We start from the raw sequence: 42,802 nt of genomic DNA, 5'->3' as shown, positions 1-42,802 counted from the left end.
TCGTGTGCAGCCTACTTAGTGCTAACCGCACACGGGACCGCGGGTGCAGCGCGCACCCGGTCTTCCCTGCGCCCTCTTATTTCGAGGGCAAGGAAATTTCTGGCAAAGCTCGGGCGCAATGCGTCGCGAGAATGCAAAACTGCGTTTGGATGACGGTGCAGCTACAAACACCGCCGTCGTCCCGGCCTTGAGCCGGGACCCATACGCCGCGGCAGAGATGGTTGCGCACGATGGTCGATGGCTTTTTTCAACAACAGATGACCGGGGTTATGGGTCCCGGCTCAAGGCCGGGACGACGAGAGATTTGCGCATGACGCTACCCCGGCAAATACCCCTTGACCGCCGGCAGGAAGAAAATCGCGATGTTGATCGCAAAGCCGATGCTCCACAGGATCGAGCGCAGCGTCGGGCGGTTGCCCAGATAAGTGAAGACGTAGGCGATCCGCACGATCAGGAACAGCACCGCCAGTTCGTCGATCAAATGTTGCGGCCCGAGGCGAAACTCGGCCAGCAGCACCGCGACCGCGAAAAACGGAAAGGCCTCGATGCCGTTCTGATGGGCGCCGAGGGCGCGGGCGCGGATCGGATCCTCGTAGAAATCGGGGGCGCGGGGCCTCGCATTGTCGAAACGGCGAAACCCGATCCATTTGACCGAGGCGATCGTCAGCAGGTACAGCAGCAGCGTTCCGAAAACGCACCATTCGGCGACCGTCATGGTTCCTCCCGCCCGGGGCAAGACCTGAGCGTATCGAACCGATGGTTGTCTTGACAAGGATGGTGCAACGCGCGAAGCCACGGAAATCATGACCGTGGTCGTTCCCATAGGAAGTGCGAAGCCTGCGCCGGAAGCCAAGCCCGAGCGCGTCGGCGTGCTGCTGGTCAATCTCGGCACGCCCGATACCGCCGATACCAGGGGCGTGCGGGTCTACCTCAAGGAATTCCTCTCCGACCCGCGCGTGATCGAGGACCAGGGGCTGCGCTGGAAGCTGATCCTCAACGGCATCATTCTGCGCATCCGTCCCCGCCGCAAGGCGCGCGACTACCAGAAGATCTGGAACGTCGAGAAGAACGAATCCCCGCTGAAGACGATCACGCGCGCGCAGGCCGAAAAGCTGGCGGAGGCGATCGCAGACCATGACCACGTCGTGGTCGACTGGGCGATGCGTTACGGCAATCCGTCGATCCGCTCGCGCATCGATGCCCTGACCGCGCAAGGCTGCGACCGTCTCTTGGTCGTGCCGCTCTATCCGCAATATTCCGCCGCGACCTCGGCCACCGTGTGCGACGAGGTTTTTCGCGTGCTGGCCGGCATGCGCGCGCAGCCGATCTTGCGGGTGACGCCGCCCTACTATGACGACCCTGATTACATCGATGCGCTGGCGGCCTCGATCAACGCGCATCTGGCAACCTTGCCGTTCCAGCCCGAACTGATCGTCGCGTCGTTTCACGGCATGCCGCAAAGTTATGTCGACAAGGGCGATCCTTACCAGGCGCAGTGCATCGCAACAACCGACGCCCTGCGCCGGCGCATGGGCCTTGATGCGTCCAAACTCAAGCTTACATTCCAATCGCGCTTCGGCTTCGACGAATGGCTGCAGCCCTATACCGACAAGACCATCGCGCAGCTTGCGAAGGATGGCGTCAAGCGCATTGCCGTGGTGACCCCCGGCTTCTCCGCCGATTGCCTGGAGACGCTGGAAGAGATCGCGCAGGAAAACGCCGAAATTTTCAAACACAATGGCGGCGAGCAGTTCGCGGCGATCCCCTGCCTCAACGACTCCGAGCCCGGCATGGACGTGATCCGCCAGCTGGTGTTGCGCGAGCTTCAGGGCTGGATTTGATATTCCACTGTTCAAGCGCCATACATCTGGCGGGCGTCAAACGGCTCCCTACGTAACCATTGCTAGAGAACAGCCGGGCTGAACCGGCGGTGGCATCCGGCAGACATATGGACGACCGCGTCCGGCAACGGTCTTGCCGGTTTTGGAGGGAATTCATGACTGGTTTCGACATTTTCGCGATTGCGTTTTTGCTGCTGGTCATTGTGACCCTGTTCGCCGGCGTCAAGACGGTGCCGCAAGGCTATGACTGGACCATCGAACGGTTCGGCAAATACACCCGCACGCTGTCGCCGGGGTTGAACATCATCGTTCCCTATTTTGACCGCGTCGGCCGCAAGATGAACATGATGGAGCAGGTGATCAGCATTCCCGAGCAGGAGGTGATCACCAAGGACAACGCCACCGTGACGGTGGACGGCGTCGCGTTCTATCAGGTGTTCGATGCCGCCAAGGCCAGCTACGAAGTATCCAATCTCGATCAGGCGATTATCGTGCTGACGATGACCAACATCCGCTCGGTGATGGGCGCGATGGACCTCGACCAGGTGCTGTCGCACCGCGACGAGATCAACGAGCGGCTGCTGCGCGTGGTCGACGCCGCGGTGTCGCCGTGGGGGCTGAAGGTCAACCGCATCGAGATCAAGGACATCGTGCCGCCGGCCGACCTCGTCGAAGCGATGGGCCGGCAGATGAAGGCCGAGCGCGTCAAGCGCGCCGACATTTTGCAGGCGGAAGGCCAGCGGCAGTCGGAGATCCTGCGTGCCGAGGGCGCCAAGCAGGGCCAGATCCTGCAGGCCGAAGGCCGCAAGGAAGCCGCCTTCCGCGACGCCGAGGCGCGCGAACGTTCGGCGGAGGCTGAAGCCAAGGCGACGCAGATGGTGTCCGAGGCCATCTCCAAGGGCGACGTTGCCGCGCTGAATTACTTCATCGCCGATAAATACATCAAGGCGTTCGGGCAACTGGCCGAATCGCCGAACCAGAAGATCCTCATGCTGCCGATCGAGGCCACCAGCATTCTGGGCTCGCTCGCCGGCATCGGCGAGATCGCCAAGGCGACCTTCGGTGACGCCGCTACCTCGGCAGCAGCCGCGCGGCGCGGTTCGGTGCCATCAACCGGTCCCGCCACGCCGCCACCGCCGCCGCCGCCGTTCTCGCCGCAGCGGTAAGAGATTGGTGTGATGATGAGCAGGCTGGCACATGTCTGCTCCCTCTCCCGCTTGCGGGGGAGGGTTGGGGTGGGGGCTCTCTCCGCGATAAGACTCGTGGAGAGAGCCCCCACCCGCCTCGCGTTGCTCGGCACCCTCCCCCGCAAGCGGGAGAGGGAGCGCACCGCCGGTGTGTTGATGAATTGTACGAGATACTAGAGAGGTCGTGTCATGGCCGACATATTTGCTACCCTGGGCACCTGGAACTGGCTGATCTTCGGCTTCATCCTGATGGCGCTGGAATTGCTGGCGCCGGGTGTCTTCCTGTTCTGGCTTGGGCTTTCCTCGCTGATGGTCGGCCTGGTGTCGTTTGCTATCAATCCATCGTGGCAGACGCAGCTTTTGATGTTCGCGTTGTTCGCGGCAGCGGCGGTGCCGGCGTGGCGGCATTTTGCGAAGAGCGCCGGCAGCAGCAGCCAGAGCAACCCGTTCCTCAACCGGCGGACCGAAGCGATGATCGGCCGGGAGTTCACGCTGGAAAAACCGATCGTCGACGGCACAGGCACGGTGCGGATCGACGACACGATCTGGCGCGTCGCCGGCCCCGATGCGCCGGCCGGCAGCCGTGTCAAAGTCGTGCAAGCCGATGGCGCCAGCCTGACGGTGGCGGTGGCCTAGTCTGTCGTTTGCTTGCTCCACCGCTCCGCAAAGCGGTGGAGAGGAAGGAAGGTTTCGTTCAAGTCCCGGCCGAGCCCGGTCGGGCCATAGCCATCGCCCGGCAGCAGTTCGATCAGGCCGGCCTCGCGCAGTTCGGAGAGCCGGGTCTGCATCACAGTCGGCGAGGCCTCGTCGCAGGCGGTACGCAGCGCGCGCGAGGTCAGCGGTCCCTCGCGCAATTCCCAGAGGATGCGCAAGGTCCAGCGGCGGCCCAGCAGATCGAGCAGCGCCATGATCGGCCGGCCGGTCCGCGAGCCGCGGACGGCGCGTTTCTTCATGGCAGGGGTCTGTTTCGACATCGGAAAGCCTCTTGCAAGATGCTACAGATATTGTAGCGATGTGCTACATTTATTGTAGCAAAGGAGTGGGCCGATGTCACGATCCGCGCCCCGCATCGCGCCGTTGCAGCCGCCTTATCCACCCGAGATTCAGCAACAATTCGACCGCATCATGCGCGGCGCGCCGCCGCTGGTGCTGTTCCGGGTGATGGCCGGCCAGCCCCGCGCCTGGGAGAAATTTCGCGCCGGCAGCCTGCTGGATCGCGGTCCGCTCAGCTTGCGAGAGCGCGAGATCGTGATCGACCGCACCTGCGCGCGGACCGGCTGCGAATACGAATGGGGCGTGCATATCGCGGCGTTCGCGGAAGCCGCCCACCTGACCGCCGAACAGATCCGCGCCACCGTGCTCGGCGATGCCAAGGCCGTCTGCTGGTCGGAAGCCGAACAGGTATTGATCGCAACCGTCGATGCCCTGCACGAGCGCGCGACGCTTGATGAGGCCGAGTTCAAGGCCCTGTCGGCGCATTATGACGACGCGAAAATTGTCGAGATCATCCAGCTCTGCGGCTTCTATCGCACGGTGTCATATCTGGCCAATGCGCTGGCATTGCCGCTGGAGGAGACGGCGGCGAGATTTCCGAAGTGAGATGTCGTCCCGGCGAAGGCCGGGACCCATACTCCGCGGCGCTCATTGCTAAAGAAGGTATCTGACGCCAGCGCTCTCACCGATAGGCCGCGGCGTATGGGTCCCGGCTCAAGGCCGGGACGACAGATCAAGCCACGCCCGCGCGCAGCAAATCATGCAGATGCACGATGCCGACCGGCTTGCTGGCATCGGTCACGATCAATGCGGTGATCTTCGAGGAATTGAGGATCTCCAGCGCCTCGCCTGCGAGCAGGTCGCGGCCGATGGTCTTCGGATTCTTCGTCATCACCTCGTCGACGGTGGCGGTCATCAAATCGGGGCGCATGTGGCGGCGCAGATCGCCGTCGGTGACGATGCCGACAATGTGGCCGCGGGCATCAGTGATACCAACGCAGCCAAAGCCCTTCGACGACATCTCGACCAGCGCATCCGACATTTTGGTGCCGAGCGGCTTCAGCGGCACCGCGTCGCCTGAATGCATGAGGTCGCGGGTGTATTTCAACAGCGCGCCCAGCTTGCCGCCGGGATGCAGCACGCTGAAATCGACCGAGGTGAAGCCACGGCCTTCGAGCAGCGCGATCGCCAGCGCGTCGCCGAGCGCCAGCATCATCAGCGAGGAGGTGGTCGGCGCCAGATTATGCGGGCAGGCCTCGCGCGCCTTCGGCAAGGTCAGCGCGACGTCGGCGGCCTTGCTCAGCGTCGATTCCCGGTCCGCGGTCATCGCGATCAGGGGAATGCTGAACCGGGTGGCGTAGGTGATGAGATTCTTCATCTCCGGCTGCTCGCCGGACCATGACAGCGCCAGGATGACGTCGTCGGCGGTGATCATGCCGAGATCGCCGTGGCTGGCCTCCGCGGCATGGACGAAGAATGCCGGTGTGCCGGTGGAGGCAAAGGTCGCCGCGATCTTGCGGCCGATATGGCCCGACTTGCCGAGCCCGGTCACGATCAGCCGCCCCTTGGCGTTGCCGATGCGATCGACGGCCGCAGCGAACGGCGCGCGGAGGTCGGACTGCAGCGCCGCCGTGATGGCGGCGATGCCGCCGGCCTCAACATCGAGCGTGCGCAGGGCCGACTCGATGGCGGCGTTGGCATGATCGGTGCCGGATGATTTTGCCATCAGCGGTTTCGGCTTGGCCATGTCTCAAGTCCAGGGAGGAGGGGCAAAGCCCCGGACCCCTCCTTAGCATGGCCCAACCGGCGAAGCGACGCGGGCCGCCGGCTCTCAACGGGTCATTAACCATAATTGTTTTAACTCCATTAACGACGTTTTCCCCGCGCGCTCGGAGTGCGTCGAATAAGTATCTGACGTTGTTGGAGTATTTTGATCGTGATGGCAGGTCCAGTAAGGGGCCAAAGCAGGCGCGCGACAGCTTTCCGCGCGGTATTGCCATGCCTTGCGCTGATCGTCCTGACCGGCACCATTGCGCAGGCCCAGACCGTCACGCCCGACCTGTTCAGCCCGACCCGCAGCAGCCAGCTGATGCCGGTGGATTCGCCGCTGCGCCGGACCAATGCCGAGGCCAACGATAAAACCAGCGACGACGCCAACGACGCTCGGGTTCGCGACAAGGAGAAGCCCGCGCCGTCGCGCATCGGGGCGATCCCGCGCTATGGCCTGCCCGCCGCAAGCGGCGCTTCCAGCTCCGGTTACGACTCGCTCAACCGCAAGCTTCAGAAGCCGAAATATTATCCGGGACAGGTCCGGCCGAAGCCGCCGCCGGGACCGGGCAGCCGGCCGCCGCTGCTGTCGAACACGCCGCTGCGGCTTTCGATTCCGCCGTCGCAGACCGCGAACAAGGCCCCGATCCCGCCGGCGATGGCCGGCACGGTGGTGGGGCAACCCGCACGCAAGCGCCTGAAGGTCGATGACGATCCGTTCGGCGCGGTCGGCGATTACGCCGGCAGCTTCCTGATCAAATCGGCGGTCGAACTCTCGGGCGGCTATAACACCAACCCGCGCCGCACCGTCGATGAGAAGGGCTCGCCGTTCTATATGATCGCGCCGGAACTGCTCGTCATGTCCGACTGGGAACGCCACGCGGTGGTCGCGGATCTGCGCGGATCCTTCACCGGCTATGGCAACACCTTTCCGCCGCCGACCGACGGCACGATTTCGCCGGCGCCGGTCGTGATCGATCGGCCGGATTTCACCGGTCATGTCGACGGCCGTCTCGACGTCTCGCGCGACACGCGGCTGCTCGCGCAGGCGCGGCTGCGTCTCGCCACCGACAATCCGGGCAGCCCGAACATCCAGGCCGGCCTGCAAAGGTACCCGGTCTATGCGACGTTCGGCGGCACCTTCGGCTTCGACCAGAATTTCAACCGCCTGCAGGTTTCCGGCGGCGCCACCGTCGACCGCACCGCCTATACCTATTCCAAGCTCACCGACGGCACCTCGACCAGCAACGACGACCGCAACTTCAACCAGTTCGGCGGCGTCGGCCGCGTCAGCTACGATCTGATGCCGGGCTTGAAGCCGTTCGTGGAAGCGCAGGCCGACAGCCGCGTGCACGATCTGAGGCTGGACCGCAGCGGCTTCGCGCGCGATTCCACCGGCGGCTACGTCAAGGGCGGCACCAGCTTCGAATTCTCGCGGCTGCTGACCGGCGAAATCGCGGTCGGCTACGCCGCGCGCGATTATGTCGACAGCCGCCTCAACCGCCTCGAAGGCCTCTTGACCTCGGCTTCATTGACCTGGACGGCGACACCGCTGACCACGGCCAAATTCTATTCCGACACCACGATCACCGAGACCACGCTGCCCGGCGTATCCGGCGTGCTGACGCACATCTACACCGTTGAAGTCGATCATGATTTCCGCCGCTGGCTGACCGCGATCGGCAAGTTCACCTGGGGCACGCTCGACTACCAGGGCGACAACCGCAAGGACAAGATCTACACGGTGTCTGGTGACCTCATCTACAAGATGAACCGCAATCTCTGGGTCAAGGGCACGGTCCGCCGCGATTGGCTGGATTCAAACCTCCCCGGCAACAGCACCGCCGCCACCGTCGTCATGCTCGGCGTGCGCCTGCAGCACTGAACCTTCATCGCCTCGCTTGTGTGCTGAAGGTAAGGTGAGGGAATTGTGACACACCCCTAAACGGGTACGTGACGGGTATCACACCCACTATTGCTTGACCGCGGACCAAAGCGGCCCCAATCTGGCGCTCCTTACAGAAGGAGTTTCAATGGCCCAGGGCAAAACTGCCTCTCGCAGCATTTTATCACGTACTTTGGCTACGATTATTCTCGTTGGCATCTATTGTTTCAGCATCGTCGGTGTGACGGCGCTGATGGTTGGAGGATCGACAACGGCGGCGTACGCGCAGCGCGGTGGTCGTGGCGGCGGAGGCCGTGGTGGCGGCGGTCGCGGCGGCGGACGCGGCCGTGGCGTCGGTCGTGGTGTTGGCCGCGGCGGCGGTTATTACCGCGGTGGCGGACGCGGCTATGGTCGCGGCTACGGTTATGGCGGCGGCTACTACGCGCCTTCCTGCTACTGGGCTGGTCCCGTGCGGATCTGTCCGTAAGTCCAGCGTTCCGCAGGACTGATATCTACAAGAATGGTGCAGTGCGCTCCGGCGCCCTGCACCATTTTTGTTTTGCCGTTCAATTGCGACCGCCCCGCTTACCGCGGCAGCGTGGTCGATCCCATCAGATACTGGTCGATGGCGCGGGCGCAGAGGCGGCCCTCGCGGATCGCCCATACCACCAGCGACTGGCCACGGCGCATGTCGCCGGCGGAGAACACGTTCGGCACTGACGTCTGGTAGTCGGTCAGGTTGGCGCGGACGTTGCCGCGCTGGTCGAGATCGACGCCGAGCGTCTTCAGCATGCCGTCATGGACCGGATGCACAAAACCCATCGCCAGCAGCACCAGTTGCGCGTCGAGTTCGAATTCGGTGCCGGCGATCGGCTGGAATTTTTCGTTGACCTGCACGCAATGCAGCTTCTGCACCTTGCCGTCGTGGCCTGAGAATTTCTGCGTCAGCACCGCGAATTCGCGGCGGGCGCCTTCGGCCTGGCTCGACGAGGTCCGCATTTTCAACGGCCAGTTCGGCCAGGTCAGGCCCTTGTCTTCGTGCTCGGGCGGCGCCGGCATGATTTCGAGCTGGGTCACGGACTTCGCGCCCTGCCGGAACGACGTGCCGATACAGTCCGAACCGGTGTCGCCACCGCCGATCACGACCACATGCTTGCCGCCGGCGAGGATGTCCGCGGCCGCCCCGAGCGGCTCGGACGAGACGCGGCGATTTTGTTGCGGCAGGAAATCCATCGCGAAGTGGATGCCGTCGAGGTCGCGGCCCGGGATCGGCAGATCGCGGCCGGCTTCGGCGCCGCCGGTCAGGGCCACCGCGTCGTATTGCCGGTGCAACTCGCGCGGATCGATCGCGGTTTGACCATTTCCTTGCGAAGTGCCGCCGACATGGACACCGTAGTGGAAGGTGACGCCCTCGGCTTCCATCTGCGCCACGCGGCGGTCGATGACGTGCTTTTCCATCTTGAAATCGGGAATGCCGTAGCGGAGCAGGCCGCCGGCCTTGGCGAATTTCTCGTAGACATGGACGTCATGGCCGGCGCGCGCGAGCTGCTGCGCGGCGGCAAGGCCCGCAGGCCCCGAACCAACGATCGCGACCTTCTTGCCGGTCTTGCTGGGGGCGATTTCCGGCTTCAGCCAGCCATTGTCCCATGCGCGGTCGACGATCGCGCATTCGATGGTCTTGATGGTGACCGGGTTGTCGTCGATGTTGAGCGTGCAGGAGGCCTCGCACGGCGCCGGGCAGATGCGGCCGGTGAACTCCGGGAAATTGTTCGTGGAGTGCAGATTGCGCGAGGCTTCTTCCCAATTGTCCTGATAGACGAGGTCGTTGAAATCAGGGATCTGGTTGTTGACCGGGCAGCCCGGCGTACCCGGCTGAACCGAGCCGGTGCCGTGGCAATAGGGAATGCCGCAATTCATGCAGCGCGCGGCCTGGTCGCGGGCGTCTTTCTCGCTCAGCGGAATGACGAATTCGCGATAGTGCTGCAAGCGGTCGGCGACGGGCGCATATTTGCGGTCGTGCCGGTCGATTTCCAGAAAACCTGTGATCTTGCCCATTAAACCCAACGTTCCTGCAACTTAAGCTTCGTCGTCTTCATCGTGCTCGTCATCCCCAGGGTGCGCGCTCTTGCGCGCCTCGAAGGATGAATTGTCGTCCCAGCCGTCCTTCGAGGCCCGAGCTTTGCTCGGGCACCTCGGGACGACGGCGTCGCCCAGTCTACGCCCCGATCGCGATTTTCGGCTCGGCGTCGGCGTTAGCCTTCAATTCCTTCAGCGCGCGGCGGTATTCCACCGGCATCACCTTACGGAATTTCGGCAGCCAGGTCTTCCAGTCGGCGAGGATCTCTTCGGCCCGCTTCGAGCCGGTCAGCTTGGCGTGGCGCGTGATCAGGACGTGCAGCCGCTCGACGTCGGAGTCGAGCAGGTTCTGGAACACGTCGACCCTGCCATGCGCTTCGAGATCGCCGGTGTGGTGATAGGTGTTCTGGTTGATCATTTCTTCCGAGAGCACCGGTTCAAGCTCGACCATCGCCATGTTGCACAGCTTGGCGAAGTCGCCGGCCTCGTCCAGCACATAGGCGATGCCGCCGGACATGCCGGCCGCGAAGTTGCGCCCGGTCTTGCCCAGCACCACGACGATGCCGCCGGTCATGTATTCGCAGCAATGGTCGCCGGCGCCTTCGACGACCGCGACCGCGCCGGAGTTGCGCACCGCGAAGCGCTCGCCTGCGATGCCGCGGAAATAGCATTCACCCTCGATCGCGCCATACATCACGGTGTTGCCGACGATGATGGACTCTTCCGGCACGATGCCGGAATTGCGCGGCGGCTTGACGATGATGCGACCGCCCGACAGGCCCTTGCCGACATAGTCGTTGCCTTCGCCTTCGAGCTCGAAGGTGACGCCGCGCGTCAGCCAGGCGCCGAACGCCTGGCCCGCGGTGCCCTTGAGGCTGACCTGGATAGTGTCGAGCGGCAGGCCGGCATGACCGTAGATCTTGGCCAGCGTGCCCGACAGCATCGCACCGGCCGAGCGGTCGGTGTTGTTGATCTCCTCGTCGATCTTCACCGGCGCGCCGCGGTCGATCGCGGCCTGCGCCTTTTCGATCAGGCGCCGGTCGAGAACGGCTTCCAGATGATGGTCCTGCCTCTCGGCGTGATAGATCTTCTGGCCGGGCTGTTCCTTCTGGCGCACGAACAGTTTTGAGAAGTCGAGGCCCTTGGCCTTCCAGTGCGCCACCAGCGTCGACTGGTCGAGCATCTGGGTCTGGCCGACCATCTCGTTGAAGGTGCGGTAGCCGAGGTGGGCCATGATCTCGCGGACTTCCTCGGCGACGAAGAAGAAGTAGTTGATGACGTGCTCGGGCTGGCCGGTGAAGCGCTTGCGCAGCACCGGATCCTGCGTCGCGACGCCGACCGGGCAGGTGTTGAGATGACACTTGCGCATCATGATGCAACCGGCCGCGATCAAGGGCGCGGTGGCAAAGCCGAATTCGTCGGCACCGAGCAGCGCGCCGATCACGACGTCACGTCCGGTGCGGAAGCCGCCGTCGACCTGGACCACGATGCGGCTGCGCAGCCGCTCGCGCACCAGCGTCTGGTGGGTTTCGGCAAGGCCGATTTCCCACGGAGAGCCTGCGTGCTTGATCGAGGTCAGCGGCGATGCGCCGGTGCCGCCCTCAAAACCTGCGATCGTCACATGGTCGGCGCGTGCCTTGGCGACGCCCGCGGCCACGGTGCCGACGCCGATTTCGGAGACCAGCTTGACCGAGACCTGACCGTCCGGATTGACGTTCTTGAGGTCGTAGATCAGCTGCGCCAGATCCTCGATCGAATAGATGTCGTGGTGCGGCGGCGGCGAGATCAGGCCGACGCCCGGCGTCGAATGCCGGACGCGCGCGATCACGGCGTCGACCTTGTGGCCGGGCAACTGGCCGCCTTCGCCGGGCTTGGCGCCCTGCGCCATCTTGATCTGCATCATGTCGGAGTTGACGAGGTACTCCGTCGTCACGCCGAACCGGCCGGAGGCGACCTGCTTGATCGCAGAACGCATCGAATCGCCGTTCGGCATCGGCTTGAAGCGATCGGCCTCTTCGCCGCCTTCGCCGGTGTTGGACTTGCCGCCGATCCGGTTCATCGCGATCGCCAATGTCGTGTGCGCCTCGCGCGAGATCGAGCCGAAGCTCATCGCGCCGGTGGCGAAGCGCTTGACGATGTCCTTGGCGGGCTCGACCTGGTCGAGCTTGATCGGCTTGCGCTTCTCGTCCTCGGCGGACTTGATCCGGAACAGGCCGCGCAGCGTCAATAGCCGCTCGGATTGCTCGTTGAGGATTTTGGCGAACGCCTTGTAGCGCTCCAGTGAATTGCCGCGCGCGGCATGCTGCAGCATCGAGACCGATTCAGCGGTCCAGGCGTGGTCCTCGCCGCGGGTGCGGTAGGCATATTCGCCGCCGACATCGAGCGCGGTCTTGTAGACCTGCGCGTCGCCGAACGCATCGCTGTGACGGCGGCAGGTCTCCTCGGCGATTTCGGCAAGACCCACGCCTTCGACCCGGGTGTGGGTGCCGGCGAAATACTTGGCGATAAATTCTGCCTTCAGGCCGACGGCGTCGAAAATCTGCGCGCCGCAATAGGACTGGTAGGTCGAGATGCCCATCTTGGACATCACCTTGAGCAGGCCCTTGCCGATCGACTTGATGTAGCGCTTGACGATCTCGTAATCGTCGAGCGAGCCGGGCAGGCGGTCCTTCATCGCGATGATGGTCTCGAACGCCAGATACGGGTTGATCGCTTCGGCGCCGTAGCCGGCGAGGCACGCAAAGTGATGCACTTCGCGCGGTTCACCGGATTCGACCACGAGGCCGACCGAGGTGCGCAGGCCGGTGCGGATCAGATGATGATGCACGGCGGCGCAGGCCAGCAGCGAGGGGATTGGAATCCGGTCCGAGCCCGCCATGCGGTCGGACAGGATGATAATGTTGACGCCTTCGCGCACCGCGCCTTCGGCGCGCGCGCAGAGTTCGTCGAGCACCTGTTCGAGGCCCGCCGCGCCGAAGCCGGCATGGAACGTCGTGTCGAGCGTGCGCGACTTGAAATGGCTGTCGGCAACGCTGGAAATCGAGCGGATCTTTTCCAGATCCGCGTCGGTCAGGATCGGCTGGCGCACTTCGAGACGCTTGGTCGAAGCGAGGCCCTGCAGGTCGAACAGGTTCGGCCGCGGCCCGATGATCGAGACCAGGCTCATCACCAGTTCTTCGCGGATCGGATCGATCGGCGGGTTGGTGACCTGCGCGAAGTTCTGCTTGAAGTAGGTGAACAGCGGCTTCGGCCGGTCCGACAGCGCCGAGATCGGCGTGTCGTTGCCCATCGAGCCCGCGGCCTCTTCGCCGGTCGAGGCCATCGGCGTCATCAGGATGGTGACGTCTTCCTGCGAATAGCCGAACGCCTGCTGCCGGTCGAGCAGCGGCAGGTTGGAGCGCATGCCCTTGCTCGAGGCGTCGGGCAATTCCTCGAGCTGGATCTGGGTGCGATGCAGCCAGTCGCTGTAGGGATGGCTCTTGGCCAGATCAGCCTTGATCTCGTCGTCGGGAATGAGGCGGCCCTGTTCGAGGTCGACCAGCAGCATCTTGCCGGGCTGCAGCCGCCACTTGGTGATGATCTGGTCCTCGGGGATCTTGAGCACGCCCATTTCGGACGCCATCACGATGCGATCGTCCTTGGTAACGAGATAGCGCGCCGGCCGCAGGCCGTTGCGGTCCAGCGTTGCGCCAATCTGGCGGCCGTCGGTGAAGGCGATCGCGGCGGGGCCGTCCCACGGCTCCATCATCGCGGCGTGATACTCGTAGAAGGCGCGGCGCGTCTCATCCATCAGGGGATTGCCGGCCCAGGCTTCCGGAATCATCATCATCACGGCGTGCGGCAGCGAGTAGCCGCCCTGCACCAGGAATTCGAGCGCGTTGTCGAAACAGGCGGTGTCGGATTGGCCCTCATAAGAAATCGGCCACAGCCTGGAGATATCCTTGCCGTACAGTTCCGAATGCACCGAGGCCTGCCGCGCCGCCATCCAGTTGACGTTGCCGCGCAGCGTGTTGATTTCGCCGTTATGGGCGATCATCCGGTAGGGATGCGCCAGCGACCAGGCCGGGAAGGTGTTGGTCGAGAAGCGCTGATGCACCAGCGCCAGCGCGCTCTCGAAATCCGGCTCGTGCAGATCGGGATAATACTTGCCGAGCTGGTCGGCGAGGAACATGCCCTTGTAGATCACGGTCCGGCACGACATCGAGACCGGGTAATAGCCGGCAAGGCCGCGATCGCGGCGCTGATAGATCGCCTGCGAGATCGACTTGCGCAGGATATAGAGCCGGCGCTCGAAATCATCCTCGGTCTTGGTCGCGCCGTTGCGGCCGATGAACACCTGCATGCAGGATGGCTCGGTCGGCTTGACGGTTTCGCCGAGCGAGGAATTGTCGGTCGGCACGTCGCGCCAGCCGAGCAGCTTCAGGCCTTCGTCCTTGATCTGGTCGGCAATGATGCTCTGGATGACTTTGCGCCACGCGGTCTCCTTCGGCAGGAACAGCGCACCGATGGCGTACTCGCCGGGCTTCGGCAGCTTGAAGCCGATCTCGGCCGCCTTGCGCGTGAAGAACGCGTGCGGGATCTGCACCAGGATGCCGGCGCCGTCGCCGGCGCGCGGGTCGGCGCCCACGGCGCCGCGATGTTCGAGGTTGCAGAGAATGTTGATCGCGTCGTCGACGATCTGATGCGACTTCCGGCCCTTGATGTTGGCGATGAAGCCGACGCCGCAGGAATCTTTTTCGAGGCTCGGATCGTAGAGCCCTTCAGCCGGCGGACGCCAGCTCCACTCGCGCTGAGGCTCGGTATGATACGCGTCGTCCGGTTTCGAGATAGCGGTCGCCGACAGCGTTTCTGTCACGATGTTTTCGCGCTCGAATTCCGACCCGCTCATCTTAGTCCTCTCAATCAGGTCAAGGGCCTTAACTGTCACCGGCGCACCTTGGGCGCTTGCGGCACCCACCGGGCCACCGCTCGTCCGCCGCGAGCCGAAATTTCCTAAATTCAGGCTTGGGCGTTCAACGTCCCTGAGGAACGGCCTTGCCTGTACTTGCCTGGAGCTCGAAGCCGCCAGCTTTCGTTGCAATCCCCGTGCCGGGAATGCCCACAATTGAGACAGTGATGCTGTCCTAACTCCCGACCATGCCAAATTTTTCTCTATCACACAAGCGCGTGAAAGTCCCTGCCTGCATGACTGATCCGTGCCTGTAGCCGTCGAAACACACTGTCCCGGCTTGCCGAAACATACTGCCCCGGTTTGGGGCAAACGCGCCGCGATCCGGCCCAAGGACCGCCGAATTTCACAATGAAGTTCGGTTCCGGGACGGCCGGGCAAGAGAGCGAACACGCTCCAGGCAGGGGCTAACAGGAGCAATGGATGATGAAGTTCTTCACAGGATGGGTTTTTGCGGCGGGGACGGTTCTCGCCACAACGGCCGCCCAGGCGCAGGTACCGGCGCCTTACGAGGCCGGACGCTCGCCCTATTATTCGGTATCCGACATTGGCGACCCCTATTATGCGCCGCCCCGTTATGCGCCGCCGCCGGCCTATGCCGGGCCGCGCTACGGTTACGGGCAGGGGCCGATGCTGCTGCCGCCGACCGAGGTCTACACAGTGGTGCGCGAGAGCGGATTTTCGCCGCTCGGCATCCCGCAGCAACGCGGCTTCGTTTACACGATTTCGGTGATCGACCGCGGCGGCGACGACGGCCGCCTGATCATCGACGCCCGCACCGGCCGGATTATCCGCTTCATACCGGCGCACCGGATGGGCGATAATTTCAACGACGATCTGACCATGAATTACGGCCCGCCCGGATCGCTGCCGCCGACCCATGCCAGGGGCGCGCCGCGGCCGCCGAAGCCGGCCCCGCAGGTCGCAAGCCACACCGTGCCGGTGCCGAAGCCGAGCCCGCTCGCCGTCGCCAAGCAGGCTACCGCCGAACCGGCAGCCAAAGCCGTGGCGGCCAGGCCGGCCGCCGCCGAGCCTGCGGCCAAACCCGCAGCCGCGGCAGAACCGGTGCAGCAATCGGCGGCAGCTCAGCCTAAATCGGCCGAAGCGCAAACAACGCCGGCCGCGGCCGTGACGACAGGTGCGGCCCAGGCCAAGCCGGTACCGCAGATCGCCCCGACCCAGGAGATGCCCAACGTGCAGGGGCTGGAGTAAAGAAGCTGTCATTCCGGGGCGAGGCGAAGCCTCGAGCCCGGAATCCATAACCACGATCGGGAGTATGGATTCCGGGCCTGCGCCAAGAGGCGCATCCCGGAATGACGAAGGAGTCGGGGAGCAACAACAGCCGCAGCACCTATTCCCTATGACCCGCCGCCGCGAGGATCAGGTCGGCGATCTCCTTCGGATGCGACACCAGCGACAGATGACCCGCGTCCAGTTCGACCGTGGTCGCGTTCATGCGCTTGGCCAGAAACCGCTCGAGGTCGGGATTGATGGTCTGGTCCTGCTTGGAGACCGCATACCATGACGGCTTGGAGTGCCAGGCGGCCACGGTGGTGCGTCCCGCAAACAGGGAAACGGCGGTCGGCTCCTGCACCGCGTAGAGCACCTCGGCCTTTTTCGGCGCCACGCCGTTGGCGAAATATTTCAGGAACGAATCCTCCGATAATTTGGTGAAGCCGTCATGTTCCCGGATCCCGGCGCGCACCGGCCCGGCCGGGAATTTTCCGGAGAGCGCGACAAAATCCTCGCCCGCATCGGGGCCGCGCGCGGCGACATAGACCAGCGCCGATACTTTCGGATCCGTTCCGGTCTCGCTGATCACGGTGCCGCCCCAGGAATGCGCGACCAGCACGGTCGGCCCGTCCTGCAGTGCCAGCGCGCGGCGGGTTGCGGCGACGGAATCGGCAAGCGACGTCAGCGGATTCTGTACGGCGGTGACCTTCAGCCCCGCGGCCTGCAGATAGGGGATGACTTCCGACCAGCTCGAGCCGTCCGCCCACGCCCCGTGCACCAGCACGACATTGCGCGCCACCGGCGCCGCCGCCTCGGCCTGCGCCGGGAGTGTGCCAAGCGATCCCGCAAATGCCGTGACCGCGAGCGCCGTTACCAGTTGAACCATCTTCATCGAACCTGCTCCGTGATTTTTTCAGCGTGATGCGCTGCCCATGATTGGAGTTTCGATGCGCGGGGCGTGACGTTACGGTGCTCACGGCAGTGTGAAATCACGAACATCGCGCACAAAAAACGCCCCGGTTTCCCGGGGCGTTCTCGCGTTCAGCCAATATCTGCTGAAAGCCTGATCGCGCTCATAGCGTTTTCGAGCGAAGTGGACACCGGTTCGCGTGAAGAAAACGCGTCAAAACGAGAATCTAGAGCTTCGGTTCTGATCCGATCAGAACCGAAAATGCTCTAGGCCGCGACCGCCGAGCTGTCGACGACCCGCGGGGTCTGGGAGCCGTTGCTGATCGGAATGCTGCGCGGCTTCTTGGCCTCGGGAATCTCGCGGACGAGATCGACGTGGAGCAGACCGTGCTCGAGCGAGGCGTTCTTGACCTGCACGAAATCGGCAAGCTGGAAGGCACGCTCGAAGGCGCGCGCCGCGATGCCGCGGTATAGCACTTCGGATTTGTCCTGGCCGTTCTCGTTGGCGGATTTCTCGCCCTTGATCGTCAGCGTGTTTTCCTTGGCGACGATCGAAAGCTCGCCTTGCGAGAAGCCGGAGACCGCAACGCTGATGCGGTAGGCGTTCTCACCGGTGCGCTCGATGTTGTAGGGGGGATAACCGGGGCTGCCGTCTGACGCTGCCTGGTCGAGCAGGGAGAAGAAGCGGTCGAAGCCGACGGTGGAACGATAAAACGGGGCGAGATCGTAGGTACGCATAGGGTAGTCCTCCATTGAGCGACTGTTGCAGTTAACCCGCCCGCCATCGGGCCGGGCTTTCGTCCATGTGCAGCCTCAGATTTCGACTCCGAAACACAGGGGTATTCGATTCCGAAACACTGGTAGCGGCCTGCACAGAAGTGATATGGGAGGGGCTGAACATCGTTCAAGAGGGGCCAAACCAGGTCCCTTTTTTGATACCCGCCTTGATTTCCAGCCCGTTTCACCTAGCCGGTTCCCTGTCCATGACGCTCGTCTCGATCCCTGCCAATCCGGTTCCGGAGGATGTCGTCAGCGGCACCATCAAGACGCCTGACGGCGCCGAACTGCGCTTTGCGCGCTGGGCACCGCCGGCGGGCCGCAAGGGTACCGTCTGCGTCTTCACCGGCCGCAGCGAGCAGATCGAGAAATATTTCGAGACGGTGCGCGACCTGCGCGATCGCGGCTTTGCCGTGGCGATGATCGACTGGCGCGGCCAGGGTCATTCCTCGCGGCGCTTGCGCGATCCACGCAAGGGTTATGTCCGCGATTTCTCCGATTTCGAAATCGACGTCGAAACCTTCGTGCAGCAGGTGGTGCTGCCCGATTGCCCGCCGCCCTATTTCGCGCTGGCGCATTCGATGGGCGGTGCCGTGATGCTGCGCGTCGCGCATGCGGGAAAACGCTGGTTCGACCGCATGGTGCTGTCGGCGCCGATGATCGATCTGCCGGGAAGCCGGACCTCATTTGCGGCGCGCACAATGTTGCGAGTGCTGCGGCTCGCAGGTCAGGGCGGCCGTTACGTGCCTGGAGGCAGCGACGCGCTGACCGGCACCGAATCCTTCATCAACAATCCCTTCACCAGCGATCCCGTGCGCTTTGCCCGCAACGCCGCGATCCTGGAAGAAGACCCGACGCTGGGCATCGGCTCGCCGACGGTGGCCTGGGCCGACACGGCGTTTCGCGCGATCCACGGTTTTCGCGCGTCGAACTACCCTTCCGAAATCCGCCAGCCGATCCTGATGCTGGCCGCCAGCAGCGACACCATCGTCTCGACCGCGGCAATCGAGGAATTCGCCTATCATTTGCGCGCCGGCTCGCATTTGGTAATCGCCGGGTCCAAGCACGAGATCCTGCAGGAGCAGGACCGCTACCGCTCGCAATTCTGGGCCGCGTTCGACGCCTTCGTACCGGGCACGCCGCTGTTCAAGTGATCAAATCCGAATAGATGCGAGTTTGAAAGGTTCTCGATAGCGATGGCATCGAGGATGACCAAATCGGCTCGGTTGAAAGTGCGGTCCCAACTACCAGGTGTGGTAGGCTCAAGTCCCGATTACGTCTCCGTTAAGTCGCGCCGGAGGAATGTGATCGCGTTGGCGATAGGGGGAGGCAGTTTCATGCGTCTGTTGATTCTGGGCGGGAGCCAGTTTCTTGGGCGCGCGATTGCGGATCATGCTTGCGCTGCCGGACATGACGTGACGTGCGCCGCACGGGGGCTTGCGGGTCCGATTGCGCCCGGCGCGAAATTTGTTGCCGTCGACCGCGACGTTTCAAATGGTCTTGAGCCGCTTGCGCGCCAGGAGTTCGATGCTGTCGTGGATGTATCACGTCACCCGGGCCAGGTACGCCGCGCGGTCGCCGCACTCAAGCAGCAGACCGGGCACTGGACCTTCGTCTCGACAGTAAGCGTTTATGCGGACAATCGCACTCCCGGGCAGCATGCGGACACGGCCCCACTGCGGGCACCCACCGCCCCGGAGGTCGAGTATAGTAGTGAAGAAATCTATGGTGCTGCGAAAGTCGCATGCGAGCAGGCCGTAGGCGAAAGCGCCTTCATTTGTCGGGCGGGTCTTATTGTCGGGCCGGAGGATCCGACGGGTCGTTTCACTTATTGGCCAGCGCGGCTTGCCCGCGGAGGCGAAGTGCTTGCGCCCGGGACACCGGAGGACACCGTTCAGTTCATCGACGTGCGCGACCTTGCCCAATGGATCGTTCATGCCGCGGAAGCCCGCCTGATTGGTATCTATGACGGAATTGGGCCAACGCGCACCCGCGGCGAACTGCTGGCTGAGTGCGCGGCGGCACTGGGTTCATCCTGTACGTTTACGTGGGTAAATCGTGCCTTCCTGGAGCAGCACGACGTCAGACGTTGGGCGGGTCCTCGATCACTCCCTTTGTGGCTCCCTTTGCCGGACTTTGCCGGCTTTGCTACGCGCGACACGACGCCGGCGCGTCATGCCGGCCTCACCTTGCGGCCTCTTGCAGAGACCGCGCGTGACACGCTTGGCTGGCTGTGCACCACCAACGGCACAGTCGTCGGCTTAACCGTCGATGAAGAAAGGGAAGTGCTTGCCGCATGGCATGCGAGGGGCCAGCATCCTGGCAACTGACGACGACGTGATCAATTCTATGACTGCACGGCCTGGCCGGCTGGCGCCGGCAGCCGGTCGGTGATGCGCTTGGGTAGCTTCCGCTCGACGAACAACGTGCGGACGTCGGCGACGCTGAGGTAGCGCGCCTCGCCGTCACCCTTGCCGAGAATGTCGAGCAGGACCGGCCATTCGCCCTTCATCATGATCGGATAGGTCCAGCGCGCCTTATCGCCGTCGCGCTTCAGATTGTCCGCCATGAAGGTCTCGATCTGCTTGGCGTTCAGCCCGGGCTCGGTGCCGCCATCGGGATTACGGTATTCCTGGCCGAAGCTCGCGAAGCGTTCGATCTGCTCCAGATTGACCTGTCCATCCACTTCGAGGATGCGAGAGCCGGCGCCATGCTTGTCGAGCGGGCCGTTGCGCAATTCATCGAGAATTGCGCCTGATGTCACGCTCCTCAAGGGGTGGCCGTTTGCGATCATCGCAATTCCGTAGGTGAGCACCTTCGCCCGGATCAAACCCATTCCCGTTTTGCCGCTCGCCAGCCCGATGTCTTCGGTCAGCGTGCCGAGCGGCACGATGTGGCCGTCGACATAGCCGTTCGCGACCAGCGCGCGCAGGAACGGGCAGGGATTATTCGGAGAGACGGCGATCTGCGTGGCCGGTGCTTGGTCTGGCATGGATCCAATCCTGAAAAGGCAGCGAATATGAAAAAGACAATCGGCCTTGGTCTGAAGGGGGATGGATTCGAAAAGCGAATCCGCCGGTCGTGTACTACTTCAGGCTGCAAACGATTTTCGCCGGATTCGAAGCCGTGTCAACCAGAGGCCGAAGACGTGGCCGGCCGGGATGACAATTTGGCGCAAAGGTACGCGGCCTCTTCAGGAATCGGCGGCAAGCTTCGGCGCGGACTCGACGAGCGTCAATCTGGTGGAGGGAACGCCGGCCTTCAGCAGGCCGTCACGGTAATGGGCGATGTCGTCAGGCCGTTTCCAATGGAAATTGCTCAAATGGCGTTCGACGGTAAAGGTCGGATAATTGTGCAGCAGGACCTCGGTGGCGTTGGCTGCTTCCTCGGCGCGCCCGAGCTGGGCGAGCGAGGCCGCCCGGATCGCGAGCGCCTGAAGATGATTGGGATTGAGATACAGCTGTTCGCGCGCCCAGGACAGCGAGGCGTCATATTGCCCGATAAGGTAATGGCTGAACGCATTCACGCCCGCCCATTGATATCGGGGGTCGGAATTGCCGCGCTGCGCCGCCATTGAAATCAGTTCGATGGCCTTCCGATGTTCGCCCGCGTAAAAATAACAAAAGCCAAGAACGCCGCGGGCGCCCATGTCGTAGGGGTTCAGCCCGACCGCCCGGTTCGCGGCATCCATGGAGACCTCGTGATGTCCTTCCAGGGCGTGCAGATAAGCGACAATCTGGAAGGCAAAGGACGAGCGCGGATCAAGCCTGACGCTGCTCTCGGCGAGATCCATCGCCGTGGTCCACAATTCGCGCGTGCTCTTGATCCATCCGAACTGGATGCTCTGCATCATGATGGTGGCGAGATAGGCGCGGGCGATCGACAGCGTCGGATCGAGCGCGATCGCCTCCCTGAACAGGCCGATCGAGGTTTCGAAATCGGCCTTGGTCTGCAGGTAATAATAGGAAAGCCCTTTGAGGAAGCGGTCCCATGCGGTCAGGTCGTTCGACGACGGCCGGGGAGGGGCGGAAGCCTCGGCCCGGTAGATCTCGGCCGCGATCGCCGCCGACAGGCTGGTGGTGATCTCGTCCTGCATCGCGAACAGGTCGCCCATGTCACGGTCGTAGCGGCCGGTCCATAATTGCTCGCCGTTCTCGGGCGCGATCAGCTCGGCGGTGACGCGGATCTTGCTGGCGGCGCGGCGCACCGAGCCCTGGATCAGGTAACTCGCGTCGATCTCGCGGGCGATCAGGCGGGTGCTCAGGTTCTTGCCCTTGAAGGAGAACGTCGAATTGCGGCTCAGGACCCGGTAGAACGATTGCAGCGACAATGCGTGGATCAGGTCCTCGGTGAGGCCGTCGGAGAAATACTCGTCGGCGCTCTCGCTCAAATTGGCAAACGGCAGCACGCCGACGATCGCGGTCCGGTATTGCGCAGGCAGGTTCGCAGGATCCCTCGCCTCGCGGCTGCGGTGGTCCGCGCCTTCAGGCTCCCAGGTCCAGACGCTGACCGGCTCCTCGATGTTCTTGAAGCGATGCGGACCGGCATCGACCAGGGGAACGCTGAGACGCTTGCCGGCCTCGCCATAGGCCTTACCCGACACCGCCACGCCACCCGGGGCGGCCACCGATTCGAGCCGGACGGCGATGTTCACGTCGTCGCCGAACACCTCGTCCTCGTCGGCCATCACGTCACCCATATGGATGCCCATACGGAATTGCATCACGCGGTCGGTGGGCAAATGATGGTTTCGTTCGGCCATCATCATCTGCATCGCGACCGCGGCCTCGATGGCGCCGACGATGCTGGGAAACTCCAGCAGGAAGCCATCGCCGGTGTTCTTCACCAGACGGCCGCCATGATTGAGGATGATCGGGTAGATCGCGGTCCGGTGAGCCTTGAAAGTGGCGTGCGTACCCGCCTCGTCGGCTCCCATCATGCGGGAATAGCCGGCGACATCAGCGCAAACGATGGCGGCTAGCCGTCTTTCCATGTATCCCCAAAACTCCCGCACTTGCATACCACTATGTGGTTGGCCAAGCGATTCCAATGATTATTAAATACGCTGTATCTGGCGGAAGGCCGATCCAGAAGTGATAGTAACGCAATCCAATTGTGATTGGCATGCGCTGGACCAATGGATTGTCACGAGGGAACTGGTCAAAATCATGGGCGAGCTGCTCGGCATAAACGAACTCTGGTTGTTCATCCTCTCGGGGGTGCTGCTCAACGTCACGCCGGGGCCTGATACCGCCTACATCATCGGCCGCAGCATCCAGTTGGGGTGGCGCGGCGGGGCGGCGGCCGCGCTCGGCATCAGCTGCGGCTGCCTGGTTCACGTGTTCGGGGCCGCGATTGGGCTGTCGGCGCTGTTGCTGACGTCGGCGGCCGCATTCACCGTCCTGAAGCTGGTTGGCGCGGCCTACCTGGTGTTCACCGGCATCCAGATGCTGCTGTCGCGCCAGAGTCCGGTCGCCGACATAGCCGTGCAGGACGATGCCACCCCGCTACGCCGGGTGTTCTGGCAGGGGGCCTTGACCAACGCGCTCAATCCCAAGGTGGCGCTGTTCTTCCTGGCGTTCCTGCCGCAATTCGTGGCCGCTGATTCGCCGCACAAGACGGCGGCCTTCCTGGCCCTCGGCCTGATCTTCATCTTCAACGGCACGCTGTGGTGCCTCGGTGTTGCGGCGTTCGCGTCGAAGGCCGCCGCCCGCATCCGGCACTCCGAGCGCGTGATCGCCTGGATCAACCGCGTGCTCGGCGGGATGTTCGTCTATCTCGGGTTTCGCGTCGCGATGCTGCAGACCCGCTGATCTACCCCATTTGGGTGAAGCGTCTTTCAAGCCAGTTCGCGTCAGGAAAACGCGTCAAAGCAAAAGACCTGGAATCTGGTTCTGATCCAGCCAGAACCGGGTTCTAGCCGTGAATTTTCAGAAACCCGCCGACGGCGAGATAGAGCCCGAGGAAAATCATCGCGATCAGGAACCAGCGGCGGAACACGTCCGGCTGCATCCGCGTGCGCACCGCCTGGCCGATGAACATGCCGGCAAAGGACGCCGCCATCGCCACCGCGCCCGGCAGCGCGGTTGCGGCCGTCAGGAGACCCGCCGCGGTGATGTTGAAGGCGAGCGCCACGGTAGCGACCGTGAAGAACACGCCGAGCGCCTGCACCAGTTCGTCCTTCTGCATGCCGATCGCCTGCATGAACGGCATTGACGGGATGACCTGAACGCCGGTCGCGGCCGAGATCACGCCGGTGACAAGGCCGACGATGCCGCCGATCCACTTCTCGTCGCGGTGCGCGACCTTGAAGCTGAATTTGCACAGGCCCACGATGGCATAGATCACCAGCAGCACGCCGAGGATGACGGTGCCATAGGCCGCATAGGGCCCGGTCAAGAGTCCGCCGTTGAGCCAGATGCCGATCACGGTGCCGACCATCAGCGGCCACAGCCGCCGCATGATGTCGCGCAAGTAAGGGCCGCCGAAGGTCTGCCAGATATTGGTGACGATCGCCGGAACGATCACGATCGCGATCGCCTGTCCGGGCGCCATCGTCAGCGCGAGCAGCCCCATCGACACCGTCGGCAGGCCGAGCCCGATGACGCCCTTGATGAAACCGGCGAGCAGGAACGCGGCCGCAATGAGAATGAGCATGGAATCGATCATGCGGCCACATTGACCGATCGCGCTATCCGGCACAATCTGGAGATTACGGAGACAGCATTCGGCCAGGCCGAAGGCAGATATCGGGATTCGTGATGCGCTTCGATCTGGTCGATCTACAACTCTTCATCGCCGTGGCCGAGACGCGCAGCATCACCAATGGCGCGAACCGCGTGCATCTGGCGCTGGCCTCGGCCAGCGCGCGCATCAAGGGCCTGGAAGCCGCGCTTGGCGTTTCACTGCTGCAGCGCGGCCGCCGCGGCGTCGAACTGACGCCGGCCGGCGAAAGCCTGCTCGATCATGCCCGCATCGTCATGCACAATGTGGACGCGATGCGCGGCGATCTCGCCGCATTCTCGCGCGGCGTCAAGGCCACTGTCCGCTTCCTCGCCAACACCTCAGGCCTGTCCGAATATCTGCCGAAGGCGCTGGCCGCGTTCCTGAGCCAGCATCCGCATATCTCGATCGACGTCGAGGAGCGCGAAAGCGCCGACATCGCGCGGGCCATCGCCAGCGGCGCTGCCGATCTCGGGCTCGCCGCCGAACATGCGCTGCCCGACGGCATCGAGCGGATCCCCTACAGCGAAGACCGCCTGGTGCTGGTCACCGCGCGCCAGGACGAACTGTCGAACCGGCGGCAGGTCGATTTTCGCGAGGTGGTGGAGCGGGATTTCGTCGGCCTGATCACCTCGAGCGCGCTGCACGCGCATGTCACCGGCCACGCCGCGCGGCTCGGCGCGCGCTTGCGGTTCCGCGCCCGGCTCAACAATTTCGATGCGATCGGGCAGATGGTCGCTGCCGGCATCGGCGTCGCCGTGATGCCTGAAGTGGCGGCCAAGCGCTGCGCGCGGTCGATGAAGATCAACGTCGTCAGGATCAGGGATCCCTGGGCCAACCGCAGGCTTGCGATCTGCGCCCGCAGTTTCAAGTCGCTGCCGAAGCCGGCGCAGCAACTGGTAGAACATCTGCGCAAGATGGCGCCGAAGTAATTTGGAGAAAGAAAATGCTCAAGGTCTGGGGACGCCGAAGTTCGTTCAACGTCCAGAAAGTCATGTGGCTGATCGGCGAACTCGATCTTGCCCATGAGCACATCGACGCCGGCGGCTCGGCCGGCGGACTCGATGCGCCGGCTTTTCTCGCGATGAACCCGCACGGCCGCATTCCCGTGATTAAGGACGGTGACGCTGTGGTGTGGGAATCGCATGCGATTCTCCGGTATCTGGCCGCGCGCCACGGCGCTGGTCGATTCTGGTCAGATGATCCCGTCGTCCGCGCCGCCGTCGACGGCTGGATGGACTGGTCACAAACCGCGCTGCAGCCGGATTTCCTCACCGGGGTGTTCTGGGGATTTTACCGGACGCCGGAAGCAAAGCGGAACTGGCCGGCGATCAACGCGGCGCTGGCGCGATGCGCCAGGGATTTCGAAAAACTCGACCGGTTGCTGGAGGGACGCAGCTTCCTGCTCGGCGAGACCTTGTCGCTCGCGGACATCACGGCCGGGACGTCGCTCTATCGTTACTTCGAACTGGAAATCGACCGCCCGCCATTGCCGCAGGTCGAGCGCTGGTACCGCACGCTGCAACAACGCGAGGCGTACCGGACCCACATCATGATCCCGTTCGGCGAATTGTTCGGGCGGCTGGATTATTGATGGGCTGTACTCATAAATTTAACGCTCGGCCCGCAAGCAAAATCCGAGGGCGTGATGCAGGCGCTGCAATGCTGCCACAAGAATTGTCCGGGCAATTTATGTGGTAGGGTGTGCACCCGCTCATCATGTTCGGAGGAAGCTTGTTGTGAGCGTTGTGGCAGCCCACCTGTACCGTCATGGCAAGAATGTCAAAGCCGTTTCGCTGGATGAGCCCATCGATTGCAAGGGCAAGTCCGAGTTTGTCTGGATCGGGCTATTCGAGCCTTCGAAACGAGAGCTTGAGCAACTCGAGAAGAACTACGGGCTTCATCCGCTCGCGATCGAGGATGCGTTCAAGGCAAACCAACTGCCGAAAGTTGACGTCTACGGCGACCAGCTGTTTGTCATGACGCGCACGGCTCATCTTGAGCAGGATCACATCGCCCATGGCGAAACAGCGATTTTTGTCGGAAAGAATTTTATCATTACAGTTCGGCATGGCTCGGCTCGGGCGCACAGCGAACTGCGCGCCCAACTCGAAGCGGCTCCCAGCTTGCTGGACCATGGTCCGGATTATGTCTTGCACGCCATCCTCGACTTTATCGTTGATGGATACCTGCCGGTGATCGAGACGATCGAGGAACACGTTCTCAAGATGGAGCAGAGCGCGCTCGACAGCTTCCTCAGTCGCGCAGACGTCAAACGGCTCTTTGGGCTGCGCCAGGAACTGATCCGCTTTCAGCGAATTATCGGCCCCATGATGGAGGTCTGCGGCCGGCTCGTACACCTTGAGACACCGTGCCTCGATGCCAACGCCCGTCCCTATTTCCAGGACGTCCTGGACCACGTGCGGCGCGTCGAAGCGATGGTGAACTCGTTGCGAGACGTGCTGACTTCGGTTTTCGAAGTGAGCAATCTATTGGAGCAGCAGCGTCAGAGCGCGATTACGCGGCAGTTGGCCGCGTGGGCCGCGATCTTGGCCGTGCCCACCGCGATCGCCGGGATCTACGGCATGAATTTCGAAAACATGCCCGAGTTGAAGACGCAATACGGCTACTTTGTCGTCGTCGGCGTTATCGCCCTGCTTTGCGCGGTGCTTTATGTGCGTTTCAAACGCGCTCGATGGCTCTGATACGAGTTCGTGGCCCGCCCGAGTCGGTGGCAATTGATCTGCGGCGCCCAACCTGGCGTAGCGAACTGGCAACCGTCATCACTTCCTGCGCCAGATATCCAGCAGTGCTTCGGCCTTCGTTCGCAGCGGCAATCGTTCGTTGGTCAGCGCATCGAGGAAACCCGCAATGCGCTGCGACTTTGCCAGCGTATAGAGCGTGAGCGCGGCGAAAGCGGCTGCCGTTACGGCTACGTAAATTGCCTTTGCCGCGAGATGATGGTCAGTTGCGGCGATCAGGCTGCTCATGCCGAGGAAGCCGGTCGTGGTGGTGCCGATCAGGCCGATCATGGTCACGACGGTCAGCCTGAGGAAGATGTTCGACTGGCGACGCAGCAGATCGCTGTCGAGATAGGCGCCCATATCCTTCAGCTCTTCCCGAATCTCGACGTACAGGCGATCGGTGCCGAGATGTTTGACGAGGGCATGGAACACCTCGCGCGTCTGCACGTGCTCCGATACATCGTGAAACCAGTAGCGGTGGGTGAAGCGATGGAATATTTCGAGCAGGCCCCTGATCTCGGCGCGGAATCGTCGCACGGTTTCCTGCTGCTCGATATTGAGGCGCGTTACAGCGTGCACCAGGCGGTCGGACATCATCAGCAAGGCGCCCTTGTGCATGTGCGCGATCAGCGCCAGCAGAAAGAACTGATGACGGAACTGGCCAAGAACGCCGCGCTCCGCATCCAGGAATACGGGCCTCGCGGCGTCGCCGACGATGAGGAACGCGTGATCGCAACACATCACGCGCGTGCGCAGCCGGGCGTCGGATTGCGTTTCGTCATAGTACCTGTCGTAGCAATGGTTTTCTTCGAAGCTCGCCAGATATTTCTCGGAGTAGGGCAGCGCGTGCCGGTCGCCGGGCGCGTTCGCGTAGGCAAGCCGGGCGAAGTCCGCCCGCGTCAGCTGCTCCGGATGTTCGACGGCGAGATAAGCCATCAAAGGCATGCGGTAATATTCGAGGTGGCGGAACCGCAGCGCTCCCGCCTGATCGGAGTGATGGGCCGCCATCGGGTTGAGCAGATATTGCCAGTGCGCCGCGAGCGGCGGCGCCCGCTCGCGACACACCGATGCCAGATACTGCTTTCTGTCCTCGTAGTCCGACACCGCGAGCACGCGCCCGTCTGCCGCCAGCCATTCCACCTTGCGGGGGCAGTTGATGCCGTCTCCCTCTGCGGTCCAGCCCGCAGGATAGGCGCGGCCGAACCGGTGCAGGGTGTCCTGCACCACGTCGAGCGGCAGGTCGGAGCCGGACACTTCGACGGCGAGAATGACAAGGTCGACGTCATAGAAGAAGTAAAGATCGACATGCCGGACATCGAAGACAACAGGTGTGACCCGGTCGGGGAAAAGGATCCGCACCGCTGCCACGTCGGTCCGGCGATAAGCCTTTATCGGGGATTCACCGTAGGCGGCCATGGAGCGGCGTTTTGCGCCTTCGCCGTAGAGAAGACGCTGCACATAGGGCAGGAATGTCACGAATTCGCGATAGTGCCGTTCCTGGAAGGCGTCGGGATCGGCGCAGAATTCATCATCCACTTCCTTCCAGACCCCGCCGGCCCCCTTCTCGAGGAGCTCCCAGTGATGATGGATTTGCGAGCCTTCCTTCAGCGGCAGCAGTTGGAGCGGCCAGAGCAGGATCTGGTGGAACGTGCGCACCAGCGGTGTGGATTCGGGCGTGGATTCGATCGGCTCCGATGCCCGGCGCGCCTTGGAGTCCCGCCCGCCGATCGTTTGCGACACCATGGCACGTCCTCGACATTCGGGTTGGAGGCCTCAATGCTGAACCATACCGCAAAAGCACCGGCATTGTCCGCGTTGCTGTCGCACGCTGCAAGCGCGACGCCAATTCCGCATTGCAGCGGGGATGACGCAATGGCCAATAGACGACATTCTCGAAAGGAGTAGGCTGGCGAGCGTCTCATGCCTTTCTCAGGAGGTCAGACCATGACACGGCACCTTTTCTTTGCGATCACGCTCATAGGCACCGGAATGCTCCTCAATGCACAGGCAGAAGCACTGACAGCCTCGCGATGTGAGGATCGAGCCGCAAATTGCGTTGGCAGATGTGCCAACCCCACCGGTGGGGGCGGTGACTGGCGAGGGCATCAGAACAAATGCATGCTCTACTGCGACCGGCAGGTGAGCAGCTGTCTGATCCGCGCGCGATACTAGCCGCTACGCCCCGTGTTGGCGGAGGCACCACGAGGATTTCGTTGCGGCGTCATTTTGGCCCTCCCGCGCGGAAGCGAAAGGGGCCGCAAGGCGTGAGCACAGCGCCGTTCTTGAAGAGAATTGCGCCTGGAGAGAATTACTTCGCCGTCTCGAGGCCCGCGTCCTTGATTACCTTCGACCACTTCTTGATTTCTGAGTCGATGAAGCCGCGGAAATGCTCCGGCGTGTCGCCGGCAACCGTGAGGCCCTGATCGGCCAGTTTTGCCTTGACGCTGGGATCGGCCATCGCCTCGTTGGCGATGCGGTTCAGCTCAGTGATGATCTTCTCGGGTGTGCCTCCTGGCGCGATCATGCCGTACCAGTTTTCGATCAACAGATCGGGCATGCCGACTTCCGCCGTCGTCGGCACGTCGGGCGCGGTCGGCGCGCGCGTGGGGGAGCCCAGTGCAATTGGCTTCAGGGAGCCCGCCTTGATATGCGGCAGGATCACCGGCAGGTCGAGGAACGTCATCTGCACCTGCTGGCCGAGCAGGTCGTTGATGGCCGGCGCCGCGCCGCGATAGGGCACATGCACGATGTCGAGTTTTGCGGTCAGCTTGAACAGCTCGCCGGCCAGATGCGGCAGGCCGCCGACGCCGGCGGAGGCAAAATTGAGCTTGCCGGGCTGCGCCTTGGCGAGGGCAATGAGTTCGGCCATGTTGTTGGCGGGAACGTTGCTGGCCACGACCAGCATTTCCGGCACGGTCACCACAAGCGTGACCGGTGCGAGGTCCTTCCGCACGTCGTAGGGCATTTTTTCCAGCGACGGGTTGATGACGAGCGAGCTCGCGCTGGTGATGCCGATGGTGTAGCCGTCGGGTGCGGCTTTCGCGACCGCGTCGGTGCCCAGCACCCCGGCCTGTCCGCTGCGATTTTCGATCACGATCGGCTGCTTGACCAGTTCCGACATGCGCTGGCCGACCACGCGGGCGATGATGTCGTTCGGCCCGCCAGGTGGGAACGGCACGATCAGTTTGATTGGTTTGGTTGGAAAATCCTGTGCCGTGCCCGCGGCCGGCAATAGCAGTAGCGACAATCCGGCCGCCAGCGCGCCCCAAATCCTCATGCAAGCCTCCCTGCGCAGATGTCTAAAGCGTCTGTCGCGTTGCGTGCTTATAGCAGATTTTTTGTCCGGCGGGTTAAGACATCGCTGCGGTCAAGGCACGAGTTCGTCGGTGGCCGCGAGGCGGACGGGCTTTTGGGAAATGAGATTGCACCAGACCCAATGATGATGCCGCATGACGCTGACCGCATCGAGGTGAGGGCGGTCGCTCAAGGTGTGGGCATCGGTCACCACGACGACGTTGTGCTGGTTCGAGACGGCGGATCGGACGGTGGCATCGACGCACAGATCGGTGGCCCAGCCGGTCACCAGCACGCGGTCCGGCGCGATCCTGCCGAGGCGGGCCTGCAGCTCGGCGCCGGCGAAGGGGTCGTTCATGCTCTTCTGAACGACGACATCGGCGGGATCCCTGACAAGTTCGGGAAGCAGCGCCCAGCCCGGCGATTGCGGTTCGAAATCGTCGCCGCTGTCGCCGCAGTGCTGAATGAAGATGACCATGCCGGACTGCGCGCGCACGCTGGCGGCAAGGCGGTTGATGCGGTCGATGACCCCTGGCAGATCGTGCTTGGGATCGCCGCTCCGCAGCCCGACCTGCATGTCCACGATCAGCAGTGCGTCCATGCGATGCCTTCCGTGGCCGGGAGCATGATCGCCGGGCAAACGGTTTGTCCCGAGGAAAGAACCTGCCCCGCACTTGATGCGGGGTGGAACCGGTTTTACCGGGGTCAACACCAGGCGTTTGCCCGAAGATCGTCTTTTAAAGAATGCGCTAGCTGTTGAGTAGTTTCATCGCCGCTTCATGCACGCGGGCGTCGCCGGCGGCGATGATGCGGCCGCCGCTTTGGGCGGGCTTGCCATCCCAGGTGGTAACGATGCCGCCGGCGCCGGTGATGATCGGGATCAGGGCCGCGATGTCATAGGGTTTCAGTTCGGTCTCGACCACGAGGTCGAGATGACCGGCCGCCAGCATGCAGTAGGAATAGCAATCGCCGCCATAGCGCGTCAGCTTCACCGCCTCTTCGACCCGGCCGAAGGCGGCCCGGTCGGCGGCGTTCATCAATAGCGGGCTTGTCGTGTAGGAAGTCGCGTCCGCCAGCGAGGCGCAGCGCCGCACGGACAGCTTCCGTTCGCCGGAGGGGCCGGAATAATGCGCCGAGCCGCTGTCGCCGGAAAAACGCTCGCCGATATATGGCTGGTGCATCATCCCGAACACCGGCGTGCCGCGGTGCATCAGGGCGATCAGCGTGCCCCAGATCGGAAAACCCGCGATGAAGGATTTGGTGCCGTCGATCGGATCGAGCACCCAGACATATTCGGCGTTTTCCTGCTCGTTGCCGAATTCCTCGCCGACGATGCCGTGCTGGGGAAAGTTGCCCTTGATCAGCCGGCGCATGACAGCCTCGGCGGCGCGGTCGGCCTCGGTGACGGGATCGAAATCCTTGGCGCTCTTGTTGTCGATCGAAAGCGAGGTCCGAAAGAACGGCAGAATGGTTTCGCCGGAGGCGGTTGCAAGGCGGCCGATAAAGGCTGTGAAATCGATGACCGTCACGGCAGTTCCTTGAAAGGGCGGAGGGGTGTTCAAGCGTTCGCGTTCTTGCCTAGCTCAATCCTGCGATGGGCGCACGATTAACGGAATGTTATTCCCATCTCATCCGACTCAGGGCCCCCTTTGGGGTTTCGAATCGGCTTCGTTTAGGCATGCATTTTTGGTGACACGGCTATTCACAACATCGAGATTTGTGAATTGTGGCCGCTCCGTAACACCGGGTTCCCACGGAAGTTTCTCCGTAAGTCATTGAATATAAAAAGAAAAATAGTATTTAACTGACCTGTTGCATAACGGCCAGCCTCGTCGGGATTACGCTGGGAAAGTTTCGAAAGGACTTGCGTTTTGTGCAGCGCGGCCGCATATTGTTGCGGTGCGGTAGGGCCTCGCCCTATCGCTGCCCTCCTTGGGCGTTTCCTCCCTAGACTTGGGCCGCTTGTTCATTCAAGCGGCCCTTTTTTCTTGCCGTCATTCCCCGATGCGCAGTTGCGCATCTGAGGGCGTGCGAAGCGCGAGCCCGGAAGCTCGAGATTCCGGGCTCGCGCTTCGCGCCCCGGAATGACGGAGAGATGGATTACTCCGCCGCGGCCTGGAACGGCCCGAGGTCGCCGAGCGGCACGGTGGCCAGTGCGTCGGCCAGAACAGAGAAATCGGCCGCCACCTGCGCAAAGCGCGGTGAGCGCTCGCGGCGGCGTTCATCCATATAGATCGCGCGGTTGAGTTCGAGCTGCACGGTGTGCAATCCGCTTGCCGGGTTGCCGTAATGCTCGGTGATGAATCCGCCGGCATAAGGCTTGTTGCGGCCGATCGAATAGCCGAGCCCGCTCATGACGTCCTCGACGACGTCGGGCAGCAGTGCGGCGCAGCTGGTGCCGTAGCGGTCGCCGATCACGATATCGGGCCGCCGCGGCTCGTCGCGCGACACGCCGATCGACGGCATCGAGTGGCAATCCACCAGGATCACGGTGCCGAACGCCTGATGCGCCTTGTTGATCAGCCGCCGCAATGCGCGGTGGTAGGGCTTGTAGAGCGCCTCGATCCGGCCCAGCGCCTCATCGACATTGAGCCGCTCGCGGTAAATCTCCTGCCCGTCGCCGACCACGCGCGGGATGGTGCCAAGGCCGCCGGCGACCCGCATCGAGCGGGTATTGGCAAAGCTCGGCAGCCGGCCGGTGAACATGCGCGGATCGAGCTCATAGGGCTCGCGGTTCACGTCGACATAGGAGCGCGGAAAATTGACCCGCACCGTCGGAAAACCGCGATCGCTCAAATCGACGATCAGTTCGTCCATGAACGAATCCTCGGAGCGGCGCAATGCTGCCAGATCGATCCGGGAGGCGTTGAGGAATTCCAGCGGATAGACCGAGCCGGAATGCGGAGAATTGAAGATGATCGGCGCCCGCCAGCTGGCCGGCTCCACGATCTCGAACGGAGGCGACAGTTCGCCATCAAACTGGGTCATCGTCGGGCGCCGTCCCTTGGATCCGTGCTTCCCAAGCAGTCGATCAAGACAATCGATAGAGCAACCGATTCTGCCGGAAAACCAGAGATTTTATGAGAACGCATTGTCGGTAATCACAATCATTCTGCCAAGTGAAAAAAGCCGCAATGGTGCTGGAACACATCTCAAATGCGGAAAACGCCTGCCTTGATTGATCTCTGGCGCGTTCCGGTACAGAAATAGCGCCGCTCTCCGTGAGCTGCACACTGCTGCCTTTCACCCGATCTTTACCGTCTGTCGGGCTTAGTGTGCGGACTGACCCTCCAAGCCGGATTCGACGACAGCGCCATGCACAAAATCCTCCTCGCCGAAGACGACAACGACATGCGCCGCTTCCTGGTCAAGGCGCTGGAAAACGCCGGATTTCAGGTCTCGCCCCATGATAACGGCCTGTCCGCCTATCAGCGGCTGCGCGAGGAGCCGTTCGAGATGCTGCTGACCGATATCGTGATGCCCGAAATGGACGGCATCGAACTGGCGCGCCGCGCCTCGGAACTCGACCCTGATATCAAGATCATGTTCATCACCGGCTTCGCGGCCGTTGCGCTGAATTCCGATTCGGAAGCCCCGAAAAACGCCAAGGTGCTGTCCAAACCGGTCCATCTTCGCGAATTGGTCAGCGAAGTGAACAAGATGCTGGCGGCCTGATTCGGACTATTTAGCTCGAAATCACACCGGAAATTACCCAGAAGCGTCCTTGCGGGGGCGCTTTGGAGCCGATATACGGACCGCACCCAATACGATCAAAGCTGGAGCGGGATGGTCATCCCAATCTAGGGCGCGTAGCTCAGCGGGAGAGCACTACCTTGACATGGTAGGGGTCACAGGTTCGATCCCTGTCGCGCCCACCATCTTTATCAATGACTTAGCCAAGATATTTCTTCCTTTCACTTTTTAACGCCCAAGCTTCGCCCAGAGAACCCTGTTCGCGCTTGGTTCAGATACTCAGGCGAGTGATGGCCGTAGGTTGTCTCAATCACCTTTTCGGAGGTGCCGACAAAGCCGGCGACCTGTCGGATAGGCACTCTGTTCTGCAGCAGCCAGGTGATGCAGGTGTGCTTAAGCACATGGGGCGTGACATCCTCGCCCAATCCCGCTAGCTCGCGAGCGCGATCCCAACCCGTTCGCTCTTTCGCTATCAAGCGGCCAGCGTACTCAACGGGGCCGATTGTGGTCATGCGTCGCCACCGCTTCAAATGCGGTAATAGACGATCGGGTATCGGTGCCGGCACACGCCGTTTGTTGGTGTCTGATTCGCCTTCGCCGCGGCGATACATGACGCCTTGAACTAGATCGAACCACCCGCCCTTTGAGTTCACCCCCCACCGCATCGCCAGGTTGGCTTCATGGCGAGTGCCGGTGTAGAGCCCGATCAGGACGAAGCGAGCAACGTGGTAGGACGGCTGAAACATTCGCCCCCACTTTACCGGCTCCCTTGATTTGATATCGCAAGCCGTCACGACGATGCCGAGCGCACCTGCTAGTAACGCCGCGGCTTCGAAGCGCCTTAGCCATCGAGTGCGGGGTTCGCCGCCCTCCGGCAGCGTCACCGGCACCGGCTGCGATAGCTTGCGCTCGGCGTAGGCAAAGTTGAGTGCCGCGCTTAACGTTACAAGCTCACGCCGTGCCGTCGCTGATTTGACGGGGCGGCCCAGCTCACCAGCCATGCGGCGCTTCGCGTAGGATCTGCAGCTATCTCCATCGACCTGCCAGCAGGTACTAGAACCGAAGTGCTTCAGTAGAGGTGTAAGGTGATACCCTACCAGCTCGGGGTGAACGAGCGTCGGCGCTTTCTCGGTGCCGTAGAATGCCAGAACGTCAGCCACCGCTACCTCTCCAGGGTGACCACTAAGCCAGTCGGGCTTGTGCTTTTTGCCAATGTAGTCGGCGAGGGATTTCTCAGCGTCTGCGCGACTATCTCGGCCGCAGCCAGTGCCGACTTCGTCTTTTCCGTCGAGAATAACGTAGACGGATTCGCGGCCACGGCGTTCGCGGAGGTAGAGGCGGGGACCTTTGGATTTTCGCGACATCTCGTCCTCATTCGGTCGATACCGGCCAAGGTGACGTAGTGCCTTCCCGCCACCAGCTCATATTCGAGATTGCCCCGCGCGATTTCGTGGCCAAGCCCGCTCTTTGTCATGGAGCCATCAGGGTAAGCGAGACGCGCTGCAATGGCGGGGCGCAGCGGCGTGTCAGCCTTAATGGCTGAGAGGTCGATTTCTGACGGGGTCCGGCGAGACATCAGCCGGCGATCCTCTCCGGCTGCATCCTTGCGCGGATACTGCGGATGATCTCGCTGTTCTGGGACGCGCCGTTGTATGCAGCCTCGGTCTCAAGCCAGGTTTTTACGTCTCGCGGCAAACGAACCAGCAGCCGTTCGGCTTCGTCACTTTTGATCATCTAGGTCTCCTCTCGTTTGAGAAACTCGCGGCCGGCATCAGTCCTCGTTCCTTCCGTCCTCGTATAATTTCTTTGCACGAGCCGCGAGTTCAGTAAGGTCGCGACCATATGGAATAACGATCGACGCGCCGAGCTTCTTAATTGCGCCAGCCAGGCCGGAAGCCTTCACCGCAACAGAGTTCTTAATTTCCGGAGCCCGGACGAACCAGTATTGTTCGATCCATTCCATCTTTATAGGCATCTTCGTATCAGGAGTTTTTGCACCCGCGATCGCATCATCTGTCCACGCATCGATCACCGCCAAATTGGCGTAATCGATCAGAAGCATCGCCTTTGCCGGGTGCAAGTCGAAGTCATCTATCAATCGCTGCCCGAGCACAATTCGGCGGACCTGTATTGAGTCGTAGTATCGGCGGCCCCTAACCTCTTTCATCTCGATCAGCGCGTTGACGATACTTCGATTTGCCCAGTTCTGAATCGTGGTCGCAGTGAGGCCAGGGGCCAGCTTAAGGACATTCGCCTGCGAGAAGAGCGGCTTTTGCGCATATGACCAAAACCAAAAGATCGGGTGGTCCTTATTTGTTTCAGTAACTATTGCTCGATGAGCGGCGCGCATGGCCCGAATATATCCAAATCAGTTAGTGTCAGGTGACATCTAAGACGATATCAATTAGATGTCAAGTGAATGCACAGCCCGCCGGGGTGAACCGGCGGGCTGGTACTGTCTATTCGCCCTTTAATGGCCTTGCGGTCGGTGCGCTGATATCAAGCCACCGCGCAGATCCTTAACGCGCCGTTCAATGTCTAATACGCTGAAATCAAGTAGCGCGCCGTCTGGGGCTGCCAATTGGAACGGCCCGTCCGCATCGTCGCGATACAGGGTTAGGACGGACCGAACAGCCACCTCGAGCATTTGCTCGATACCGTGCAGCGCGTTGTCAATTTCGTTGATGTCCATAAGAAATCCCTCCCGGTTAATTCAGGCCAGTTTTCGGCCGGATGTGTTTGTTGGCTAGGATGAAGCGCTTGTGCTCATGCGTGCCAGGTCGAGAGCCACCCCCATGGCCATGATGGGCTTCAAATAGCCGCGCGGTTTATCGTCGAAACCGCCCTCGAAGACGCAAACAAGACATGCCTTATGGGCCAGCTCGTTCATGTCTCGCGCTCGATATTCGGCGATGGCCTTGCGCGCGTCGCGATGGGCCCGGCAGGCAACCTCATGGGCATCTTGCGTTGCAAAGAAGTTGCTGCCGTCCATGTACTTCTTCTGGCGGCCCTCCCACCTGCGATATGTCCGCCGACTGGGGCTGGTCGGCTCGGGCTGCCGCTTCAACCACTCTCGATACAGTACATATTCCGCATCGTAAGCGGCGTGCGCAGCTATTAAGGTCTCGTCGGCATCTTGCAGAGCACGGACAAGGTCCCGGAGTTCTTGACTTACCTTCGTGCCGTCCAGAGCTAACACAGACGGCCCCGGAGCGGCTTCGACCGCAGCGGAGCGGCGACGCCAGCAGCCTTAGCAAGAAATCCCCGCCTGAAGGACGGCGAGTTTGCATCCATCGTAGGTGACATTGTGCATGCTCCCTATCCCTTATTGCAGGCGTCCGACCCTATTGTACGGTTCGCCTATCATGTGTATGATACATATGATAGGAACTTACGCAAGACGGGTGTTAAGATGAATAGACAGAATCACGATGCACTGATGCCGCCCAAGCTCGATCCCGAGACCGAAACCCGACGCCTCAACCTGGTCGCCTCGGCTTCCTGGGTGAAGAAGATTGACGACTGGCGCCGGCATCAGCCGGACTTGCCGAACATTTCTGAAGCAATCCGCAGGTTGGTCGAGATCGGCCTGAAGGCAAAGGCGAAATGAGCCGACCTCCGTCGGATCAAAGCGGCTGATTTCCCGGCTGACAGGAGGCGCGGAGTAATGATCCAAGATACTCCAGTACTCGCCGCCAACATGAGCCAACGCGCGGTGATGCAGCATCTCAGTTTGACTGAATGGAAGGTAGTGCCTCACCTACCTGTGCCGGCTGGCCCAGGTATGCTCGATCGGATACGGGGCCATGGTTGGATAGAACTTCGTGGAATGAAACCGCGAACAGAAATCCGTTTGACCGAGTTGGGACGGGCAGCAATGCGCGCCCCTGTTGTACTGAAGGCGAAGACGAAATGACAGACCCCACCCGATTTCGCGGAACGGGCACGCTGTTCGTCAAAGGGGCTGAAGAATCGCCCGTCGAGTATGAAATTACCCTCTTTGAGGTTGACACCATTATGCGCGCGGAAGGTTGGGTCGAAGCCGGCCCTGCCGTTTTGACATATGCGCAAAGTGCGAGCGGAGCTCAGCTCAGATTGAGCGATGGGCGAGTTGTCGATGTCAGCATCGGAGGCTTTATCGTGAAAGGCAGCCCTAGCCGGGCTGAGTTGATTGTCCACGGCGGCTTGTAGAGATGGCTGAAGGCGAAGAAGTGATGAGCGAAAGATAACAACAGCTGCAGAGCGGGAGGCCGAAAAGGCCTTCAAGAAGGTCGAGACAAAAACGGCCACAAGCGAGCATGAGAAGGCAAAGAAGTCCTTCGATGAAAATCGGGAGCGGCTAAAGGCCGAGCGGATAGCACGCGAAGCGGGGCTGAAGGCGAAGGGAAAATGAACGATCCAATCGAAACCCTCATGAAGCGTTCAATCTCCGCGGCAGGAGAGTACAAGAGCTTGGACCGAAAACTGGGGCAGCTTATCGACCAAGCCCAGCGCCTCGAGTGGACCGATCCTTTGCGGAACGAGCTTGAACTTCAGAAAGTGGCGATCGCTCTGGAAATGAGGGCGTTGTCTGGTGGCCTGTAAGCTGGGGCTGAAGGCGATGGGGAAATGAGCGGTCCCCGTCCAGCAGGCCGCCCCTGGACACTTACGGATGACGATCAGCTGCGTAAACTACTGGTTTCCGGAATGGCCGTCACCTTGATCGCACTGAAAATGAAGCGCTCCATCGGCGCCATTTATTCGCGGAAAAGTTTTCTGAAGAAGGCGAGGGAAAAGTGACCTGCCGCGACGGATGCAATGGGGCCGCTAAGGTATTCGCCGAATTAGCCCCATTCCAACAGGCCACTAACGGAAACAGCGCCCCCGAGCCGAATAATGCTTGGTGGCGCTGCTCCTGAGCTGGAAATTGCAATACCCAGCGGAGAAGATACCGCCGGCGCGGGATAAGGTTGCTAAAAAACATACACTGAATTTCGGGAACAAGTGGCAATGGCCGGCGTTGATGGGTTGTCCGAAAGGACTTTTGGACACGTCAAAGCTTACCGGCTTCAGCGCGCTTCCCCCTTAGCGCTGGGGCCGTTTCTTTGTTGGCATCTAGCCCGCTAATTGAGGCCGTACCCTCCCAGGCGGTGCCTACGCTCCCTGATAGCGTCTGCCGCGCGCATAATTGCGAGCATGGCAATCAGCGCGGCGATCCCTATGACAAGAGCGGTAAGAGCAAGCATTCTTACCTCCTATCGTCAGCCCAGGTTTTCATCCCGCATTCGCACTTGAACATGCGGACCGTGCGGCCACTAAGGGAATCGAGCATAGTCGCGACCAGCGCGGGCTTCTCACCGCACGAAGTGCACAGACGGATTGGAGGCTCGTAGCTGGAAAAGACTTCGTTCTTAAATTCGCTGCTCATGAGTAACTGCCTCACGATTGTGATTCGGCTAAGTTACAAAGTGTACATTGGTTCCTTCCCAAGGTGCCGGAAATAGCCAAACGGGGCGAGATTCACGCAAACGGCCCCGGCGCGGAGAACGCCACGCTGCACCAAAGGCCGCCAACCCAACGGGGGTTTTCTCCCGGTCGGGGGCTGAGGAATCTACCGGGAGCGTCGAGTCGATTCTTGGGGCGCTCAGGAGTTCCAAAGAAACGGCCCCAGCGTGCGCGGTGGGCGAACACTGGGGCCGACATTTCCTCGAATGAAGCGCGGGGGGACGTTGCATTCATTCGGTCGCGCACAACTAAGCGATCCGGTCAGGAATTGTTCCGCTCCCTTTTACGGGCGGCTCAATCGCAAAGCCTGCCAGCGTGAACCGGTGGGCCGGTTGATATCAGGGGCCTCAGGCCGAGATGTCTGGCCGCCCCTCGCGAAACTGATCGCGGAGTTGTTCGGCGGGTTCGCCGCCGACGAATTCGATCATCAGGCTGCGTAGCTCGTTCTCTCGTGGTCGTCTTGATCGCGCCATTCCTCGCCCAGGATGAAGCCGAGCAGCACCAGGAGCTCGGATCGCTTTCCCTCAGGCGTTTGAGCTGGGGTGTCCCCCATCTTGTTGACAAGCTCGTCGGCCGCCCGCCACTGAGCGTCTTGCAGTTGGGTCAAGCGCTTCTGCTCAATATATTCCGGCAGGGCGCTAACCTGCGCCCAGCGCCGATCGCTTGTTTCAGCCGCATTGCCGGCCGCCGCGGCCTCATCAAAAAGCCGACGACCCTCATCTAGCAGCAGGGCCTCCAGTCAATCTATCTCTGGATTAAAAGCTTCCGCAGCTTCCTTATGCTCGAAGATCAGCTCCTCCATCTCCAACAGCGCGGCATCGTCAGGCCCGGGCGCTGGGCCGCCGTGGCTAGCCACAGCCGTTGCGGCTACGGTTGAAGCCCCGACCAAAACGACACCACCAGCGGCATGGGAGAGGAAGCGGCGCCGCGTCGGAGCGTCCACAGGGTCGATCTGGGATATGGGCGAGTTTGTTCGGGGCATGCTAAACATGCCGTCAGCCTGGATGGTCATCTGCATTGGTCTCCGGGTTAGAGCCGAGCGGGAAGTTCCAGCTTCCCCTCGGCTTGATCTTGTGTTATACAAAAAGTATGAAGAAAGCAAGGACTGTTAAACAAAAAGTCATTGGTCGGCCACGGACTGGCACCACACCGTTAATGGGCTTTCGTGCCGATCCGGCGACGCGCGCATCAATCGTCAGATGGGCAGAAAAACAGCCCGATATGCCTTCCTTGTCCGAAGCCATCCGACGACTCGTACAGCTGGGGCTGAAGGCGAAGAAATAGGATGCTCTCAACGATACAATATCCGCAGTAAATACGCTAAAGCTGTTCTCAGGCCTCGGTTTTAGGGAGGGAGGCGCGCATGAGGGCGATCGGCATCGCGGTAATCGTGGTTTCCTGCCTCGCGATGGTTTTCATCGTTTTCCATTACCAGCGCAGCCAGAACCAGATCGACCAGATGCTAGGAACAACAGCGGACACGAGGTGATGCGTTCGCCTGTATCGGCATCGCCTACTCTCACGATCAGTTATGTGGTCGTTCCACCGACCGCTGTTCGGCACGCCGCAGCGCTGTGGCGCGGGGGCTAAAGGCGAAGGGAAAATGAAGAGGCGCATTATTCAGCCGTGGACGCCTGAAGATGACGATCGCCTTCGCAAGCTCGCCGCGGAAGGTCGCACCTCAGTAACGATCGCGGAACGGATGAAGCGGACACCGGCATCTGTTCGCGGCCGGGCAAAGGCCATTAACGTCGTACTGATGAAGGCGAAAGGCGTCACACGTCTCCCCATCACGTTGGGAGACCTGGGCCTGAAGGCGAAGGGGAATTGGTCCCTCCCGAAGCGGTGATACTGCTGATGGTAGCGCCACGCGTCAGAGCGGCTTTAATCTTCTGCTCCGTTTCCGGGCGAAGTATCCCGCCCCTGTATTCACGGATTTTGCGACACTCGCGACAGAATCGATATTGGTAACCTAACTTAATGTAGATGGGTGCGTCATCGAGTGAGTGGCCCCGCTTGCAGATCATTACTCCTCGCGAGAGCGGAGACCGTTTCTTTTCAACAACCTTCCTATTAGCGTTGGCAAGTCGCAGCGCTTCCGCTCCCCACTCCGGGTTTAGCTGACAGTGTTTCTTGAAGCGAGCGGCGCCAACGATAAACGAGCTACTATGTTTTGTTTCCCCGGACGTGAGTACCCGAATGGTTTTGCCGGCTTGCAGCGCGGCCATAAATCTGCTCGCCATTTCAGCTGGCAGTCCAGGTGCCGCTCCTCGCCATCGGAGTTCAGCTGCGCGGCATATGTCGGCATGTGACGGCTGAAAAGCTACGGCTGTCATATCTCCGCTCCATCAGCGCGGGATGCGCCAGCAGATGCAGAACCTGAGTCGCGGCGGACCGGTGGCGGCGATTGCCATGGCATTTCCACAGTTGGAGCGGATTGATTTGAGCCGGATGCGTCACGGTGGGGAATCGCCCTGAGGTGAATTTTCAAACCGATGTGGCGCCGGACCATGGGGATGCAATGGGTACTCTGATCAACGATTGTTCTGGCCTGCGAACGGTCTATGACGCTGAAAGCGGACGACTGGTGACTTTTGATGAAATGATAAGGAAACAACATCGCAGTAGCGGCGCGACATTTGCCGATGCGGCAAGCGCAAAGAAGGCCTACTTCGATAACAACGTGTCTTGGGGGGACTGGATTCCAGGTTGGCCAGACTTGAGCAGTTAGCGCGGGGCGTCAGAGTTAATTCCCCGTTACGCTTTCTATTCAAATGCCCAGGGAAGTGAGTTCGGTCCCTTAAAATTTTTGCAGAACCTGAGTCGCGGCGGACCGGTGGCGGCGATTGCCATGGCATTTCCACAGTTGGAGCGGATTGATTTGAGCCGGATGCGTCACGGTGGGGAATCGCCCTGAGGTGAATTTTCAAACCGATGTGGCGCCGGACCATGGGGATGCAATGGGTACTCTGATCAACGATTGTTCTGGCCTGCGAACGGTCTATGACGCTGAAAGCGGACGACTGGTGACTTTTGATGAAATGATAAGGAAACAACATCGCAGTAGCGGCGCGACATTTGCCGATGCGGCAAGCGCAAAGAAGGCCTACTTCGATAACAACGTGTCTTGGGGGGACTGGATTCCAGGTTGGCCAGACTTGAGCAGTTAGCGCGGGGCGTCAGAGTTAATTCCCCGTTACGCTTTCTATTCAAATGCCCAGGGAAGTGAGTTCGGTCCCTTAAAATTT

General features: G+C 61.8%; 43 protein-coding genes, 1 tRNA gene and 1 pseudogene. 24 read left to right on the top strand and 21 right to left on the bottom strand.

All coding sequences use genetic code 11. The annotated features are described in order from the left end of the window. Positions 1 to 316: 316 nt before the first annotated feature. On the bottom strand, positions 317 to 715 hold the full coding sequence (locus tag JQ597_RS35240) for an MAPEG family protein (RefSeq protein WP_212269998.1): 399 nt from the start codon (positions 713 to 715) through the stop codon (positions 317 to 319). A gap of 88 nt (positions 716 to 803) precedes the next feature. Here JQ597_RS35240 and hemH point away from each other — a divergent pair, with 88 nt between their 5' ends. From hemH to JQ597_RS35225, 3 genes are all read left to right on the top strand, one after another. Continuing rightward, a complete protein-coding gene (gene hemH / locus JQ597_RS35235) occupies positions 804 to 1,841 on the top strand; it encodes a ferrochelatase (RefSeq protein WP_212269997.1) in 1,038 nt (345 codons plus the stop codon). A 155-nt stretch (positions 1,842 to 1,996) separates the two neighbouring features. After that, positions 1,997 to 3,007: an SPFH domain-containing protein gene (locus JQ597_RS35230; protein WP_212269996.1), complete on the top strand. Its 1,011-nt coding sequence runs from the start codon at positions 1,997 to 1,999 to the stop codon at positions 3,005 to 3,007. Positions 3,008 to 3,217: 210 nt separating this feature from the next. Next, entirely contained in the window at positions 3,218 to 3,664 is a 447-nt protein-coding gene (locus tag JQ597_RS35225) for an NfeD family protein (RefSeq protein ID WP_212269995.1), read from the top strand. Here JQ597_RS35225 and JQ597_RS35220 read toward each other — a convergent pair. Beyond that, positions 3,661 to 4,002 carry a winged helix-turn-helix transcriptional regulator gene (locus JQ597_RS35220; protein ID WP_212269994.1) on the bottom strand — a complete coding sequence of 114 codons (342 nt, stop codon included), beginning with the start codon at positions 4,000 to 4,002 and terminating at the stop codon, positions 3,661 to 3,663. The two genes, JQ597_RS35225 and JQ597_RS35220, sit on opposite strands and share 4 nt — an antisense overlap. 73 nt (positions 4,003 to 4,075) lie before the next feature. Here JQ597_RS35220 and JQ597_RS35215 point away from each other — a divergent pair, with 73 nt between their 5' ends. Continuing rightward, a complete protein-coding gene (locus JQ597_RS35215) occupies positions 4,076 to 4,627 on the top strand; it encodes a carboxymuconolactone decarboxylase family protein (RefSeq protein ID WP_212269993.1) in 552 nt (183 codons plus the stop codon). 127 nt (positions 4,628 to 4,754) lie between these two features. Here the strand turns inward: JQ597_RS35215 and JQ597_RS35210 are convergent, their stop codons facing one another. Further along, positions 4,755 to 5,768 carry a KpsF/GutQ family sugar-phosphate isomerase gene (locus tag JQ597_RS35210; RefSeq protein WP_212269992.1) on the bottom strand — a complete coding sequence of 338 codons (1,014 nt, stop codon included), beginning with the start codon at positions 5,766 to 5,768 and terminating at the stop codon, positions 4,755 to 4,757. 192 nt (positions 5,769 to 5,960) lie between these two features. Between JQ597_RS35210 and JQ597_RS35205 the strand changes: the two genes are divergently transcribed. Both JQ597_RS35205 and JQ597_RS35200 read left to right on the top strand, forming a co-directional pair. After that, positions 5,961 to 7,673 carry an outer membrane beta-barrel protein gene (locus JQ597_RS35205; RefSeq protein ID WP_212269991.1) on the top strand — a complete coding sequence of 571 codons (1,713 nt, stop codon included), beginning with the start codon at positions 5,961 to 5,963 and terminating at the stop codon, positions 7,671 to 7,673. A 148-nt stretch (positions 7,674 to 7,821) separates the two neighbouring features. Further along, complete coding sequence (locus tag JQ597_RS35200; RefSeq protein WP_212269990.1) at positions 7,822 to 8,160, top strand: hypothetical protein; 339 nt, start codon at positions 7,822 to 7,824, stop codon at positions 8,158 to 8,160. A gap of 98 nt (positions 8,161 to 8,258) precedes the next feature. On the opposite strand, the gene JQ597_RS35195 is transcribed toward JQ597_RS35200, so the two are convergent. Together JQ597_RS35195 and gltB are read right to left on the bottom strand one after the other, a co-directional pair. Beyond that, the gene (locus JQ597_RS35195; RefSeq protein ID WP_212269989.1) at positions 8,259 to 9,728 is read right to left on the bottom strand and encodes a glutamate synthase subunit beta; all 1,470 of its coding nucleotides are present in this window, start codon (positions 9,726 to 9,728) and stop codon (positions 8,259 to 8,261) included. A 160-nt stretch (positions 9,729 to 9,888) separates the two neighbouring features. After that, a complete protein-coding gene (gene gltB, locus JQ597_RS35190) occupies positions 9,889 to 14,637 on the bottom strand; it encodes a glutamate synthase large subunit (RefSeq protein ID WP_212269988.1) in 4,749 nt (1,582 codons plus the stop codon). A 486-nt stretch (positions 14,638 to 15,123) separates the two neighbouring features. Here gltB and JQ597_RS35185 point away from each other — a divergent pair, with 486 nt between their 5' ends. After that, entirely contained in the window at positions 15,124 to 15,909 is a 786-nt protein-coding gene (locus JQ597_RS35185) for a hypothetical protein (RefSeq protein WP_212269987.1), read from the top strand. 139 nt (positions 15,910 to 16,048) lie between these two features. Here JQ597_RS35185 and JQ597_RS35180 read toward each other — a convergent pair whose 3' ends face one another. After that, positions 16,049 to 16,822 carry an alpha/beta fold hydrolase gene (locus JQ597_RS35180; RefSeq protein WP_212269986.1) on the bottom strand — a complete coding sequence of 258 codons (774 nt, stop codon included), beginning with the start codon at positions 16,820 to 16,822 and terminating at the stop codon, positions 16,049 to 16,051. A gap of 284 nt (positions 16,823 to 17,106) precedes the next feature. Continuing rightward, on the bottom strand, positions 17,107 to 17,577 hold the full coding sequence (locus JQ597_RS35175; protein WP_212211474.1) for an Hsp20 family protein: 471 nt from the start codon (positions 17,575 to 17,577) through the stop codon (positions 17,107 to 17,109). A 245-nt stretch (positions 17,578 to 17,822) separates the two neighbouring features. On the opposite strand from JQ597_RS35175, the gene JQ597_RS35170 reads away from it, so the two are divergent. Both JQ597_RS35170 and JQ597_RS35165 read left to right on the top strand, forming a co-directional pair. Then, a complete protein-coding gene (locus JQ597_RS35170; RefSeq protein ID WP_212269985.1) occupies positions 17,823 to 18,770 on the top strand; it encodes an alpha/beta fold hydrolase in 948 nt (315 codons plus the stop codon). A gap of 183 nt (positions 18,771 to 18,953) precedes the next feature. Continuing rightward, the gene (locus JQ597_RS35165; RefSeq protein WP_212269984.1) at positions 18,954 to 19,946 is read left to right on the top strand and encodes an NAD-dependent epimerase/dehydratase family protein; all 993 of its coding nucleotides are present in this window, start codon (positions 18,954 to 18,956) and stop codon (positions 19,944 to 19,946) included. A 41-nt stretch (positions 19,947 to 19,987) separates the two neighbouring features. Here the strand turns inward: JQ597_RS35165 and JQ597_RS35160 are convergent. Continuing rightward, a pseudogene (locus JQ597_RS35160) lies at positions 19,988 to 20,608 on the bottom strand (di-heme-cytochrome C peroxidase); the annotation flags it as partial. A 201-nt stretch (positions 20,609 to 20,809) separates the two neighbouring features. After that, positions 20,810 to 22,609: an adenylate/guanylate cyclase domain-containing protein gene (locus tag JQ597_RS35155; protein ID WP_212269982.1), complete on the bottom strand. Its 1,800-nt coding sequence runs from the start codon at positions 22,607 to 22,609 to the stop codon at positions 20,810 to 20,812. 184 nt (positions 22,610 to 22,793) lie between these two features. On the opposite strand from JQ597_RS35155, the gene JQ597_RS35150 reads away from it, so the two are divergent. Beyond that, positions 22,794 to 23,429, top strand: coding sequence for a LysE family translocator (locus tag JQ597_RS35150; RefSeq protein ID WP_212270000.1), 636 nt, complete (start codon positions 22,794 to 22,796; stop codon positions 23,427 to 23,429). A gap of 103 nt (positions 23,430 to 23,532) precedes the next feature. Here the strand turns inward: JQ597_RS35150 and JQ597_RS35145 are convergent, their stop codons facing one another. After that, positions 23,533 to 24,285, bottom strand: a complete 753-nt coding sequence (locus tag JQ597_RS35145; protein WP_212269981.1) for a sulfite exporter TauE/SafE family protein — start codon at positions 24,283 to 24,285, stop codon at positions 23,533 to 23,535. A 92-nt stretch (positions 24,286 to 24,377) separates the two neighbouring features. Between JQ597_RS35145 and JQ597_RS35140 the strand changes: the two genes are divergently transcribed. From JQ597_RS35140 to corA, 3 genes are all read left to right on the top strand, one after another. Continuing rightward, entirely contained in the window at positions 24,378 to 25,271 is an 894-nt protein-coding gene (locus JQ597_RS35140; protein WP_212269980.1) for a LysR family transcriptional regulator, read from the top strand. Between the two features lie 14 nt (positions 25,272 to 25,285). Further along, positions 25,286 to 25,933 (top strand): glutathione S-transferase family protein, encoded by a 648-nt coding sequence (locus JQ597_RS35135; RefSeq protein ID WP_212269979.1) that lies wholly within the window; start codon positions 25,286 to 25,288, stop codon positions 25,931 to 25,933. Between the two features lie 145 nt (positions 25,934 to 26,078). Further along, positions 26,079 to 27,044: a magnesium/cobalt transporter CorA gene (gene corA / locus JQ597_RS35130; protein WP_212269978.1), complete on the top strand. Its 966-nt coding sequence runs from the start codon at positions 26,079 to 26,081 to the stop codon at positions 27,042 to 27,044. A 78-nt stretch (positions 27,045 to 27,122) separates the two neighbouring features. Here corA and JQ597_RS35125 read toward each other — a convergent pair whose 3' ends face one another. The 5 genes from JQ597_RS35125 to JQ597_RS35105 all read right to left on the bottom strand — a co-directional run bounded on the left by JQ597_RS35125 (position 27,123) and on the right by JQ597_RS35105 (position 33,365). Next, entirely contained in the window at positions 27,123 to 28,826 is a 1,704-nt protein-coding gene (locus JQ597_RS35125) for a hypothetical protein (protein WP_212269977.1), read from the bottom strand. A gap of 565 nt (positions 28,827 to 29,391) precedes the next feature. Further along, positions 29,392 to 30,360, bottom strand: coding sequence for a Bug family tripartite tricarboxylate transporter substrate binding protein (locus JQ597_RS35120; protein ID WP_212269976.1), 969 nt, complete (start codon positions 30,358 to 30,360; stop codon positions 29,392 to 29,394). 90 nt (positions 30,361 to 30,450) lie between these two features. Then, positions 30,451 to 30,978, bottom strand: a complete 528-nt coding sequence (locus JQ597_RS35115) for an isochorismatase family protein (protein WP_212269975.1) — start codon at positions 30,976 to 30,978, stop codon at positions 30,451 to 30,453. A 148-nt stretch (positions 30,979 to 31,126) separates the two neighbouring features. Continuing rightward, entirely contained in the window at positions 31,127 to 31,906 is a 780-nt protein-coding gene (hisN, locus tag JQ597_RS35110; protein ID WP_212269974.1) for a histidinol-phosphatase, read from the bottom strand. A 571-nt stretch (positions 31,907 to 32,477) separates the two neighbouring features. Further along, a complete protein-coding gene (locus JQ597_RS35105; protein WP_212269973.1) occupies positions 32,478 to 33,365 on the bottom strand; it encodes an N-formylglutamate amidohydrolase in 888 nt (295 codons plus the stop codon). Positions 33,366 to 33,692: 327 nt separating this feature from the next. Here JQ597_RS35105 and cpdR point away from each other — a divergent pair, with 327 nt between their 5' ends. Beyond that, positions 33,693 to 34,052: a cell cycle two-component system response regulator CpdR gene (gene cpdR / locus JQ597_RS35100; RefSeq protein ID WP_079542506.1), complete on the top strand. Its 360-nt coding sequence runs from the start codon at positions 33,693 to 33,695 to the stop codon at positions 34,050 to 34,052. A 128-nt stretch (positions 34,053 to 34,180) separates the two neighbouring features. Continuing rightward, positions 34,181 to 34,255, top strand: a tRNA-Val gene (locus JQ597_RS35095). 36 nt (positions 34,256 to 34,291) lie between these two features. On the opposite strand, the gene JQ597_RS35090 is transcribed toward JQ597_RS35095, so the two are convergent. The 5 genes from JQ597_RS35090 to JQ597_RS35070 form a co-directional block, all read right to left on the bottom strand. Beyond that, a complete protein-coding gene (locus tag JQ597_RS35090) occupies positions 34,292 to 35,434 on the bottom strand; it encodes a tyrosine-type recombinase/integrase (RefSeq protein WP_212269972.1) in 1,143 nt (380 codons plus the stop codon). Between the two features lie 211 nt (positions 35,435 to 35,645). Further along, on the bottom strand, positions 35,646 to 35,804 hold the full coding sequence (locus JQ597_RS35085; protein WP_249148441.1) for an Arc family DNA-binding protein: 159 nt from the start codon (positions 35,802 to 35,804) through the stop codon (positions 35,646 to 35,648). Between the two features lie 37 nt (positions 35,805 to 35,841). After that, on the bottom strand, positions 35,842 to 36,420 hold the full coding sequence (locus JQ597_RS35080) for a hypothetical protein (RefSeq protein ID WP_212269971.1): 579 nt from the start codon (positions 36,418 to 36,420) through the stop codon (positions 35,842 to 35,844). Between the two features lie 120 nt (positions 36,421 to 36,540). Beyond that, positions 36,541 to 36,762 carry a hypothetical protein gene (locus JQ597_RS35075; protein ID WP_212269970.1) on the bottom strand — a complete coding sequence of 74 codons (222 nt, stop codon included), beginning with the start codon at positions 36,760 to 36,762 and terminating at the stop codon, positions 36,541 to 36,543. 54 nt (positions 36,763 to 36,816) lie between these two features. Beyond that, the gene (locus JQ597_RS35070; RefSeq protein ID WP_212269969.1) at positions 36,817 to 37,062 is read right to left on the bottom strand and encodes a hypothetical protein; all 246 of its coding nucleotides are present in this window, start codon (positions 37,060 to 37,062) and stop codon (positions 36,817 to 36,819) included. A gap of 420 nt (positions 37,063 to 37,482) precedes the next feature. Between JQ597_RS35070 and JQ597_RS35065 the strand changes: the two genes are divergently transcribed. From JQ597_RS35065 to JQ597_RS35045, 5 genes are all read left to right on the top strand, one after another. Beyond that, positions 37,483 to 37,680, top strand: a complete 198-nt coding sequence (locus JQ597_RS35065) for a hypothetical protein (RefSeq protein WP_212269968.1) — start codon at positions 37,483 to 37,485, stop codon at positions 37,678 to 37,680. A gap of 302 nt (positions 37,681 to 37,982) precedes the next feature. After that, positions 37,983 to 38,261 (top strand): hypothetical protein, encoded by a 279-nt coding sequence (locus JQ597_RS35060; protein ID WP_212269967.1) that lies wholly within the window; start codon positions 37,983 to 37,985, stop codon positions 38,259 to 38,261. A gap of 198 nt (positions 38,262 to 38,459) precedes the next feature. Beyond that, entirely contained in the window at positions 38,460 to 38,654 is a 195-nt protein-coding gene (locus JQ597_RS35055; RefSeq protein ID WP_212269966.1) for a hypothetical protein, read from the top strand. A 24-nt stretch (positions 38,655 to 38,678) separates the two neighbouring features. Continuing rightward, complete coding sequence (locus tag JQ597_RS35050; protein ID WP_212269965.1) at positions 38,679 to 38,849, top strand: hypothetical protein; 171 nt, start codon at positions 38,679 to 38,681, stop codon at positions 38,847 to 38,849. Positions 38,850 to 40,014: 1,165 nt separating this feature from the next. Then, positions 40,015 to 40,278 (top strand): hypothetical protein, encoded by a 264-nt coding sequence (locus JQ597_RS35045; protein ID WP_212269964.1) that lies wholly within the window; start codon positions 40,015 to 40,017, stop codon positions 40,276 to 40,278. Between the two features lie 15 nt (positions 40,279 to 40,293). Here the strand turns inward: JQ597_RS35045 and JQ597_RS35040 are convergent, their stop codons facing one another. Further along, positions 40,294 to 40,566 (bottom strand): hypothetical protein, encoded by a 273-nt coding sequence (locus tag JQ597_RS35040; protein WP_212269963.1) that lies wholly within the window; start codon positions 40,564 to 40,566, stop codon positions 40,294 to 40,296. A gap of 351 nt (positions 40,567 to 40,917) precedes the next feature. Here JQ597_RS35040 and JQ597_RS38185 point away from each other — a divergent pair, with 351 nt between their 5' ends. The 4 genes from JQ597_RS38185 to JQ597_RS35025 all read left to right on the top strand — a co-directional run bounded on the left by JQ597_RS38185 (position 40,918) and on the right by JQ597_RS35025 (position 42,724). Beyond that, complete coding sequence (locus JQ597_RS38185; RefSeq protein WP_283813480.1) at positions 40,918 to 41,043, top strand: hypothetical protein; 126 nt, start codon at positions 40,918 to 40,920, stop codon at positions 41,041 to 41,043. Positions 41,044 to 41,157: 114 nt separating this feature from the next. Beyond that, complete coding sequence (locus JQ597_RS35035; RefSeq protein ID WP_212269962.1) at positions 41,158 to 41,403, top strand: SANT/Myb-like DNA-binding domain-containing protein; 246 nt, start codon at positions 41,158 to 41,160, stop codon at positions 41,401 to 41,403. A 672-nt stretch (positions 41,404 to 42,075) separates the two neighbouring features. After that, positions 42,076 to 42,285, top strand: coding sequence for a hypothetical protein (locus JQ597_RS35030; RefSeq protein ID WP_212269961.1), 210 nt, complete (start codon positions 42,076 to 42,078; stop codon positions 42,283 to 42,285). Between the two features lie 229 nt (positions 42,286 to 42,514). After that, complete coding sequence (locus JQ597_RS35025; RefSeq protein WP_212269961.1) at positions 42,515 to 42,724, top strand: hypothetical protein; 210 nt, start codon at positions 42,515 to 42,517, stop codon at positions 42,722 to 42,724. The last annotated feature ends 78 nt before the right edge of the window (positions 42,725 to 42,802 follow it).

The organism is Bradyrhizobium sp. AUGA SZCCT0177 (assembly GCF_018130125.1).
GTDB lineage: Bacteria > Pseudomonadota > Alphaproteobacteria > Rhizobiales > Xanthobacteraceae > Bradyrhizobium.
This window is presented reverse-complemented; position numbering and strand designations above follow the sequence as displayed.

Bases quoted from the DNA above. Each gene is read 5' to 3' on its own strand.
- JQ597_RS35240 (WP_212269998.1), bottom strand. From the start codon at position 715: ATGACGGTCGCCGAATGGTGCGTTTTCGGAACGCTGCTGCTGTACCTG.
- hemH (WP_212269997.1), top strand. From the start codon at position 804: ATGACCGTGGTCGTTCCCATAGGAAGTGCGAAGCCTGCGCCGGAAGCC.
- JQ597_RS35230 (WP_212269996.1), top strand. From the start codon at position 1,997: ATGACTGGTTTCGACATTTTCGCGATTGCGTTTTTGCTGCTGGTCATT.
- JQ597_RS35225 (WP_212269995.1), top strand. From the start codon at position 3,218: ATGGCCGACATATTTGCTACCCTGGGCACCTGGAACTGGCTGATCTTC.
- JQ597_RS35220 (WP_212269994.1), bottom strand. From the start codon at position 4,002: ATGTCGAAACAGACCCCTGCCATGAAGAAACGCGCCGTCCGCGGCTCG.
- JQ597_RS35215 (WP_212269993.1), top strand. From the start codon at position 4,076: ATGTCACGATCCGCGCCCCGCATCGCGCCGTTGCAGCCGCCTTATCCA.
- JQ597_RS35210 (WP_212269992.1), bottom strand. From the start codon at position 5,768: ATGGCCAAGCCGAAACCGCTGATGGCAAAATCATCCGGCACCGATCAT.
- JQ597_RS35205 (WP_212269991.1), top strand. From the start codon at position 5,961: ATGGCAGGTCCAGTAAGGGGCCAAAGCAGGCGCGCGACAGCTTTCCGC.
- JQ597_RS35200 (WP_212269990.1), top strand. From the start codon at position 7,822: ATGGCCCAGGGCAAAACTGCCTCTCGCAGCATTTTATCACGTACTTTG.
- JQ597_RS35195 (WP_212269989.1), bottom strand. From the start codon at position 9,728: ATGGGCAAGATCACAGGTTTTCTGGAAATCGACCGGCACGACCGCAAA.
- gltB (WP_212269988.1), bottom strand. From the start codon at position 14,637: ATGAGCGGGTCGGAATTCGAGCGCGAAAACATCGTGACAGAAACGCTG.
- JQ597_RS35185 (WP_212269987.1), top strand. From the start codon at position 15,124: ATGAAGTTCTTCACAGGATGGGTTTTTGCGGCGGGGACGGTTCTCGCC.
- JQ597_RS35180 (WP_212269986.1), bottom strand. From the start codon at position 16,822: ATGAAGATGGTTCAACTGGTAACGGCGCTCGCGGTCACGGCATTTGCG.
- JQ597_RS35175 (WP_212211474.1), bottom strand. From the start codon at position 17,577: ATGCGTACCTACGATCTCGCCCCGTTTTATCGTTCCACCGTCGGCTTC.
- JQ597_RS35170 (WP_212269985.1), top strand. From the start codon at position 17,823: ATGACGCTCGTCTCGATCCCTGCCAATCCGGTTCCGGAGGATGTCGTC.
- JQ597_RS35165 (WP_212269984.1), top strand. From the start codon at position 18,954: ATGCGTCTGTTGATTCTGGGCGGGAGCCAGTTTCTTGGGCGCGCGATT.
- JQ597_RS35155 (WP_212269982.1), bottom strand. From the start codon at position 22,609: ATGGAAAGACGGCTAGCCGCCATCGTTTGCGCTGATGTCGCCGGCTAT.
- JQ597_RS35145 (WP_212269981.1), bottom strand. From the start codon at position 24,285: ATGATCGATTCCATGCTCATTCTCATTGCGGCCGCGTTCCTGCTCGCC.
- JQ597_RS35140 (WP_212269980.1), top strand. From the start codon at position 24,378: ATGCGCTTCGATCTGGTCGATCTACAACTCTTCATCGCCGTGGCCGAG.
- JQ597_RS35135 (WP_212269979.1), top strand. From the start codon at position 25,286: ATGCTCAAGGTCTGGGGACGCCGAAGTTCGTTCAACGTCCAGAAAGTC.
- JQ597_RS35125 (WP_212269977.1), bottom strand. From the start codon at position 28,826: ATGGTGTCGCAAACGATCGGCGGGCGGGACTCCAAGGCGCGCCGGGCA.
- JQ597_RS35120 (WP_212269976.1), bottom strand. From the start codon at position 30,360: ATGAGGATTTGGGGCGCGCTGGCGGCCGGATTGTCGCTACTGCTATTG.
- JQ597_RS35115 (WP_212269975.1), bottom strand. From the start codon at position 30,978: ATGGACGCACTGCTGATCGTGGACATGCAGGTCGGGCTGCGGAGCGGC.
- JQ597_RS35105 (WP_212269973.1), bottom strand. From the start codon at position 33,365: ATGACCCAGTTTGATGGCGAACTGTCGCCTCCGTTCGAGATCGTGGAG.
- cpdR (WP_079542506.1), top strand. From the start codon at position 33,693: ATGCACAAAATCCTCCTCGCCGAAGACGACAACGACATGCGCCGCTTC.
- JQ597_RS35090 (WP_212269972.1), bottom strand. From the start codon at position 35,434: ATGTCGCGAAAATCCAAAGGTCCCCGCCTCTACCTCCGCGAACGCCGT.
- JQ597_RS35085 (WP_249148441.1), bottom strand. From the start codon at position 35,804: ATGATCAAAAGTGACGAAGCCGAACGGCTGCTGGTTCGTTTGCCGCGA.
- JQ597_RS35080 (WP_212269971.1), bottom strand. From the start codon at position 36,420: ATGCGCGCCGCTCATCGAGCAATAGTTACTGAAACAAATAAGGACCAC.
- JQ597_RS35075 (WP_212269970.1), bottom strand. From the start codon at position 36,762: ATGGACATCAACGAAATTGACAACGCGCTGCACGGTATCGAGCAAATG.
- JQ597_RS35070 (WP_212269969.1), bottom strand. From the start codon at position 37,062: ATGGACGGCAGCAACTTCTTTGCAACGCAAGATGCCCATGAGGTTGCC.
- JQ597_RS35065 (WP_212269968.1), top strand. From the start codon at position 37,483: ATGAATAGACAGAATCACGATGCACTGATGCCGCCCAAGCTCGATCCC.
- JQ597_RS35060 (WP_212269967.1), top strand. From the start codon at position 37,983: ATGACAGACCCCACCCGATTTCGCGGAACGGGCACGCTGTTCGTCAAA.
- JQ597_RS35055 (WP_212269966.1), top strand. From the start codon at position 38,460: ATGAACGATCCAATCGAAACCCTCATGAAGCGTTCAATCTCCGCGGCA.
- JQ597_RS35050 (WP_212269965.1), top strand. From the start codon at position 38,679: ATGAGCGGTCCCCGTCCAGCAGGCCGCCCCTGGACACTTACGGATGAC.
- JQ597_RS35040 (WP_212269963.1), bottom strand. From the start codon at position 40,566: ATGACCATCCAGGCTGACGGCATGTTTAGCATGCCCCGAACAAACTCG.
- JQ597_RS38185 (WP_283813480.1), top strand. From the start codon at position 40,918: ATGAGGGCGATCGGCATCGCGGTAATCGTGGTTTCCTGCCTCGCGATG.
- JQ597_RS35035 (WP_212269962.1), top strand. From the start codon at position 41,158: ATGAAGAGGCGCATTATTCAGCCGTGGACGCCTGAAGATGACGATCGC.
- JQ597_RS35030 (WP_212269961.1), top strand. From the start codon at position 42,076: ATGGGTACTCTGATCAACGATTGTTCTGGCCTGCGAACGGTCTATGAC.
- JQ597_RS35025 (WP_212269961.1), top strand. From the start codon at position 42,515: ATGGGTACTCTGATCAACGATTGTTCTGGCCTGCGAACGGTCTATGAC.